Origin of the sequence: Weissella bombi (assembly GCF_900094835.1) — a bacterium.
GTDB classification, from domain to species: Bacteria; Bacillota; Bacilli; order Lactobacillales; family Lactobacillaceae; genus Weissella; species Weissella bombi.
In genome coordinates this window covers 1-57,671 of sequence record NZ_FMAO01000007.1, presented here as the reverse complement: position 1 = coordinate 57,671, position 57,671 = coordinate 1, and the positions used below count along the sequence as shown (strand labels likewise).

Here is a 57,671-nt window from a genome sequence, read left to right as displayed (position 1 = left end):
AACTGATACTGATCCGTCTGGTGAGGGTGATTTATTGGCTTGGGAAGTTATTGATGCAATTCACTGGCATGGGACAGTGTTACGCGCTAATTTCGTAGATGAAGCGCCTAATAGCATTCAAAGAGCAATGCAAAGCTTAACAGATGTGTCAGACAAGTGGCAACACGGTGCATATTTAAAGGGAGAAACGCGTAGTCGATGGGATTTTGCTTCAATGCAGTTAACCCGAATTGCAACAACATCCGCTAAAAAAGCGGGGTATAAAGTTGTAGCACGTGAAGGAAGGTTAAAGTCTGTTATTGTGTGGAAGATATACGAACAGATGCAGGCAATTAAAAATTATGTAAAAAAGCCCTATTATGAAGTTTGTTTTACTGACCCAGCTAAGCATGTTTATAGGCGTCAAGCCCCAAAAGACGGCACAGTTGATTGGCAATATTCAGATATAGCACAGGCTGAAAAAGAACTACAGGGATATGAAACTGCAGAGGTTATAAATGAGCGCCATCAAACGCGACGACAAGCGCCGGATAAATTACTTGATTTGGCTGGCTTGGCAGCAATCTTAGCGCCAAAGGGTTATGACAGTAAGGAAGTTTTACGTACTTATCAAAAAATGTATGAAGCACAGATTGTGTCATATCCTAGAACGGACGATAAAACGGTGACGCCAGAGCAATTTGCTGAACTACTCCCTAAAGTGGATCAGATTGCCGATTTAGTTGGTGTTGATAAACAATTATTAACACATCGTCAGCCTCGGCCTACACATGTAAAGGCTGCTGGATCGCACGGTGCTAATCGACCAGGATTGCAGGTTCCTGCTAATTTAGATGCATTAGCTAAATATGGACCAAGCGCAGCGGCAATTTATGAAATATTAGCCAAGAACTATTTGGCAATGCTGGCAGAAGATTACATTTATGATCATGTAACAGCGCAATTGAAACAATATCCAACTTTTAAAACGGCTTTTAATTTGCCAATTGCGTTGAATTACAAGCTTGTGTATGATGCAAAAAAAGCTTTGCAAGTCGATGAAGATGATGCGAAAGTTCAGAAGAGTCAGGTCGGCCCACAAGCGACACCATTTATTTATGAGGGTGCTAATAAAAAACCAGCTTATCCGACGACAAAGTGGTTAATGGCTTTTTTGGAAAAACATAATGTTGGTACTGGGGCAACGCGTGTTTCCACGCTTTCAGAGATGAGTCAGGGTACTAAAGCAATGATGCATGAGAAAAAAGGTCGTTTGACGTTAACGGAAACGGGAAATGTTTCGGCAGTGATGGTATTTGATACATGGATTGCTTCGCCAAAAATTACGAAACGTTTATTTGAAATTATGGATGAAGTTGGTGAATTTAAAATGCCGATGAGACAAGCATTACATTCTGTGACGCAAGTGGTTGAGCATGATATGCCAATTATGGTTGCAAACGCACTAAAATTAGAAGCAGCGCTGGGTAAACCAAAAGTTAAAAAGACGGCTAATAAAAAGACGAAATCATCTGAAAAAGTAAGTGGTACGTTTAATAATCAAACGATTCAGTTTTCTAAAACATGGAGTGATCATACATTTACTGATGAAGAAATACAGATACTGTTAGCCGGTGGTGAAGTAAGCTTTTCATCAAAAACTAAGCGAGGTAAGCAATACACAGCTACGGGTAAGCTAGCAAAGCAGACATACAAGGGTCATTCATATTACGGATTTAAGTTAAATCCTAAATCATAGTAAAAGAATTAAAGGGGATAGAGATAATGTTAATCAAACAGGTTGTGATTGAGAATGCAGAAACGAAACAAGATGTGCGCATAGTTGATGGTAAATTTTCTGAAATTTCGGCGCATCTAGAGGCGCATGAAAATGAGCAGGTCATTGAAGCAGAGGGTAAGTTGATGATACCGCCATTTGTCGATCCGCATGTACATTTGGATTCTACGATGACGGCTGGTGAGCCTGAATGGAATGAAAGTGGTACGCTATTTGATGGTATCCGGATTTGGGGTGAGCGTAAGCAAACTTTGTCACATGAGGATGTTAAGCAACGGGCAATCAAAGCATTAAAAATTCAAGCTGCGCACGGATTACAATTTGTGCGTTCGCACGTTGATGTAACTGATCCCAATTTAGTAGCCTTGAAAGCATTGCTAGAAGTTCGTGAGGAAGTAAAGCCATGGATGACGCTTCAACTAGTTGCTTTTCCTCAAGACGGTATTTTATCATTTCCACATGGTAAAGAATTGATGACAAAAGCTGCTGAAATGGGAGTTGATGCTATTGGCGCAATTCCACATTTTGAATTTACACGTGAATATTCCGTTGAATCTTTGCATTTTGCATTTGATTTGGCACAGAAATATAATTTGTTGATTGATGCTCACACTGATGAAATTGATGATCCCGCTTCACGTGGATTGGAAACTTTGGCAATGTTGGCATTGGAAACGGGATTAAAAGAACGCGTAACTGCATCACATACGACGGCAATGGGATCATATAATGACGCATATGTTTCTAAGTTAACGAGACTATTAAAGTTGGCCGATATTAATTTTGTTTCTAATCCTTTGATTAACATGTACTTGGGTGGTCGTTTTGATACGTATCCTAAGCGTCGTGGTTTAACGCGTGTTAAAGAATTAGATCAAGAAGGTTTGAATGTTGCTTTTGGCGAAGACGATATTAAAGATCCTTGGTATCCTATGGGTAATGGCAACATGATGGACGTTTTGCACACAGGGCTTCATGCTACGCAAATGATGGGTTATACGGAAATTATGAACTCATACCGTTTTATTACTCGTCACGGAGCGCGTGCTTTACAAGTTGAAAATCAATACGGTATTGAAGTGGGAAAGCCAGCTAATTTCTTAATTTTCAATGCTGACAATTGGTATAATACGTTGAATGAACGTGCCGAATTACTTTATTCTGTTCACGAAGGAAAAGTTTTGGTAAAGACACAACCAGCAGAAGTACAAGTGAATTTGCCAGAAATAGATTAATGCATTTTGAAAATAAAAAGAGGTTGAAACAATTTATTTTGTCGCAACCTCTTTTTGTTTTCAATAAATATTATTTGGTGTTGCATCGCTGGGATAGTCCAATAAAAAAATTTGTGGTACATCGTTGTATAATAATTTGTGAAGAATTTAAAAAAATAAAACAAATAATAATAATCAGATGTCAGGAGATACTATGAATTTATTAATGATAGAGGATAATACAGCCGTATCAGAAATGATGGGGATGTTTTATAAAAAAGAACAATGGAACGTTGTTAATGCTTACGATGGTGAGGAAGCATTAAAGTTGTTTGATGATAATAAGCAATCTTGGGATGTGATTGTTTTAGATTTAAATTTACCTAAAGTAGACGGAATGCAAGTGGCACTTAAAATAAGAGAGACTTCGGAAACAGTGCCGCTAATCATGTTGACTGCACGTGATTCAGATTCTGACCAAGTATTGGGGTTTGAAGTGGGGGCAGATGATTATGTAACTAAGCCATTTAGTCCAATAACATTGATTGCACGTATTAAGGCATTACATCGTCGTGCATCGATGCAAGCGAATAACCAAGATGATAACGTTGCTGATGATTTTGATGTAAAAACACGAACATTTAAATTGAATTCACGTACACGTGAAGCATACTTAAATGATGTGTTAATTCCAGATTTAACACCAAAAGAGTTTGATTTGTTACGTGTCTTGTCTCAAAAACCACGCCAGGTATTTTCACGTGATCAACTATTACAATTAGTTTGGGATTATGAATATTTTGGTGATGAAAGAACTGTTGATGCACACGTTAAGAAGTTACGTCAAAAAATTGAAAAGGTAGGACCACAAGTTATTCAAACAGTATGGGGTGTTGGGTATAAATTTGATGATTCTATTTTGCCAGAAAATCCAATGAAATAAGTGAAGGACAATGAGTAAGCATGAAAAATAGATGGCTTGAGATAATAATGATGATTTTGAGCACACTTCTTTTCTTATTAGTTGTTTGGGCATTGTTGGAACACGTTAATTTGTTCTTTTTAGTGTTGTTAGTTCTTGTAATATGCTTGGAAATTACGATGATAACTTTGGTTGAAAAGCAAAGAAAAGCGGTAGTGCAGCAGAATGATGAAATTGCCTCTCTAAAAAAGCAATTGGCTGATGAACGAGAAGAAGAAGCAACTATGTTGGCCAATGTTTCACATGAGATGAGGACGCCTTTGACGACAATTACAGGTCTCGCAGAAGGCTTACAATATGGTGTTATGGACGGTAATGAGAAACGTTCATATGATCTAATCAAAGAGGAAGCGGATCGTCTAACGCGATTAGTAAAATCAGTCCTTTCTTTTGAACGTATGCGTCAAGGGACGGTTGGTAATCAACCGGAAGAATTTAATATTACATTGTTAATCAGTGAATTAACGGAAAAATTATGGCCACAAGCTAATAGTGTTGGAGATGAAATTCAAAATCGCTGTGAAACAGATGTTTTGGTGTACGCTGAGCTTGATCAAGTAGAAAGAATTTTGATTAACATTTTAGCAAATGCCATTCAATTTACTAAAAATGGTATCATCACAATTTCCGCTAAAGAAGTTGCTGGTGAAGCACATATTTCAATCGCTGACACGGGTATTGGGATGACAACTGAGCAAATAGATAAAATGTGGCACCGCTACTACAAAGCGGATCCCTCGCGAACCGTCAAGGGAGAGTCAGGCCTCGGGATGTCAATCGTACGTGAGTTGGTCAAAGCTAATAATGGCAGTATTAATGTGACATCTAAAGTGGGAGTTGGTACAACGTTTGAAGTGATATTACCGCAAAAGGCTAAATAAGTTACAGGTTTCATTTGTTATGAAAACGGTTTATTTATGTACAATTAGAAACAATTGGATATGCTAAAATACAGTTATATTGAAAAATAAAACCACTTTAGGGGAACGAAAGAGGAAATTTAAAATGACAATATCAATTCATGAAATCGGTAAAATGCCAAATGGTGATTTGGCACAACAAATTGTATTAGAAAATAAAAATGGACATAAAATTGGTGTAACAACTTGGGGAGCAACTTGGCAGTTCTTTAAGACGAATGATGGTAAGGATTTGATGTTTGGTTGGCAGACAACTGATAAGTTATGGGATCATCCATATTCTGTAGGTGGTGCAATTGGACGCGTAGGAAATCGTATTACTGGCGCAACTTTTACTTTGGATGGTAAAGAATACCATCTAAAGGATAACGAGTTAGGAAATGCTCTACATGGTGGTAGAGACAGCTTTATGAATCGCACATGGGATTTTACCACTGATGAAGAAAACAATTCTGTTACATTCACAACAACGATGACAGAAGCAATTGATAATTTCCCTGGTACGATGCCAACATCTGTGACCTATACACTAACTGATGATGATGAAGTTATCTTAGATTTTGCAGCTGAATCAGATGAAACAACTCTATATAATCCAACTAGCCATGGTTACTTTAACCCAGCGGGTATTGATACTGATGCACGTGATTTGACTTTGCAAATTAATTCAAAGCGTCGACTAGAATTACGTGATACAGACACTACACCAACTGGTAATTTCTTTGAAAACGCTAATACACCTTACGATTTCACTGAACCAACTCGTATTGGTGATAATTTGTCACAACTTGAAGGCCCATATGATGTTAAATTTGACGAAGCATTTGAAATCAATCAAGTAGCTGGACAACCAGCTGCGGTTGTTTCTGATCCAAAATCTGGACGAAGTGTTGAAGTTTATTCTGATCGTAATGCAATTATCTTCTTTATTGCTAACCCAGAAGTTGCGGATCATGAGGGTGACCGTGAGTGGTTTGATGCAAATCCTTATAATGCGATTGCGCTTGAAGCACAAACATTAAGTGATGCAATTAATCATGAAGGATTTGGTGATATTGTGTTGCCAGCTAATAAGAAGCAAACATATCGTACAACTTATAAATTCAATAATTTGGCATAATTGAAAAGAGCGCTAATAAGTTCGTGAAAACACTTTCAATTTAAGCGATGAGCGGTTATAATTGGTCTATACCGTGATGCAAAATGTCAATGGGATCTATAGGAAGAAGGAATTAATTATGAGCACATTATCATTTGATACTTCAAAGCTAGCAGACTTTGTTGGTGAAGAAGAATTGTCAATGATGCAGCCAATGGTTACTGCTGCAGATGAATTATTACGTAAGGGTACTGGCGTTGGGGCTGAGTTTACTGACTGGCTACATTTGCCAACAGAATACGATAAAGATGAGTTTGCTCGTATCAAAGCAGCAGCTAAGAAGATTCAAAGCAACTCGAAAGTATTAGTTGTTATTGGTATTGGTGGTTCTTATTTGGGAGCCCGTGCAGCGATTGATTTCTTAAATGATTACTTTAACAATTACTATGGTGATGACGAACGTGACTTCCCACAAGTATTGTTCGCAGGAAATTCAATTGCACCAGCATACTTAAACAGCTTGATTAAGGTGATTGGTGATCGCGACTTTTCAGTTAACATTATTTCAAAGTCAGGAACAACAACTGAACCAGCAATTGCTTTCCGTGTCTTCAAGCAATTGCTAGAAGAAAAATATGGTACTGAAGGAGCTCGTGAGCGTATCTTTGCAACAACCGATGCACACCGTGGTTCTTTGAAGACATTAGCTGATACTGAAGGTTACGAAGAATTCGTTGTTCCTGATGGTGTTGGTGGTCGTTTCTCAGTATTAACAGCTGTCGGTCTATTGCCAATTGCAACGGCCGGTGGTGATATTGATCAATTGATGGCTGGTGCGGCAGCTGGTGAGCAAACTTATGCAGATGCAGATTTGACTAAGAACCCTGCTTACCAATATGCAGCATATCGTAACATCTTGTACCGTAAGGGTTATACAACTGAATTGTTGATTAACTACGATCCAACATTAGTTCAATTTGGTGAATGGTGGAAGCAATTGCAAGGAGAATCAGAAGGTAAGGATGGCAAGGGTATTTTCCCAGCTTCTGGAAACTTCTCAACTGATTTGCACAGTTTCGGTCAATATATTCAAGAAGGTCGTCGTAACATTTTCGAGACTATGGTCCGTGTCACAGAACCTGTTTCAGATGTTGTTATTCCAACGATGGATGCTGATGATGGTCTAGGTTACCTACAAGGTGAAAATATGAGTTATGTAAATCGTACTGCTTCAGAGGGAACGGTTCTTGCTCATGTTGATGGTGGTGTACCAAACATGATCGTTGAAATTGATAAGCAAAATGAATTTGCCTTGGGACAAATGATTTACTTCTTTGAAGTAGCTGTTGGTATTTCAGGATACTTAAATGGTATCAATCCATTTAATCAACCAGGTGTTGAAGCATATAAGCGTAATATGTTCGGCTTATTAGGTAAGCCTGGTTATGAAGAATTGACAGAATCATTAAAGGCACGTCTATAATAGAATAAAAGAATCGAAACAGTAAATGTTTCGATTCTTTTTGGTAAAAACAAAAAAATTAACGAATATAGTGTTAAAATGGATGTAATGCTGGTTTTTATGAAGAAAACCTGCTAATATAATTCAGAAAGACATAAATTTAGGAGAATTCAATCATGGCAACTATTGGTATGAATGACTTGAAAACAGGTTTGACAATTTTGTACAACCAATCAATCTGGCGCGTTTTGGAATTCCAACACGTTAAGCCTGGTAAGGGTGCAGCCTTTGTGCGTTCAAAGTTGAAGAACTTGCGTACTGGTGCGGTAAACGAAGTAACGTTCCGTCCTGGTGATAAGTTTGAAACGGCAAGTATTGAGCAAACTGAAATGCAATACTTGTATGCAGACGGTGATCAACACGTATTTATGGATAACGAGACTTATGATCAAATTTCTATCCCAGCAGATAAGATTTCAGAATCATTGAAGTTCTTGCTTGAAAATATGACTGTTAAGATTACAACCTATCAAGGTGAAATCTTGGACGTTGAATTGCCAAAGACTGTTGAATTGACAGTTAAGGAAACACAACCTGGTATCAAGGGTGCTACTGCAAATGGTGGTGGTAAGCCTGCTACTATGGAAACTGGTTTGGTAATTATTGTTCCTGATTTCATCAATGAAGGTGACAAGCTAGTTGTTAATACTGACAACGGTGGTTCATATACATCACGTGCCTAGTTTTTACTAGGAATGTTAGGTATAATAACGATATCAATTGAGAAAGCGCCGACCGGCAGCCGGCCGGCGCTTTCGATTTATTTAGGAGGTTAGTTCCATATGGCAGAAGAGACAATCGTATTAACTTACTCAAATGAAGCCTCTGGCGAAACACTGGTTAGCATGCGCGTTCTAGAAATTATCGCAGGTTTGGCAGCACAAGAGGTTGAAGGCGTTTCTCGGTTACGCGGTTCATTAACAGAACGTGCACAAGAAGCATTTGGACGACACGTACACGGAAAAGGTGTTGAGTTACAGCAAACTAAATCAGGACTAGATGTTGATGTCTATGTATACCTTAACTATGGTGTAAGTGTGCCCAAAGTATCACATGCTATACAACAACGCATTACATCACAAGTAGCAGCGATGACAGAATTACAAGTTAACCTTGTTAACGTTCATGTGCAAGGTGTTGTTTCACAAAAAACGACTAGCACAATTGATGTGAATAATTTATTTGGTGAAAAGCCAGATACGGAAGGAACTAAGAAATGAGCGAACTAAATCGACACCAAATTCGTCAAGCAGCCTTCCAATCACTTTTTGGTTTAGCCCTAAATCCAACGGCCGATGTTGAGACAACAATCTCACAAGTGTTGGCGGGTGATCCAGAGGTAGAGTGGACGCAAGAAATACCAGCAGATTTAACAGCGGTAGTAGATGGAGTGGTTGCACATCAAGATGAATTAGATTTAACCATCTCAGATTACTTATCAGCAGGTTGGACTTTAGAACGATTAAATACAACAGATCTTGTTTTAATGCGTTTGGCAATTTATGAAGCAAAGTTCACGGAAGTACCTGCTAAAATTGCTGTTAATGAGGCACTACAATTAGCGCATGATTTTACAGATGATAAGTCTCGTAAATTCATTAACGGTATTTTGAATAAAGCCTTGACTTTAGATTAGTCAGGCGTATAATAAATATTTGTTAGGAAATAAAGTAATGGCATACCCGCCGTTCACCTCGTTAAGAGTACTTATCAGGTTAATCACTTTATTATTAAAGATGATAAATGGCGGGTTGTCGTGTGTAGCGACAAGCCGTTTTTACTTTATTACAAGTTTTTTCGGAGGTAAGGATCATAGCAAACGCACGCCAACCACAACAACAAAAAGATTTAATTAATGATCGCATTCGTGCTCGTGAAGTTCGTTTGATTACGGATGACGGTGACCAAGGTGTCATGTCTAAAGTAGACGCACAACGCCTTGCTGACGATGCTGAATTGGATTTGGTATTGGTGCAAGCCAACGCTAAGCCACCAGTAGCTAAGATTATGAACTATGGAAAGTTCAAATTCGAAGCACAAAAGAAGCAACGAGAGCAACGAAAGAACCAAAAAGTTGTCAATGTTAAAGAGATTCGTCTTAGCCCAACAATTGATGTTAATGATTTTAATACTAAAAAGAACAATGCAATTAAGTTCTTGAATAAGGGTAATAAAGTTAAAGTTTCAATTCGTTTCCGCGGACGTGCTATTACGCACAAAGAAATTGGGCGTGAAGTAATGAATCGTATGGCAACAGAGCTTGAAGAAATCGCCAAGGTTGAATCAAGAGCTAAGATGGAAGGGCGCAGCATGTTTATGGTGCTTGCACCCAGAGAAACTAAGTAATTAAACCAGTTTGGAGGACATATCAATGCCTAAGTATAAGACACACCGCGCTTCAGCAAAGCGTTTCAAGAAAACTGCAAATGGTGGGTTGAAGTCAGCTAACGCCTATACGTCACACCGTTTCCACGGTAAGACTAAGAAGCAACGTCGTCAATTGCGTGGTACTTCAATGATGAACCACACTACTTTGAAGACATACACGAACATGTTGAGCCGTTAATTATAACTTTTTAAGTATAGTTATAACTGGTTCCGAATAAAATTAGAAATTACTGGAGGAAATACCCATGCGAGTTAAGGGTGGTAACGTTACGCGTTCACGTCGTAAGAAGATGATTAAGTTGGCCAAGGGTTACCGTGGTCAACGTCACATCAACTATAAGGTTGCTAAGCAACAAGTTTGGAAGTCATGGTTCTATGCATTCCGTGATCGTAAGCAAACTAAGCGCAACTTCCGTAAGTTGTGGATTGCACGTATCAATGCTGGTGCACGTATGAACGGTTTGTCATACTCACGTTTCATGAACGGTTTGTCATTGATGGGTTCAACTTTGAACCGTAAGATGCTTGCTGAACTAGCTGTTTCAGATTTCGAAGCTTTCTCAGCTTTGGTTGAATCAGCAAAGAAGGCATTGGCTGACGATGGTCAAGCTGTTGCTGAAAAGTCAGCTGCTACATTGGAGAAGGGTGTTGTTATCAACGCTGCTTCAGCAAAGAAGTCAGCTGTAAAGCCAACTGAAAAGAATACTGTTGCTGAAATTAAGGAATATTTGTCAGAAAATGGCATTGAATTCACTTCTTCAGCAAAGAAGGCTGAATTATTAGCTTTGGTTTAATTCTTAGAATTATTGAAAAACACCATGAAGTCATTCATGGTGTTTTTTTATTACTAATTTAAATAGTAGTAACATAGAATGACGGCGTAACCAAAAGTTATTGCAGGTACGAAGGGTAAAATGTCTTTGGTGATGATGATGTGACAAACAAGTTGAACACTACAGGCACATATACAAATAATCCAGAATTCATAGAAAGAAACATAAAATAATAAAATGGCTAAAATATCTAAATCACCATTTCCGATGTAATGTTCATTTGTTAATGTGTTAATAATTAAGCATAAAATATAGACTGCACAGATCGTAAAAATTGGTGTACGATAAAAAATACCACCAATGAATAATGGTAGTGATAACCAAACGCTATTAAATTCATGATGACAAATATCTTGATAAGAAAGATAAATTAATATAATTAACAATAAAGATTCAAAAAACATAGTCACTTCTCTCCCGTTGTTTCTATCTAGAAAGACGCATAAGGACATGGTTTTTCTAAAAGTGACACGCCCGGTATTGTTTGCAAACTAAATGTTATTCTATCAACGTTTTTTATATGATAAAAAGGTTGCATATTATATGAGTCAGTGGTATATTATTAATTGTGCTTTTAGTTAGCAGGGTGTTTGCGGTTACGCGACGTGCTGAACTCGTAAACCAAAAGTACCATAAACAAGTTCATCGGGTGTGTTGCTTAATAAATGACACGCCTGGAAATGTGGACTAAACACTATAAAATATAAAATTGAAAGGGGACTGTTCGAAATGCCTACAATTAACCAATTGGTTCGTAAGCCTCGTAAGTCACAAAGCTCTAAGTCAAAGTCACCTGCTTTGAACTACAGCTATAACTCACAACTAAAGAAATCTACCTATGTATCTTCACCACAAAAGCGTGGTGTTGCTACCCGTGTTGGTACGATGACACCAAAGAAGCCTAATTCAGCTTTGCGTAAGTACGCTCGTGTACGTTTGTCAAACTTGATTGAAGTTACTGCATATATTCCAGGTATCGGACACAACCTACAAGAACACTCAGTTGTTTTGATTCGTGGTGGTCGTGTTAAGGACTTGCCCGGAGTTCGTTACCACATTATCCGTGGTGCACTAGATACTGCTGGTGTTGACGGACGTATGCAATCACGTTCTAAGTATGGTGCAAAGCGCCCTAAGAACAAGAAGAAATAATTAAGGGAGGACTTATATAATGCCACGTAAGAGTTACACTAAGCAGGCTGAAGTTCTGCCAGATCCAATTTACAATTCAAAGCTTGTTTCACGTTTGATCAATCGTTTGATGCTTGATGGTAAGCGTGGAACTGCTTCAACAATCCTATACGATGCATTCGATCGTATCAAGGAAGTTACTGGTAATGAACCATTAGCTGTCTTTGAAGAAGCTTTGAACAATATTATGCCCGTATTGGAAGTTAAGGCTCGCCGTATCGGTGGATCTAACTACCAAGTTCCTGTTGAAGTTCGTCCAGAACGTCGTGTCACATTGGGATTGCGCTGGTTGGTACAATACTCACGTGCCCGCGGTGAGCACACTATGGAAGAGCGTTTAGCTAAGGAAATTATGGATGCTGCTAACAACACTGGTGCATCTGTTAAGAAGCGTGAAGACACACACAAGATGGCTGAAGCCAACCGTGCCTTTGCACATTACCGCTGGTAATAAACCAATTTTGTGGCTGCAGTCAAATGACAGTAGCCACTTTTGGTGTATTTACGGTATAATATAATTAGACAACCGACATTTAACAAAATGATGTGTTAAATGTTAAGAAACTCAAGGAGAATTACTCATGGCTAACAAGCGTGAATATCCTTTGCTACGTACTCGTAACATCGGAATCATGGCGCACATCGACGCTGGTAAGACAACGACGACAGAGCGTATTTTGTACTATACTGGTAAGATTCATAAAATTGGTGAGACTCATGATGGAGCTTCACAAATGGACTTTATGGACCAAGAAAAGGAACGTGGAATCACGATCCAATCTGCTGCCACAACTGCTGTTTGGCATGGTTTCTATGACCAATACAAAAAAGACCCATACCGTGTTAACATCATTGATACACCAGGTCACGTGGACTTCACTATCGAAGTTGAGCGTTCACTACGTGTTCTTGATGGTGCCGTAGCCGTATTGGATGGGGCTGCCGGTGTTGAGCCACAAACAGAAACTGTTTGGCGCCAAGCTGAAACTTATCAAGTACCTCGTATCGTGTTCGTTAACAAGATGGACAAGTTAGGTGCTGACTTTGGTATGTCTGTTGATTCATTGAAGGAACGTTTGGACGCCAATGCGAAGGCTATTCAATGGCCAATTGGTGCCGAAGATGACTTCGAAGGTATTATTGACTTGATTGAAAAGAAGGCAATGTACCCAACGACTGAACTTGGTGAAGAGTGGGAAGAACGTGAAATTCCTGCCGATTACGTTGACTTAGTAGAAGAAAAGTACAATGAATTGGTTGAAGCCGTTGCTGATGTTGACGACGAAATCATGGACAAGTACTTGGAAGGTGAAGAAATCACCGAAGCTGAATTAAAGGCTGCTATTCGTCGTGCAACTCTTGCACTAGAATTCTACCCAGTTCTTGCAGGTTCAGCCTACAAGGATAAGGGTGTTCAAATGATGTTGGATGCGGTTGTTGAATACCTACCATCACCATTGGATGTTAAGCCATATGTTGCTAACGATCCTGAAACAGGTGAAGAGATTGACTTGGTTGCAAACGATGAAGATCCATTTGCTGCCTTGGCATTCAAGGTTATGACTGACCCATTCGTTGGACGTTTGACATTCTTGCGTGTATACACTGGTACTTTGGAATCAGGTTCATACATCATGAATACGTCAAAGGGTAAGCGTGAGCGTGTTGGACGTTTGCTACAAATGCATGCAACTGACCGTAAAGAAATTCCTGAGGTATTCTCAGGTGATATCGCCGCTGCTATTGGTTTGAAGGACACAACTACTGGTGATTCTTTGACTTCACCAGATCGTCAATTGATCTTGGAGTCAATGGAATTCCCTGACCCAGTTATCCAATTGGCTGTTGAGCCTAAGACTAAGGCTGACCAAGCTAAGATGACTGTTGCTTTGCAAAAGTTGGCTGAAGAAGATCCATCATTCCGTGCTGAAACTAACCAAGAAACTGGTGATACACTAATTTCTGGAATGGGTGAATTGCACTTGGATATCATTGTTGACCGTATGAAGCGTGAATTTAACGTTGACGTTACGGTTGGTGCACCACAAGTTGCTTACCGTGAAGCATTTACGAAGACTGTTCAAGCTCGTGGATACTTCAAGCGCCAATCAGGTGGTAAGGGACAATATGGTGATGTTTGGATTGAATTCTCACCTAACGAAGAGGGTGCTGGATTCGAATTCGAAGATGCCGTTGTCGGTGGTGTTGTTCCTCGTGAATACATCCCTTCAGTTGAAGCTGGTTTGAGGGACTCATTGAACAATGGTCCTTTGGCTGGATTCCCATTGGTTGATTTGAAGGCTAAGTTGTATGATGGTTCATATCACGATGTCGACTCATCTGAAGCTGCCTTCAAGATTGCTGCTTCATTAGCTTTGCGTGAAGCTGCTAAGACTGCTGGTGCAGTTATCTTGGAGCCAATCATGAAGGTTGATATCATGGTACCTGAGGATAACTTGGGTGATGCTATGGGTCACGTTTCAGCTCGTCGTGGTTTGCTTGAAGGACAAGACCAACGTGGAAAGCAAATGCTTGTACACGCTAAGGTTCCGTTGTCAGAAATGTTTGGATATGCAACTACTTTGCGTTCATCAACGCAAGGTCGTGGTACATTCCAAATGGTATTTGACCACTATGAAGCAGTTCCTAAGAACGTTCAACAAGAGATTATCGCTAAGTATGGCGAGACTTCTGCTGAATAAGCTTTATATAACATAAATTAAGAAGGATACTGATAACTAGTTATCAGTATCCTTTTTTGTTTTATTATCGACTATTTTTTGATTAATTTGTATAATTAAGTTTATGTAAAGAAAGGTGGTACTGATAGTGGCACAACCAATTATCGAATTTAAGCATGTTGCTAAGCAATATGATGACAATGTTGTTTTGAAGTCAGTTGATTTAGAAATAGAGGCTGGTAAATTTTATACATTACTAGGACCTTCAGGTTCTGGTAAGACGACAATTTTACGTTTGATTGCTGGCTTTTTAGAAGCAACTTCAGGGGATATTTTATTTGAGGGGCAAAAAATTAATGATTTACCACCTGAAAAACGACGGGTTAATACTGTATTTCAAAATTATGCATTATTTCCAAATATGAATGTTTTTGAAAATGTGGCGTTTGGTATGTCAATTAAAGGCAAAGGTAAATCTGAAATTAAAGCCAAGGTTACTGAGATGTTAGGGTTGGTAAAATTATCTGGCTTAGAAGATCGTGAAATTTCGGAACTGTCTGGTGGACAACAACAACGTGTTGCGATTGCTCGCGCTTTAGCAAATGATCCGGAAGTATTATTGTTGGACGAACCGTTGTCAGCTTTGGATTACAAATTACGTAAAGAAATGCAGTATGAGTTACGTGAAATTCAAAAACGCTTAGGTATAACGTTTATCTTTGTCACACATGATCAGGAAGAAGCATTGGCAATGTCTGACTGGATATTTGTTACAAACGAAGGCGAAATTGTTCAAAATGGTACACCGGTTGACATTTATGATGCGCCTATTAACCATTTTGTGGCAGATTTTATTGGTGAGTCAAATATTTTGCCGGGGGTTATGCGTAAAGACTATTTAGTTGCCTTTGCGGGTAAGGAATTTGAAAACGTTGATGGTGGTATGCGTCCTAACGAACAGGTTGAAGTTGTGTTACGACCTGAGGATTTGGATTTGGTAAGTGCGGATGAAGGCAAGTTAATTGTTACGATTGATGATCAATCATTTAGAGGTGATTATTATGAAATTACGGCGCACGATGATGACCAAAATGAATGGCAAATTCAAGCAACAAATCCAGCTATCATCGGTGAGCGACGTGGTTTATTCTTTGATCCGGAAGATATTCATATTATGCGCTTAAACGAATCTGAAGAAGACTTTGATGCACGTATGGAAGAGTATGATGATACTGAAGAGGAGGGGACAATGAATGAATCATAAAAATACGCTAAGTTATACGATTCCTTATATATTATGGTTAGGATTGTTTGTCATTGCACCAGTTATTTTATTGATTATTCAGTCTTTTGGTAATATTAATGGCCATTTTACATTAAATAATTATGTGACGTATTTTAGTTCAGGTACATATTTAAGAATGACTTTTAATTCAATCTTTTTCGCCTTTATTGTCACAGCAATGACGTTATTAATTAGTTATCCGATGGCTTATATTATGAGTCGATTAAAGCATGCGCAATTTTGGTTATTGTTAGTTATTTTACCAACTTGGGTGAATTTATTGTTAAAAGCGTATGCCTTTATTGGCTTGTTTTCTAAGACAGGAACTATTAATGAATTTTTATCATTGATTGGTTTTGCGCCACATCAAATGATGTTTACGAACATGTCTTTTTTGATTGTAGCAGCCTATATCGAAATACCTTTTATGATTATGCCTATTTTTAATTCGTTAGTGGAATTGGACCGAAGTTACATCAATGCAGCACGTGATTTAGGGGCAACACAGTGGCAAACGTTAGTTAAAGTTATTTTTCCTCTTTCAACGGGGGGCGTTAAAGCTGGTATTCAAGCGGTATTTATTCCGACCTTGTCATTATTCATGATTACGAGATTAATTGGTGGAAATCGTGTTATTACATTAGGAACAGCAATTGAGGAACATTTTTTAGTTACACAAAACTGGGGAATGGGTTCAACTATTGGTGTGGTTCTAATCGTGGCCATGATTTTAACGATGATGTTAACAAGAGATCGCAAGAAGAAAGGTGGTAAGCATGGTAAATAAGCACAAAAAATGGGCAAACGTGTACCTAGTGTTAGTCTTTATTTTAATGTATGCGCCAATCTTTTATCTTATCTTTTATTCATTTAATAAGGGTGACTATATGGCCGGCTTTTCTGGCTTTTCATGGCGACACTATATTGATATGTTTGCTGATACTAGATTAATGCAGATGTTAGTAAACACATTTATTGTGGCACTGTTGTCAGCATTGATTGCAACATTAATTGGACTATTTGGTGCTATCGGTATATACAATACTAAGCAGACAGGTGTTAAGAACATTTTATTGTCATTAAATAATGTGTTGATGGTATCACCTGATGTCATTATTGGAGCAAGTTTTTTGATTTTCTTCACTATGGTTGGCTTGAAATTAGGTTTTGGCTCTGTTGTATTAGCACATATTGCTTTTTCAATTCCAATTGTTGTGTTGATGGTTTTGCCACGCTTGAATGAAATGAATCCGGCCTTGATTGATGCGGCACGTGACCTGGGTGCAAATAATTATCAAGTGTTATCTAGAGTTGTTTTGCCTTATGCATGGCCTGGTATTTTATCGGGATTTTTCATGGCAATTACGTATTCATTGGATGATTTTGCGGTGACTTTTTTTGTTACAGGAAACGGCTTTTCAACGCTTTCAGTTGAGATTTATTCACGTGCTCGACAAGGAATTGATCTCTCAATTAATGCGATGTCAGCATTAATGTTCTTGTTGTCATTAATTTTGGTAGTCATCTATTACTTTATTTCAAATTATAGTGCGGCTAGCAGCAAGAAGAAGAAAGGTACTAGAATGGTGGTGCATTAATCATGAAAAAAATCATTTGGTTAACAGCGATTATTTTGGGTGCCACGTTAGCTTTATTTGGGGTTAATGTTTTTTTACAGCATGCAGAGAATGTGGGTACTAAGAATAACGGTCGCCAAGAATTAACTATTTATAATTGGGGAGATTATATCGATCCGGATTTGTTAAAAAAATTCCAAAGGGAAACAGGCTACAAAGTTGATTATGAAACATTCGATTCAAATGAAGCAATGTTTACTAAAATTCAACAAGGTGGGACACACTATGATTTAGCAGTTCCCTCGGATTATATGATTCAGAAAATGAAGGCAGCTAACTTGTTGTTACCATTGGATCATAAAAAACTAACCGGTCTTAATAATTATGATAAGAAGTTTATGAATCAGCCTTTTGATAAAGGAAATAAATATTCTGTTCCATATTTTTGGGGTACCTTAGGAATTGTCTATAATGACAAGTATATTAAACCAGGTGAAATTAAAACTTGGAATGATTTATGGCGTCCAAAATATAAAAAGAGCATTATGTTGATTGATTCATCAAGAGATATTATGGGCATGGCACTAGCATCTAGCGGGCAATCAGTAAACACTAAGAGTATTCCTGAGTTGGCTGCGGCGAAGGGAAAACTAGATACATTAATGCCTAACGTCAAAGCAATTGTTGCCGATGAAATTAAGACTTATATGGCACAAGAGGAAGCAACACTTGCAGTTGATTATTCCGGTGATGCGGCAGAAATGATTTCTGAAAATAAGCATTTACACTATGTTGTTCCAAGTGATGGTGGAAATTTGTGGTTTGATAATATCGTTATGCCAAAAACGGTAAAAAATAAAAAAGCAGCTTATGCCTTCTTGAATTTTATGAGTGAACCAGCCAATGCAAAACAAAATGCAATTTATGTTGGCTATGCAACGCCAAATAAACGGGCAGTTAAACAATTACCAAAGTCAATTAAAAATAATCCATCATGGTATCCCGATGATAAGACTTTGTCTAAGCTAGAAGTGTATGAAGATTTAGGGCCAAATTGGGTTGGTAAGTATAATGATTATTTCTTAGAATTTAAAATGACAAATCGTTAATATAAATAAAAAATTTATCTTTATACTAAGCATTGGATTGTAGAATAGGGTTTATAATTGAAAGTTAATTAAGAACGGGAGCAAATATAATGAAGAAAGGCAAATCGGAAAAAATTATAGCATTACTTGCAGTTGTTTTTGTTATAGTTGGATTGGGTGTTGCATATCAGTCAGCACATTCAGATAAAGGCACAACAACTGAAAAACGACAATCACTTTCAAAAAATAAATTGAATAAGGTTGCATTACCACAATTGTCGAAAAAAGTGCATAAAAACGAGACGGTTGTTACGGTTAAGACTACTGCGGGTGACGTTAAAATTAAATTGTTTAATAAATACGCACCACTGGCAGTGAAGAATTTTATTAAGCATTCACAAAAAAACTATTATAATGGCACAATTTTTCATCGTGTGATTAACGATTTTATGATTCAAGGTGGTGATCCCACTGGTACTGGTACTGGGGGAGCATCAATTTGGAAAAATAAAAATGATAAAATTGATGATGGATCGGGATTTAAAAACGAAATTTCATCATGTCTCTATAATATTAGAGGAGCCGTTTCGATGGCTAATTCTGGTGAAAATACTAATGGTTCGCAGTTTTTCATTAATCAAAATCATGATGATGCAACGGCGCAATTAAAAAAATCAGAATATCCAGATAAGATTATCAATGCTTACAAAAAAGGCGGTAATCCATCGCTTGATGGTAATTATACTGTCTTTGGGCAAGTTATTAGTGGGATGGACGTTGTTGATAAAATTGCGACTGCTGAGGTTAAAGATAATGCCGATCATTCTGAAAAATCAACTCCAGTTAACCCTTACAAGATTATAAAGATAACCATTGATAAAAACGCATAAAAGTATAAATAAAAACAGCGCTAGTCTGGTATTAGTTACCGACTAGCGCTGTTTTTATTAGTCTAAGAGTTTGAATGGGCTAATGCCGTATTTGTTACAATCAACTGGAAATAGTTGTCAAACCCGGGTTTATCATAACTACGTAACAAACCAGCAAAGTCGGCTGGCGACCAGTCTGATACTACGATAGCACCATCTTGATATTGTAGTGAATGTGAAATGGCTGAAGTACTTTCGACTAAGTAGAAAGTGTCATTAATATCTAAGTAGAGTAGTTGCAACTTAATATTACGATTATCACCAAGTGAAGCTGTTGAAGTTAAAAAAGGATCATTTAGCCAATGTTTGCTAACGTGACTGTGTCTAAATTTATGAATAGTTTCTAGTGTATTTCCGATAATTTTCATATTGCATCCCCTATGTTAATGATAATTAAAAACTTAAAATTATTATAACCTAATTCTAATAAAAGTTCATTAAGTTAGATAACCAATAAAAAAACCAACTACAAAAATGTAGCCGGCTTTTTTAAAATTTACTGCACAATCAAAACATCCGCCTTAGCGTTTTGTACCACAAATGAGGTTACCGATCCAACAAGAAGACGTTCTAATGTATTTAGACCTGACTTACCAAGCATAATCAATCCAGTTTCATGATCACGAGGGAAATCACGTGCAATAACAGTTTTTGGTGAACCAAAACGAACGTGAATATTGACTTGTTCTGCACCATTATCGCGAGCGATTTGTGCATACTTTGTTAGCTTTTCTTCGGCATCTTGTACTAATTGGTAAACAACATCGCCAGAAATTGACATACCAGCTAGACCAGAAATTGAATTTGTATCAATAACGTACAATAAATCTAAAGCAGTTTTGTTACGCGCAGCAACAGCAGCGGCCTTTTCAATTATGATGCTAGAAACTTTTGACCCATCAATGGGGGCCAATATGTTCTTGTATGCAATCTTGTCTTCTGCCATGGCAGTCACCGTCCTTATAAGTAATAGTATTCATATGAATTAATTTATACTTATATTATATACCTAATAATAGGCAAATGTAAGCGTAATCTTAAATTTAAAGAGTGAGAACAATGCATATTTAATACAAAAGTGTATTGTAAATTGGTGAATATTCTGGATTGCTTTTTCTTTTTTTTATGCTATAATATTACTTATGCGATGAGTCGAGAAAGATCATAATAGATCTTTTATAAACGGCCCTTATTAACAGTCGTATACTGGAGGGTGCAAAACGAGTTGTGGAACTTGGTTTGCTGCACATGACTACCTTTAGCTTTGCTATTGGGTGTACGTTGACTGATAGGAAACTATCACGTGAGCTAGGACGCGTCAATCCTAGCAATGCCAATCTAAACACACTGTCTTTTGGGGCAGTGTGTTTTTTTATATAGGTAAATTTGTATTTCAAATCAATGCTAGAATAAGATATTTTCTGTAAAATGGTATATAATAAGTCATGGGTTAAATATATTTGATGGATACAAGGGGGGATGTGTCAATGGAAAAGCTAATTCAAATACGAGTTGAAGAAGACGTTCGTAATGCAGCTGATGACGTGTTTAAAGAAAATGGGTTAACGACACAACAAGCGGTTAAAATGTTTTTAACACAAGTTGCTCATAGCGGAAAGTCACCGTTTGATGACTTATTTAGAGCTAAAAATCAAAAATAGTTAAAGATTTTATCTATTACTGGAAATGAAATTATTCATTTCTGGTTTTTTATTGTCATAAAAGATTTTGTCAGACATTTAGCCAAATATAAGTATAATTTTGATATACTGTTTATTAAGAATAACTGGAGGAATTTTATGAAAACAGTTACTTTTAAGAATTTTTCTTTTTGGCAACGCATTATTATTAATACAATTACATTATTGGCGATGGCTGGATTGTTTAGAAATGGTCTTTATATTAGTAGTATTTGGACGGCAATTTTAGCAGCATTTATTTTAGGAATTTTAAATGCTTTGGTTAAACCAGTACTACACTTATTAGCATTACCATTTACTATTTTGACATTCGGCCTATTTGGTTTAGTAATTAATGGTGTGGTCCTTTGGTTAACGGCTTGGGTCATTGGGGATGGCTTTAAGTTTGCAAGTTTTGGATGGGCGGTTTTTATCGCAATTATAATGTCGCTTGTTAACTTAATAATTTCTAACTATTTTAGTAAAAGTAATCAACAAACATAATAAGATGGGGATTAAAGATGGCAAAAGAACTAACAGTAAAAGATTTGTTAGATAATACACGCTTAAAGATAGTTACGGGTGAGGCATATTTGGATCGTAAAATAACGACGCCAGATATTTCACGCCCAGGGCTAGAAATGACTGGGTATTTTAATTATTATGCACCAGAACGTATTCAATTAATGGGAATTACGGAAACGTCATTTGCGCATCGTATGAATCATGAAGAATTACTATTGATAGCAAGAAAAATGATGCAACCAAATACACCAACGTTTGTTGTTTCAACTGGTCGTAAATTACCAAAAGAGTTTATGCAAGCTGCGGAAGAAAATCATATTCCTGTTTTAGCAACGGAATTAACTTCTTCAAAGATTTTGGCTAATATGACTTATTTCTTGAGTGGTGGTTTAGCAGAACGAGAATCCGTGCACGGCGTTTTGGTCGACATATTTGGACTAGGTGTATTAATTACGGGTGATTCTGGTGTTGGTAAATCAGAGACTGCGTTGGAATTAGTACAACGTGGTCATCGTTTAATTGCTGATGATCGAGTTGATGTGTATGCCCAAGATGAGGAACGCCTGGTTGGTGAGCCACCTGCAATTCTTAGAAATTTGATGGAATTACGTGGTGTGGGTATCATCGATGTGATGGACTTATTTGGTGCTGGTGCAGTGCGCTCACATGCAACAATTGCTTTTAATTTGCATCTCGCAAAATGGCATGATGATCAAGAAGTTGACCGTTTAGGCAATGGTGAAGAAGTAATGAAGATTCAAGGTGTTGACTTACCACGTTTTGTATTGCCCGTACAGGCTGGTCGTAATTTGGCTGTCTTGGTTGAAACGGCGACAAAGAATTTCCGTGCTAAGTTGATGGGCTTTGACGCAACTCAGACATTCAATAATAATTTAACTAATCTAATCTCTGAAAATTCAAAATAGTAAAATTAGATTGCCAAGATACTAGATTGTGGTATTATTATGGTATTCTCAGGGATGTAGAGTAACAAGGAGGAATCTCGTGAGTCGCGAAATTATTGCAGTTTTAGGCGCTGGTTCGTGGGGAACCGCATTAGCAAATGTAGCCGCTGAAAATGGGCATGATGTCCGTTTATGGAGCCATCGTGCTGAACAAGTTGATGAAATTAACGAAACCCATCGTAATTCAAGGTATTTGGGTGAGCATTCAATCAACGAAGGTGTTGTTGCGGTATCTGATATGAAACAGGCTGTTGACGGGGCTGATCTTGTTTTGAGTGTTGTACCAACCAAGGCAACACGTGAAGTAGCGCAACAATTGGTTGCAATTTTGGAAGAAACGAATCATAAGGTTGTTGTGATGGCGGCAACTAAAGGAATCGAACCAGGTACTTACAAGCGAGTATCAGAAATGCTTGCAGAAGAAATTCCTAGCAAGTATTTAGGTGGTTTAGGGATTATTGCGGGACCTTCACATGCTGAAGGTGTTATAAAGCATGATCCAACCTTGGTAACAGCTGTAAGCGCTGATTTAACGGTTGCTAAATATGTACAAGGTGTTTTAAGTAATCAAGTTTTTCGTGTTTATACAAATACGGATGTGGTTGGCTCTGAAATTGGAGCGGCTCTTAAAAATGTGATTGCCATTGGAGCGGGTGCCTTAGAGAGCTTGGGTTACGACGTAAATGCGAAGGCTGCTTTGTTTACAAGAGGATTGGCTGAAATTAGTCGTCTTGGTCAAGCTTTTGGTGCTAATCCAATTACGTTTATGGGCTTAGCGGGTGTCGGTGACTTATTTGCAACAGCAACTTCAGTATACTCGCGTAATTATCGCGCTGGTGTACAACTAGGAGAGGGTAAGCACCTGGACGATGTTGTTGCTGATATGGGGATGGTTATTGAAGGTATTTCAACAACCAAAGTTGCTCATGAATTAGCTCAAAAGAAACATGTTGAAATGCCCATCACTTCAGCTATGTATCGTGTTATTTATGACAACGAAGATGTTAAAAATGTTATGCAGTTATTGATGGGACGTCCAGTCTCACAAGAAGGGAAGTAATTAGATCATGAAACCAGTACGTAAAGCGATTATTCCAGCCGCAGGATTAGGAACCCGTTTTTTGCCAGCCACAAAGGCATTAGCAAAGGAAATGTTGCCAATTGTCGATAAGCCAACAATTCAATTTATCATTGAAGAAGCCTTGGCTTCAGGAATTGAAGACATTGTCATCGTTGACGGTAAGTCAAAGCGCTCTATTGAAGATCACTTTGACTCAAATCCTGAATTAGAGAACAACTTGCGTGAGAAGGGTAAGGATGAGTTGTTGAAGGTTGTTGAAGAAACAACGGACATTAATCTATACTTTATCCGCCAATCACATCCACGTGGTTTGGGAGATGCTGTTTTGACTGCTAAGTCATTTATCGGTGACGAGCCATTCGTTGTTATGTTAGGTGATGATTTGATGGACGATGATGAACCTCTAACAAAGCAGTTGATTGATCGTTACAACACAACTGGTGAGTCAACATTGGCTGTAATGAAGGTTCCTCATGACCAAGTTTCTGAATATGGTGTGATTGCACCTGAAAAGGAAGTTGCTGATGGACTTCATCAAGTAAATAGCTTTGTGGAGAAGCCAAAGCCTGAAGATGCACCATCTGATTTGGCAATTATTGGTCGTTACTTATTAACACCTGAAATCTTTGAAGAGTTGGAAAACACTAAGCCTGGTAAGGGTAACGAAATCCAATTAACTGATGCTATTGATACTTTGAACAAGCGTCAACATGTTTATGCTCATGAATTTAAGGGTAGCCGTTATGATATTGGTTCAAAGATTGGTTTCTTGACAACTAATATCGAGTTTGGATTGAAGCATCCACAAACATCTGAAGATTTGAAGAAGTATATCAAGGACTTGGCTAAGAAATTAGACTAATTATATTGAACTTAAAGTAAAACTGTAGGTATTAAAAAAGAATACTTACAGTTTTTTATTTATTTACAAAAAGTAAGTGAAAATGCTTGATTTCTCTTTTAAAGAATGTAAAATGTAGTAGAAGTAATGAAGAAGTAAGAAAATAAAAGTATTTGAAGATGGAGGTGTTGTTATGGCTCAACACTATGACACAATAATTTTAGGTGCAGGACCTGGTGGGATGACAGCAGCTACATATGCATCACGTGCTAATCTCTCAGTGTTAATGATTGATCGTGGTATCTATGGTGGTCAGATGAATAATACGGCTGAAGTAGAAAACTATCCTGGTTTTAGCAGTATTTTAGGACCTGATTTGGCTGAAAATATGTACAAGTCTTCAACACAATTTGGGGCAGAGTATGCTTTTGGAACGGTTTTGCATGTTGAGGCACAAGAAGACGGTTCATGGCATGTTGTAACTGATATGGATGAATACACGAGTAATACAGTTATTGTCGCGACTGGTTCTGATTATAAGAAATTAGCAGTTCCAGGTGAGGATACGTATGCTGGTCGTGGTGTTTCTTACTGTGCGGTATGTGATGGGGCTTTCTTCCGTAACCAACACGTTATTGTTGTTGGTGGTGGTGATTCAGCCGTTGAAGAAGCAACTTATTTAGCTGGATTGGCTGAGAAGGTAACCGTATTCCATCGTCGTGATAAATTACGTGCACAACAAATTTTACAAGATCGTGCTTTTGCTAATGATAAAATTGAATTTGTTTGGAATACCGAAGTTGAAGAGATTTTGGGCGATGATAAAAAGGTGACTGGCGTTCGAGTTCGTAATAATGTGACCGGTGAAGTCTATAACGTTGATGCAGCTGGTGTATTTATCTATGTTGGTGTTTTGCCAGTATCTCAAGTTGTTGATGGCCTAGGCATTACAAATGAACAAGGCTGGATTGAGACAAACGAACGTATGGAAACTGCACGTCCAGGTATGTTTGCACTTGGTGATGTTCGAGATAAAGAACTACGTCAAATTACAACAGCCGTTGGGGATGCAGCTATTGCCGGACAAAATGTCTTTTCATACAATGAAGAGTTCAAATTAAAACAGCAAAAGGTAACAGAATCATAATTAAACGAAATAGGGTTTAATAATTTTTAGTATAATTTGGCTGGAACAAAACTTTTGTTCCAGCTTTTTTAGACAATGGGGGTAATGGCAATGACGACTTTTTATTTTGTTCGCCATGGGCAAACGTTGGCAAATGCGAGTGGTCTAAAGCAGGGACAGATTAATACTGAAAATACAGTGTTAAATAATGTTGGTATAGAACAAGTCACAACGTTGGCAAAGCATTTTGATATACAATTTGCGCAGCATTTGATAGCTAGTCCATTGAATAGGACACAACAAACAGCAACTTTATTAAATGAAACGGCCCAATTGCCGTTGCAGACTGATCGTCGGTTGCTAGAAATTTCATATGGTCAGTGGGATGGAAAGAGTAATCAAAAATTAATGGCTGCATATCCAGAAGTTTTTGATGACATATTACAAGATGTATTACCTGAATATATTAAATATGCAACGGCAGGTGAAACATTTGAACAGGTAGTAGCACGTGTACAATCATTTTTAGATGATATGACACAAAAATACCCTGATGATAATGTAGTAGTAGTTACCCATGGCTTTACGATTAAAGCAGTGATAATGGCTGTTTTTGGCATTAATGATATGACAATACGATTACCAGAACCTGCTAATGCAAGTCTCACAAAATTGACGCAGACTATTTCAGGACATAAGTATTTGTATTTTTTTAATCAACAATATTGATAAAATATAAATTTTATTAAAATATTAATGTTTTTTTTGGTTTGCACACGTATAATAACGTGTAGTAGTAATTAGGAGGAGAGCAGAGCATGGCGCAAGGCGTAAAAATTGTTGCTTCATCTCATTATGTCCCAAAAGATGTTGTCACTAATGATGATTTGGCAACAATTATGGATACAAATGATGAGTGGATTCAAGCACATACGGGAATTAAAACTCGACATGTATCACTTCAAGGAGAGAACACATCAGACTTAGCGACGAAAGCTGCGCAACAAGCGTTTGAACAAACGTCACTTACGCCAGATGACATTGATCTGATTATTGTAACAACGTTTACGCCAGACGGTTTAGCACCATCTACGGCGGCGTTAGTGCAAAGAAATTTACAAGCAAATAATGCTTGGGCTTATGACATATCAACTGCTTGCGCTGGTTTTGTTTTTGGGTTAAGTACTGCAGATAAATTTTTAAAGGCTGGCACAGCTAAGCATGCTTTGGTTATTTCAGCTGAGGTTAATTCTAAAATGATGGATTTTCATGATCGGACTTCAGCTGTATTCTTTGGAGACGGTGCGGCCGCATTTATTTTGGAGGCTTCATCTGAAAACCTTGTGATTGCTGAAGATATGCACACAATCGGTAATGCGGAAGTTGTTCATTCTGGTTTAATTGCACCACTCCATGAATTATCTGAAAATAATAGTCCACAGACAACGGCCTTTCATCAAGAGGGCCGTCAGGTATTTAGTGAAGTTGAACGTTTGATTCCTAAACATATTAGTGAATTGTTGCAAAAAAATGGTCTGGCGCCAGATGATATAGATTATTTTATTCCACATCAAGCTAATTTAAGAATCATTGAAATGTTAGCTAAAAGATTGCAGCAACCGATGAGTAAATTTGTTACAAATGTCGCTAAATATGGCAATACATCATCAGCAGGAATTGCAATGGGATTAGATGAACTTAGACATCATGTATCATTGCAAGGTAAGAAAGTTTTGCTAACTGGGTTTGGTGCTGGTTTTACTTATGGAAGTATCTTGTGCCAATTCTAAAATTAACTGTATAATATAAATGAGGAGGCCAAATGGATTACAACCAAATGTTAGATCAGTTGCGATCAGGTGAATTAAATCAATTCATAGTCACTTCAGAAGAGTTTCCGGATTTTTATACTGTTTGGCGTGACTATCCATATCAGAATGCAGTTAAAGGTACTGCTGAACGTGGTGGCATTATTACGTATACAGCAAAATCTGATGAAGCATCATAGAATTAAATTTATTGCAGAACACAACTCAATAAATATTTATGAAAAAAATATGTAAGCGCTTGCGATTGTATTTAATACCTGATAAAATGTTTTATAGAGGTTAGTTGAAAATAGATTGTTGAAAGTATTGATTAACTAAACCCATTTTATAAAAATAATATTTAAATTTAGAGGAGATTATCACCATGGAATCACGCGAATTTCACATTGTAGCCGAAACTGGTATCCACGCACGTCCAGCAACTTTGTTGGTACAAGCAGCTTCAAAGTTCTCATCAAATGTTACTTTGTCATACCAAGGTAAGGATGTAAACTTGAAGTCAATTATGGGTGTTATGTCATTAGGTGTTGGACAAAATGCTGATGTTAAGATTTCTGCAGAAGGTGATGACGAGGCTGATGCCTTGGCAGCTATCGCAGAGACTATGTCAACTGAAGGTTTGACTGACTAATTATTTTAACTAAATAAACAGATTCAAAGGGAACAGAGTAATGACTAAAAAAATTACAGGAATTGCTGCATCAAACGGTGTTTCAATTGCAAAAGCATATAAGCTTGTTGACCCGGATCTGTCCTTTGAGACTCGCACAATCGACGATGCTCAAGGTGAAAAAGACCGCGTGAACGCGGCCTTTTTGGCATCTAAGGCAGATTTGGAAACAATTCGTACTAAGGCTGAGGCGTCAATGGGGGCTGATGAAGCTGAAGTATTTACCGCACATATTATGGTGTTAGAAGATCCAGAACTTCTATCTAGCATTAATGATAAAATCGATAATGATAAGACCAACGCTGAAGCAGCTTTAAAGGCAGTTACTGATACGTTTATTGGCATGTTTGAAGCAATGGCGGATGATAATCCATATATGGCTGAACGTGCTGCTGATATTCGTGACGTGACGAAACGTGTCTTAAGTCACTTATTGGGCAAAGAATTACCAAATCCAGCGTTGATTAATGAAGAAGTTGTTATTATTTCACATGATATGACCCCTTCAGATACTGCGCAACTTGATCGTCGTTATGTTAAAGGCTTTATTACTGATGTTGGTGGTCGTACAGCGCATGCTGCTATTATGGCACGTACGCTTGAAATCCCAGCAATTGTTGGGTCTGATAACGCAACGAAAGAGATTTCAGAAGGTGAGACCGTAATTTTGGATGGTTTAGATGGGGTAGCTTTGGTTGAACCATCAGAATCTGAAATTTCATCATACCAACAAAAAGGTAACGAATATGCTGCTAAGAAAGCAGAATGGGCTAAGTTGAAGAACGAGAAGTCTGTTTCTGCCGATGGTAAAGAGTTCGTTATTGGTGCTAACATTGGAACACCAAAAGACCTTGATGGTGTTATTGAAAATGGTGCCGAGGGTGTTGGTTTATATCGTACAGAATTTTTGTACATGGATTCTTCGGAATTACCAACTGAGGAAGCCCAATTTGAATCATACAAAAAAGTCCTTGAAAACATGGATGGTAAGCCTGTAACGGTTCGTACTATGGATATTGGTGGTGATAAGCATTTGCCTTATTTGCCATTGCCTGAAGAAGATAATCCATTTATGGGTTACCGTGCTATCCGTATTTCATTGGATCGTGATGATATTTTCCGTACACAGCTACGCGCTTTGTTGCGTGCATCCGTCTACGGTCAATTATGGATTATGTTCCCAATGGTTGCGACGGTACCTGAATTCCGTGCAGCTCGCGATATTTTCAATGAAGAAAAGGCGAAGTTGGTCGACGAGGGTGTTGCTGTTTCAGATGATATCAAGTTAGGTATTATGATTGAAATTCCAGCAGCTGCAGTGTTGGCTGATAAGTTTGCTCAAGAAGTAGACTTTTTCTCAATCGGAACAAATGATTTAATTGGTTATTCAATGGCTGCTGATCGAGGTAATGATCGTGTATCATACCTATATCAACCATATAATCCATCAATTTTGCGTTTGGTTAAGAACGTAATCGATTCTGCACATAAGTATGGTAAGTTTGCTGCTATGTGTGGTGAAATGGCTGGTGATCCGATTGCAGTACCATTGTTAGTTGGTATGGGATTGGATGAATTCTCAATGTCAGCAACGTCAATTTTGCAAGCTCGTTCATTGATGAAGAAATTAGATACACAAGAAATGGCTAAGTTAGCTGACCAAGCGGTTGATTGTGAAACCAATGATGAAGTCATTGCTTTGGTAAAAGCAAATGTCTCAGCGGACTAGTTAATATAATATTTAATGGAGATAATCTGTGTTAGCAGATTATCTCCATTTTTTGTTGGATTAATGAAACGTTGCTATCGGTAACATGTAACAACCTTATTGATAAACTTATCACTAAATAAGGTACGATTTGGCTTAATTCAATCGGGTGAAGAATTGGCAAGCGTCAGATAACAATGGCAGGTTATAATGCGATTGTGCTCGGTATCAAATAAAAAGGATAGAATGTATTTTTATATTAGACAATGTTATCTATTAAAAGATGTAATCTAAATATTGCAGTGACAATTAATAATTTATTTATTATTTGTATACTTAGGCATAAAAGTTAATAGCTTTCATACAACGTTTAACCGTTCTTTAGCATTATGCGTGGTATAATTAGCCTTAGTATAATGAGGGATGGTAATAAAAATGTCACGACGACCAATTGTAATTGCAAACTGGAAAATGAATAAGTTGCCAAGTGAGGTGTCACAATATATCCAATATGTTGCACCAAAGTTGGCTGATTATCCAAATGTTGACGCTGTATTAGCAGGGCAAGATGTGTTATTAAATACAATGGTTATGGCAGCTAAGGATACACCAATTGAAATTGGGGCTGAGAATATGTATTGGCAAGATAAAGGGGCTTATACGGGAGAGACTAGTCCACAAGCTTTAGCTGATTTGGGAATTAGTAAAGTTATCATTGGTCATTCTGAACGACGTAATTATTTCCGTGAAACTGATGAAATGGTAAATTTGAAAACATTGGCAGCATTAAGAAATAATGTTTCACCAATCATTGCAATTGATGAGGCTGTCCAATTAACTTCTTTGAATGATCATGCACACTGGATTGTTAATCAAGTAGTAGAATCACTTAAGGGTGTGACTGAACAGGAAATGAATCGAATATTGTTGGCATATGAACCAACGGCAGCAATTGGTTCTGGTCAGGCAATGACACCGCTTGATGCACAAAAGAGTTTACGAATTATTCGGCAAACGGTTGCTGATATGTTTAATCAAAAAATTGCAGATCATGTGCGTATTCTATATGGTGGTTCGGTTAAACCAGCTAATGCTTATGATTTATTAAAACAACCAGATATTGATGGTGTGTTAGTGGGGGATGCTGCGTTAGATGCAACCACTTTTTTGGAGTTAGTTAGCTTAGCTGATCAAGCTAAGAGAAATTAAAAATAGACATATAAAAATGCGCTTTGGATATTTGATTCAAAGCGCATTTTGTTTCGTGAATTTGATTTAATCAATTGTTGAAATTGCTGTGTCAGGCTTCGACAAAGAAATTTCGTTTGGTACATCAGGATTTGTAACTTCTGATGACTCAGTATCATTAACAGGAACACTAGATGAATTATTTGAATTGCTGCTTGATTCATTAATGTTAGAACTGGTTTCACTTGAACTTGGTTTATTAGAAGAACTGTTATTAGCGCTACCATTATCAGATGAACTAGTTGATGATGAAGAGCTGTTTTGTGAAGAACTACTGCTGCTATCAGATGAAGTTACTGCGGAAGAACTGCTATTTGATGCAGATGAAGTTGTCTCTGAAGAACTCATATCACTACTAGTGTTAGTTGTTTCACTGTTTGAAGAGGCATTACTTTGTGAACTAGTATTAATGCTAGTTTCACTTGATGGACGACTACTTTGACTTCTGCTTGCATTACTATTTGAAGAAGAATAATTAGAATGTGAGTATTCTTTTGATTGTGTTTGTGAAGCTCGCTTTGAACTTGTTGGAATGGCAGCCACGCTATTTGAACTAACTGGTTGTTCTTCTTGTGTATTTGAAATAACGATACCACTGTCAGCAAGTTTAGAACTGAATTTCGATGAATCAGACTTTGAAGCAGCTTGAGATTGTTTTTGAGATTGCAAATTGGTTACTTCTTCTCTAGGATTAGTTAACCAACCTGAAAAAGCTTGGGAGGTACTTAAAAACACCACAGGGATCACAAAAAGAAGACCCACTAATAATGAAATTGTATAAATTGCGCGTTTCATAAACCTTCCCCCAAGATAATTGATTAATTAAGTGTAACGTGCTTAACAATTACATGACGGTCAAAAGTGTAACAAAATGACAACAAATCACTTGCAAAATAATGTCTAGGCATAAAAACAACGGCTATAGTTGATGATTTTACGTAAAACTTAACCAATTTTTTGACTATTTTGTGAACTTTTTGATGAGTGAAAAGGTCAGTGTTAGCATATACTTTGAATTATGTTACAATAGTTTCCAAGGGATAATCCCATATAACTATACTTTCAAGAATAAGTAAGGAGAAGACAACATGTCTGCAATTACTGATATTTATGCACGCGAAGTCTTAGACTCACGTGGAAACCCTACTGTTGAAGTTGAAGTTTACACTGAATTAGGTGGCTTCGGTCGTGGAATCGTGCCATCAGGTGCTTCAACTGGTGTTAACGAAGCCGTTGAGTTACGTGATGGTGACAAGAGCCGTTTCCTAGGTAAGGGAACTTTGAAGGCTGTTGAAAATGTCAACAAGGTAATCAAGGACAAGTTGATTGGTATGGATGTTACTGATCAAGTTTTGTTGGATCGTACAATGATTGCTTTGGATGGTACTCCAAACAAGGGTAAGTTAGGTGCTAACGCTATCTTAGGTGTATCAATTGCCGCTGCTCGTGCAGCTGCCGATGAACTTGGTACACCTTTGTACAACTACCTTGGAGGATTTAACTCAAAGGTTTTGCCAACACCAATGATGAACGTTGTTAATGGTGGTGCTCACGCTGACAACTCTGTAGACTTCCAAGAGTTTATGATTATGCCAGTTGGTGCTAAGTCTGTTGCTGAAGCTATTCGTATGGGTTCAGAAACTTTCCACGCATTGCAAGCTTTGTTGAAGGAATCAGGTCACTCAACTGCTGTTGGTGATGAAGGTGGATTTGCACCTAACTTTGCTTCAAACGAAGAGCCATTCCAATACTTGCTAAAGGCTATCGAACGCGCTGGTTACAAGCCAGGTAAAGATGTTGCTATCGCCTTTGACGTTGCTTCATCAGAGTTCTATGATCACGAACGTAAGATTTATACATTGGATGGTGAGCCTGATAAGAAGGAATACACAACTGATGAATTTATCGATTACTTAGAAAACTTGGTAGAAAAGTACCCAGTTGTATCAATCGAGGATCCTTTGGCAGAAGCTGAAGATCTAAATGATGAAGAGCAATGGGATAACTGGGCTAAGTTGACTGACCGTCTTGGTAACAAGGTACAACTTGTTGGTGACGACTTCTTCGTTACAAATACTGACTTCTTGGCAAAGGGTATTGCTAAGGGAGCAGCTAACGCTATCTTGATCAAGGTTAACCAAATTGGTACTTTGACTGAAACTGTTGAAGCTATTGAAATGGCTAAGGAAGCCGGTTACACAGCTATTGTTTCGCACCGTTCTGGTGAAACTGAAGATACGACAATTTCTGATTTGGTTGTTGCAACTAACGCTGGTCAAATCAAGACTGGTTCAATGTCACGTACTGACCGTATTGCAAAGTACAACCAATTGATGCGTATTGAAGATTTGTTGACTGATAAGGTTGCTGAATACAAGGGTATTAACAGCTTCTACAACATTGACAAGTCTGCACGTGATGCAATTGTTAACTACGAAGCAAAGTAATTAAATAATTAATTAAAGTGAGATTTAGCTATTGATTAGCTTTGTCTCACTTTTTTTATTGAGACAAACTTGCTCCTATGTTATGCTATATAAGTATATATAGACTATAAATAGAAGAAAGAGGAGGCACCAAGATGTACGACATATTATTAACGGCAATGATTATAGTTGGTGCGCTAATTATAATTGCAGTTATGATGCAACCATCAAAACAACAAGATGCTTTGTCAGCATTGTCAGGTGGTGGCGGTGGTGACTTGTTTGCAACCCAAAAGGCGCGAGGATTCGTTGCAGTTATGCAACGTATTACGGCTGTTCTTGCAGCAATCTGGTTTATTTTGGGATTGGCGCTAGTTTACCTTTCTTCACATTAAAAAATTACCAGTACTCAAGACCCTTCGTGACATGTATTACGAGGGGTTTTTAATTTTAAGAAGAGCGAGAAATCAATGGAATTACAAAATTTACAAGACCAATTATTTGGTTTTTTGAAAGGAAACCCAACCCAAGCTTATCCAGCACAAACGCTGACTGACGGGTTGCGGTTAGATGACGCAAATGCGTTTAAATTAGTTGTACAATCTTTAGCTGCTTTAGAACGAAGTGGCAAAGTGAAAGTTAATGAAGCTGGTGCATTTCAATATAATGCGGAACATGAAGGTGTTATTGGTACGTTTAAGGCCAACGATAAGGGATTTGGTTTCGTTCATTATGATGAAACGGCACCAGATGTTTTTGTAAATCCCGACAATACAGATTTTGCTACGCAAGGTGATGAAGTTCGGGTTAAATTATTAAATAAAGGTGACGAAAAACGTGGCCCCGAGGGAAAGGTAATTGAAATTATTACCCGTGGTCGTGAACAAGTTGTTGGTGAGTTTACATTAGGTAGCCCATATACAGGTTATATTGGAAGTATTCGCCTAACTGATAAAAAATTTGCATCATTTGAATTTTTAGTTAAAGAAGGTGGCTTGGCAGCAACTGATGGTGAAGTTGTTGTTGCATCAATTGCAACGTATCCATCGGCAGAGATGCCTAAGCACTTTACGGGTTCAATCGTTGATAAAATTGGTTATAAGGATGAACCAGGTGTTGATATCATGGAAATTGTCTATAACCATGATGTACCACATGTTTTCCCTAAGGCAGCGTTGGATCAAGCCGAAAAAATCCCTGATGAAGTTCAGGATAGTGAGCGTGAGGGTCGTGAAGATATCACTGATCAACCATTAGTAACAATCGATGCAATTGAGTCCAAGGATTTGGATGATGCCGTTGTGGTTTGGAAGTTGCCAAATGGTAATTTCCATTTAGGTGTTCATATTGCGGATGTTTCTCATTATGCTGTTGAGGGTACGCCATTAGATGAAGAAGCTTATAATCGTGGTACGTCAGTTTATTTGACGGACCGTGTTATTCCAATGCTTCCTCGTAAGATTTCTAATGGTATTGCTTCTTTGAATCCAGGTGTCGATCGTCTGGCAATGTCAGCGGAAATGGAGTTTACACCAAAAGGTAATTTGGTTAACCATCGTTTGCATACATCAGTAATGCGTTCACATGCTCGTATGACCTATAAGGCCGTGAATGCTATTCTAGCAGGCGATGAAGAAACACGTGCGGAATACGCTGAATTAGTACCGATGTTTGAAGATATGGCTGAACTACATGAAGCTTTGGCAGCCAAGCGTACAGCGCGTGGGGCTATAGAATTTGATGCGCCTGAAGCAAAAATTATTGTCGATGAACAAGGTAAGCCAACTGACATTGAATTACGTGAGCGTGGTTTATCTGAACGTATAATCGAATCATTTATGTTAGCGGCTAATGAAACGGTTGCTATGCACTTTGATTTGGCAAAGGTGCCATTCTTGTATCGTATTCACGAGGCACCAGATGCTGATCGCGTAGAAAAATTTGTTGAATTTGTTAAAGCATTGGGTGCACCCGTAAAAATTGATCCAGAAAAAGTTAAGTCAACGGACTTGCAAAGTATCCACAATTTCTTTATTGGTCGTCCGGAAGAACAGATGGTTTCAACCATGATGTTGCGTACGATGAAGCAAGCTAAGTATTCTAATGATCCATTAGGTCACTTTGGAATTGGTGCTGATTATTATACGCACTTTACTTCGCCAATTCGACGTTATCCGGATTTGACAGTGCATCGTTTAATTAAATGGTACGCTAAGAATGGTCTTGGTGAAGACGCACAAGCTAAGTACGCTGATAAGCTGGCACAAATTGGTGAAGAAACTTCAGTTAAGGAACGTCGTGCTGTTGATACTGAGCGTGATACTGATGCCATGAAGAAGGCTGAGTATATGCTTGATAAAGTTGGTCAAGAATTTGATGGTGTTGTTAATGGTGTCTTGAAGTTTGGTATGTTCATTTCATTGGAGAACACGGTTGAAGGATTGATTCATATTTCTAACTTTACTGATGATCAATATGTTTATGATGAAGCTCATATGGCACTGATTGGCCGTCGTTTGCACCACATTTATCAAATTGGTCAGCCAGTTCGAGTACGAGTTGTACGTGTCGATAAGGAGCAATCATCAATTGACTTTGTATTAGTTGATCCAGATGAGGCGCCAATTACAGATATTAAGGTGCCTGAAGAGCATCGCGGAGCCTTTGGTAATAAGAATCGTGGGGACCGTCGTCGTAATGATAAGCGTAACCGCTCTTCTAAGGGTGGTAAAACGCACAATGATGGTAAACCATTTGGTGCTTACCATAATAAGCGTAAGCCGGATGACAAGCGTCAAGATTCTAACCGTAAGGGCCGCCATTAATAAATATTTTTTTAGGGGGTTATCATGGCTAAAAAAAAGCGACGTTCGAATGATGCGTTGGCTACGAATAATAAGGCTCGTTATAACTATGCTATTGCTGAAACGTATGAAGCTGGTATTGAACTAACTGGAACAGAAATAAAATCTGTACGTGCTAGTAAAGTGACGATTGGGGATGGTTTCGTACAGGTACGTAATGGTGAAGCATGGTTGGATAATGTCCATATTAGCCCGTTTGAGCAAGGTAATCGATTTAACCATGATCCGTTGCGTAGTCGGCGTTTGTTGTTGCATAAAAAAGAAATTAAGGCATTACAAGCTGCCGTTGCACAGCAAGGGAAAACGATTGTACCGCTACGAGTTTATCTAAAACGCGGTTTTGCGAAAGTTCTAATCGGTGTTGCTACCGGTAAACATAATTATGATAAGCGTGAAACAATTAAAAAACGTGACCAAGATCGTGACTTGCATCGTACAATGAAGAAACGTTATTAGAATTAATAATTGATTAAAGATTGAACTAAATTTATTAGTTCAATCTTTTTTGTGTTAGGAAACCTAACATTGTTTATCTATTTATTAACGCAATAACGTACAATGAATTGGAATGAGAAGAGTCTTGGAGGAGAAAAAGAATGCGCAAGTGGTTAATAAGTCTAATAGCGTGTGCTAGTTTAGCGATTGGGGTAACAATTGGTTTACCAGCCGTGCATGCAGCGACGCCAAACTATACCATAACAACTGATACGACTTTCCCACCGTTTGAATTCCAAACGGATAAGGGAAACTATCGTGGTATTGATATGGATATGTTGAAGGAAATATCAAAGCGTGAAAATTTTACGTACAAATTAAAACCAATGAGTTTTAACGCTGGCGTACAAGCCGTCCAAGCAGGGCAGGTTGACGGAATTGTGGCTGGTATGTCGATTACTGATGAGCGTAAAAATACGTTTGATTTTGGAACGCCTTATTACAAAAGTGGTATTGTTATGGCCACAACAGAAAAGTCAAACATTAAAGGCCTTTCTGATTTAAAAGGTAAAACTGTTGCAGCAAAGACGGGTAGTGCTGGTGCAGATTATGCTCGTGAAATGTCAAAAAAATACGACTTTAAAATAACATATTTTAATGACTCAAATACAATGTACAATGACGTTACTATCGGTAATACGGTAGCAGCTTTTGAGGATCAACCTGTGATGGCTTATGCTATCCAACAAGGTACAAATCTAAAAATTGTTACAAAACCTGCTAAGGGTAATTGGTATGGCTTTGGTGTTAAAAAAGGTGCTAATGCCGAATTATTGAAGAAATTCAACAAAGGGTATGCTGAGATTGTTAAAGATGGTACCTATGACAAGATTGTTAAGCATTATCTAGGAAATGGTGGCTACAACTATAAAAAGAATGCTGCTGATAAGGCTGATCAAAAAACCACAATTTGGAGTTTGTTCAATGAAAATAAGAGCGCTCTATTTACGGGATTAGTTAAAACACTAGAATTAACATTAGTTGGTATTATTTTAGCTGGTATTTGGGGAATCTTCCTAGGAATTTTGGGTGTTATGCCAAGTAAAATTGCTCGTGGTATATCAACAACCATTATCTATATTTTCCGTGGTTTGCCAATGCTAGTGCTAGCATTCTTTATTTACATTGGTATTCCTAATTTAACAGGTCAAAAAATTCCAGCATTCACGGCTGGTGTTATTACGTTGATTCTAAATGAGGGTGCTTACATTGGTGCGTTTGTTCGTGGTGGCTTTAATTCAGTTGATTCAGGTCAGCTTGAGGCAGCGCGTTCATTAGGATTGCCATATGGGAAAGCAATGCGTAAGGTTGTTATGCCACAAGGAATTCGTTTAATGATTCCAAGTTTTATTAATCAATTTATTATTACGTTGAAGGATACGTCAATTCTATCTGCAATTGGAATAATAGAATTAACACAAACGGGTACTTTAATTATTGCTCGTAATCTACAGGGATTCCGTGTCTGGTTGATGATTGCGGCACTATATCTTATCGTGATTACATTGTTAACTTGGTTATCAAATTGGGTAGAAAAGAGGATCAAATAATGGCAGCAATTATTGAAGCACGTGATGTTCATAAAAGTTTCGGTAAAAATGAAGTGCTAAAAGGGTTGAGTTTAGCTGTCAATGAAGGTGAAGTTGTTGTAATGATTGGTCCTTCAGGTTCTGGTAAATCAACATTTTTACGTTCGCTGAACAAGTTGGAAGCAATCAATGATGGTCAAATTATTATTGATGGTGAAGACATTAGTGACTCTAAAGTTAATATTGACAAAGTACGCGAAAAAGTAGGCATGGTGTTCCAACACTTTAATTTGTTTCCACATCTTACGGTTATGGAAAACATGATTTTGGCACCGGTTCAATTAGGTAAGATGACTAAGAACGAAGCAATTGACAATGCTAAAACGCTGTTAAAACGTGTTGGCCTTTTGGAAAAAGCTGATGTGAAGCCGGATACACTTTCTGGTGGTCAAAAGCAACGTGTTGCGATTGCGCGTGCACTAGCAATGAATCCAGAAATCATGTTATTTGATGAGCCAACGTCAGCACTTGATCCTGAAATGGTTGGGGATGTGTTAGATGTTATGAAAGAACTTGCCAAGGAAGGTATGACCATGATTGTGGTGACCCATGAAATGGGCTTTGCTAAGCAAGTAGCTGATCGTGTTGTGTTTTTTGCGGATGGTTATATCAGAGAAGAAGGTAAACCAGCTGAAATCTTTGAAAACCCACAAGATGAACGAACACGTGATTTCTTAAATAAGGTATTAAATGCCTAAATAAAAAAAGAAGCATGCCATAATGATTAGATATAAAGCTAATTGTTATGGTGTGCTTCTTTTTAGTTATGTGGTTTTGAAGAACTACTGAAGGGTGATATCACTGGTATTGGTGTGTTAAAAGGACTTGGCCAGGCAAGTGGGTAACGATGTGCAATAAATGCCCAACGATCCAGAAAAGCCATGATTAATACTAGTAAAGATTCTTGTTCATTATTTAATAATGTTACTTTTAACCGTTTATCCGCTAATGGTTGCGCATACGCTAGTTGACGGTTAACTGTTGTAATCTGAAAACGTCGTTTTTCTAGACTTCCTAAAACAAACCAGTTCAGTGAATTGACGTATAAGAGTTCATGCCGTTTAAGTGAAATGCCAATTGAACCAACTTGCTTGTTTTGGCTGCTTAAAGTAAAACGTGGCAAGAGACCACTAGAAACTTGTGTAATAGTTGCCAACTCTTCAAAGGCATCATTGAAAATTGTTAATTGGTTATTGCGTTTACCGATTTGTCCCGAAACAAAATACTTAACTGTGCGATTATATTCAGTAACGGTATTGGTACCGGCACGTTTACTATGCGATTGTGAAATATATAAATCGTGCAAAATAAAACCTCCTTATAATGTTAAACAAGGATTTAGCTTATTTTTATTTTACCATATCCCTTTCAGGAGATTGATTTGTCAGTATAATGAAGATATACAATTTGTTAAGGGGTGATGTGAAAAATGAGGCCATTATTACCAATGGACTGGGCAAATGCCTTACAGCCGAAATTAGATAATCAATATTTAGAAAAAATTAGCGTATTTTTAGATACAGTTTATGCAAATGAAACAATTTATCCAAAGCGCGAGAATGTTTTTGCTGCGTTACAAGCGACGCCGTTAGCAACGGTCAAAGTGGTTATTCTTGGTCAGGATCCATATCCAAATCCAGAGCAAGCACAAGGCATGAGCTTTTCAGTGCCTAAGGGGATGGGGCTACCTAAATCGTTAATTAATATTTATAAAGAATTAGCTGATGATTTACAAAAACCAGCACCACAGGATGGTGATTTACATCGTTGGGCTAAGCAAGGCGTTTTATTGTTAAATACGGTTTTAACAGTGCCGGCACACAAGGCTGGAGGGCATGCTGGCAAAATCTGGGAACCATTGACTGATGAAATTATTCGTATTGTCGCACAACAAGATCAGCCAACGGTATTTATATTATGGGGAAAGCAAGCTCAAAAAAAGCAGGCTTTGATTAAGGGTAACCAAAATTTGATTCTTCAAGCACCCCATCCAAGTCCGTTATCAGCATATCGTGGTTTTTTTGGTTCTAAACCATTTAGTCAGACAAATCGATTTCTGGAGTCTGTAGGTTCTGAACCAATTACGTGGGCATAGGTATTTAGTAATTAAACATTTTATATTATGTTGTGCACGAAGTAGATATTAGTGTCCCAATAGTGGAACTCTATTGAAACGTTGGTGTATCAACATTTGTGTTATAATTACAAGTGTAGTAAGTAATCATTTATTAATAAAAGAGACGAGGTTTGTCCATCATGGAGTTGTTTGAACAATTAGCAAATAAAATTAAAGGGCAAGATAAAACCCTAGTATTTCCAGAAGGTGAAGATCCACGTATTCAAGGTGCTGCCGTACGTTTAGCAGCAGATGGATTGGTTAAACCAATTTTATTAGGTCAAAAAGCAAGTATTGATGCAACGGCAAAGGAAAATCATTTTGATTTATCACAAGTTACAGTAATTGATATTGATTCTTATCCAAAAGAAGATTTTAAAGAAATGGTTCGTACTTTGGTAGAACGTCGTCATGGTAAGACGGATACGGCAACTGCTAAAAAGTGGTTAAAGGATCCTAACTATTTTGGAACTATGTTGGTTTATATGAAATTAGCTGATGGAATGGTTTCAGGGGCAACGCATCCAACTGGCGATACAGTTCGACCTGCTTTGCAAATTATTAAAACTGCTGCTGACGCATCACGTATCTCCGGTGCTTTTGTAATGCAACGTAATGATGAACGTTATATTTTTGCAGACGCTGCGATTAATATCGACATTGATGCACAAACAATGGCAGAAATTGCTGTTCAATCCGCTAAGACAGCTAAAGTATTTGGTATTGATCCTAAAGTTGCTATGTTGAGTTTTTCAACTAAGGGTTCAGCGCGAGCACCACAAGTTGACAAGGTTCAAGAAGCAACGAAAATTGCTAAGCAACTAGCACCAAGTTTGCCATTAGATGGTGAATTGCAATTTGATGCTGCCTTTGTACCCGAAGTTGGAGAAGCAAAAGCACCTGAATCATCAGTTGCTGGTCATGCAAATGTCTTTGTCTTCCCAGACTTACAATCTGGTAACATTGGTTATAAAATTGCCCAACGTTTAGGTGGTTTTGAAGCTATTGGACCAATCTTACAAGGATTGGCACAACCTGTTTCTGATTTGTCACGTGGTGCTAATGAGGAAGACGTTTATAAAGTTGCAGTTATTACTGCAGCACAAGCGATAGCTAATTAAATAAAAAACTAAGTGTCGTTTAACCTGATGTTAAAAGCTTTAATAACTTTTACGAAGATTAGACAGCACTTTTTTAATATACTTGATGATTAAGGTAGGTGAGGAACATGTGTACAAGTATTTTACAAATTGCAAAAGATGGCACACATGTGTTGTCACGAACAATGGATTGGCCACAACTTGAGAATGCACCAATGTTTGTTCCAAGAAATTATCGGTGGCATTCAGCATTTAATAGGCATTTAATTCAAAATAAATATGCTTTTATTGGTGGTGGTGAGTTAAGTAATAAACGCACAGATGTTGCAGACGGCGTGAATGAGTTTGGCTTAAGTGCACAAAAATTAACGTTTGGTAATGGGGCTAAATTTATAGATGACATTGATAATGACAAGGTTCAAATTGCACCATTTGAATTTGTGTTTTGGTTGTTAGGTAATTTTAAATCAGTTGCTGATATGACGGCACATATCGATCAAATCCAGTTGATGTCAGAGAAAAATAGCGTTGTTAAATATGGTAACCCAGAATTACATTATGCCGTCACTGATACTACTGGTGCTATTGTTGTTGTAGAACCAACAACTTGGCCAATGAAAATAGTGGCTAATCCATTAGGTGTCGTAACAAATAGCCCATATTTTGATCAACAAATTAAACAATTAGAAAAATATGTTGAGTTTAAACCAGAATTTAAATCAGGGACGATTGGTATTAACGTGCCGAAGGTAACAACGGGCAAGCTCTCAGGAAAGGCAACACCACCTGGCGCTTATTCACCCGGCGCTCGCTTTTTAAGAGCAGCTTATTTGAAAGAACGAGCTGATCAACCAGGCGATGAAGATGAAGCTATTATAACAAGTTGGCATTTGCTTGATAGTGTAACTGTACCGAAGAATTTAACGCATCAAAAAACTTTTTCAGTCTATCGTGCAGCCACGGTATCAGAAAGTCGCAGTTATTATTTTCAAGCGTATCATCAAGGAAGTATTACAAAATTACAGTTAACTGATGATATGTTAGCTTTAACGGAACCGATTGTTTATGATTTGCCTGATAAGTTAGCAGTTAATCAGTTAAATTAGTAATAATTATTTTTTGGAAAGCTCAGTAGAAGCTATTTTTACATGAGCTTTTTAATTTTAAGCTAGCATTTGGTTACGCTGTAATCACTTGCGGAAAAATGGTATACTTTTAATTATGAGAATATTAGTTAAAACTGTTGATGAAACACAAGAATTAGCTGCAAAATTAGCAAAAAATGTTAAAGCTGGCGATACAATTTTATTGTCAGGAGATTTAGGCGCAGGAAAGACGACGTTTACGCAAGGCTTCGCAAAAGCTTTGGGAATTAAGCGGCCAGTAAAGAGTCCAACTTTTACATTGGTCCGAGAATATCAAACTGCACAATTTCCTTTGTATCATTTGGATGTCTATCGTTTAGGTGAAGAAGGGAATGCTGAGGATCTTGGGTTATCAGAGTATTTTGGTGGTGATGCGGTTGCGTTAGTCGAATGGTCACAATACATTAAGCCAGATTTGCCAGATGATGTTTTAGAGATTGTTTTCGAACGTGTTGAAAGTTCAGAGACAGAACGTGTTATAACAATGACGGCAGCGGGTGAACGTTCATCTGCTTTGTTGTCTGAAATGGAGAAATAATGGAAGTCTTTGTTCGCCCGGCTGAAAGGCAGGATGCCATTAACTTAATGCAATTAATCTTTCAACTTCAAGATGAATCAAGTACATTTCTTGTTGAACAAGATCCCAATCAAATTGAGCCTGATGAAGAGGCTGATAATATTGATATTTTACAAACGACAACCAATAACATTATGCTCGTTGCTAAAACGGATCAGGGTCAATTAGTTGGATTAGCATCTGCATCTGCATTATCTGGACAACCAAGAATTGCTGAGATTGGTGTAGCGGTGCTCAATGATTTTCAAGGGCATGGACTAGCACAGGCGATGTTAGCAGAATTGCTAGATTGGGCTACCACGTTTAGTACGGTTGAAAAATTGGTGTTAACGGTACAAGAAAAGAATACGATAGCAATTCATATCTATGAAAAGTTGGGCTTTGAGTTTGTGGCAGGTTCGGAAACTAAGATTTTAAATAGTGATCATGAAAGAGTACCAGCTTTTGATATGGCTTTGTTAGTCGTGAAATAACGAGGTGTAAAGATGAATTTTGTAGCGATGGATTTTGAAACGGCTAGTGCCAAGCGTGATAGTGCAGTTTCATTGGGATTGGCGATTGTACGCGACAATCAGCTTGTTGATGAATTTTATACTTTAATTAAACCGGATACTATGTTTGATAGACGAAATACAAGAATTCACGGTATTACAGAAGCAGATGTTGTGAATGCACCTGTATTTCCAGAAGTCTGGGAACAAATTAAACAATTTTATACACCTAATCAATTAGTTATTGCGCATAATGCATCCTTTGATAATAGTGTATTACGCGCAACGCTTGCGCATTATGGCATGGCACAACCCCATTATTTGTCATTGGATACGTTACGAACATCGCGAAAATTGTATCCACAGCTGCCTAATCATAAATTAAACACAGTAGCTGAAGCGTTAGCTATTGATTTACACCACCATCATAATGCGTTGGACGATACGGTTGCTGCGGCAAAAATATTAGTTAAACAAACAGAAACCTTTGGGGTAGCACCATTAAAACAGTTAGTTAAAGTGATTTGATTGAGGAAGAAAAGATGAAGACGTTGATTGAAATGTTTCCAAATTATAATATCCAAGCGAATGTTAAATTGGGAAACTATACCAACACACGTGTTGGTGGCCCAGCTGATTGGTGTTTCTGGCCTAAAACACAGACTGAGTTAAAAGCAGTTGTGCAGTATGCAAATGAGCAAGATTTGCCAATAACTGTACTAGGGAATGCTTCTAACTTAGTTATTACTGAAGATGGTTTAGCCGGTCTAGTGATTTTTTTGACAGAGATGAAACAGATTAAAGCTACAGGAAACAAAATTGTGGCCGAAGCGGGTGCTTGGATTATTGAAACGGCACAGATGGCTTATGAATATGCCCTAACCGGATTAGAATGGGCTGCAGGTATTCCTGGTTCAGTTGGTGGGGCTGTATTTATGAATGCCGGTGCATATGGTGGCCAAATTGATCAGGTATTAGAAAGTACAGATGTTATTACAATTGATGGGCAATTCAAGACTTATTCGGCAGCTGAGTTGTCATTTGGGTATCGGCATAGTTTGATTCAAGACACAGGTGACATTATTGTAAGCGCCACTTTTGCTTTGAAACCGGGCAAAAGAATAATTATTGGGGCTGAAATGGCCGATTATAATGAACGACGTGCTCAGAAGCAGCCGCTAGAATTTCCATCATGTGGGTCGGTATTCAAGCGACCAACCGGTTATTTTGCAGGGAAGTTAATTATGGATGCCGGTTTACAAGGCTGCCGTATTGGGGATGCACAAGTATCAACCAAACATGCTGGTTTTATTGTTAATCGGGGACATGCAACGGGAAGTGATTATGTTAATTTAATTCAGCATGTTCAGGAAGTTGTTTATCAAACATTTATGGTTCATTTGGAAACTGAAGTTCGGATATTAGGTAGAAAATAGAATTAGAAAAGGAGAGTGTGTATGGCGTTACTACAAACCGTTGTTGGCCTGACATTTTTAGTCGTGTTAGGTAATGTATTAGGTTATTTTTTTAAAAAAGTACCCGTTAGTTTGTTTCAGATAGCCCTGGGCTTATTAGTGGCGGTTTTTTTAAATATTAAAATCGAACTTGATACAGAATGGTTTTTGCTTTTATTTATTGCGCCTTTGCTTTACTCGGATGCATGGCGTTTTCCTAAAAAGGAATTATGGGAGTTACGAGGACCAATTTTTGGAAATGCCATCTTGCTGGTGTTTATTACAACAATAGTTGGTGGATTTTTAATTTATTGGATGGTACCAGAATTACCATTACCAGTTGCGTTGGCGATTGCCGCTATTTTATCACCGACTGATCCGGTAGCTGTTTCAGCAATTGCTTCGCAAGCAAAATTACCACCATCAATTATGCATTTAGTTGCGGGTGAGAGTTTAATTAATGACGCAAGTGGGTTGGTTGGTTTTAAATTTGCTGTTGCAGCTGCAACAGCAGGAACTTTTTCGTTATGGCAAGCAACCGGAGAGTTTTTCTATGTGTCAATCATGGGAACTTTGGTCGGTGCATTGATGGGCTTTTTTCTAAATATGATTGGTGATTGGTTGTCTGCACATGGCAATAATGATGTATCATTACGCGTTGTTTTACAGTTGTTCACACCCTTTTTAGTTTATATTCTGGCTGAGGAGATTCATGCTTCAGGTGTTATTGCGGTAGTTGTTGCGGCTATTATTTTGAATATTCATACAAAGCATGATGTGGACTACACTGGTGAGTTGCATGTTATTGGAATTAATACTTGGAACGTGTTTGGTTATCTTTTAAATGGGTACATATTTGTTATATTAGGAATTGAATTACCATTAGCCACTCATTTAAGTGAAGTTATTTCATTGCCAATGGCATTGTTGTATTCTGTAGTGACTTGGTTAATTATCTTCGGTATTCGTGTGATTTGGACATATGTGTCACAGTGGGTGCGTCTTAAGAATCACAAGAATGAAACGGCCTCATGGCGGGTCGCTTTTACATCTGGTTTGACTGGTGTACGTGGGGCTGTTACTATGGCCGGTGTACTATCTGTTCCACTTGTCACAGATAGTGGTGCACCATTTCCACAAAGAGCATTAATGTTGTTTATTGCGGCTATTACGATTATCCTATCTTTGATTATGGCAATTGTTTTGCTACCAATTATTGGTGGGGAGAAGAAGACTCAGGTACCACCTGGATCGACGAAGGCAAAAGCTCGGGTGGCGCAGCATATGTCTGAGCCAAGAGCTCGGGTATATGTGCTACAATCAGCAGTACGTGAAATTGAAGCACGGCGTCGTGAGTCAAATCAAGCGGTTGTTTATGATATTATTCGTCGTTATCAAAGTCAGATTCGACAATTACAATTACAGTTTATGAAGGCTGATAAAATGAGTCCAATTTTGGATGCTGAAATGTCGCTTCGAGAATTTGCGTTAGAAACGGAACGCGGTGCTATCCAAAGATTATTGGTAGATGAGCGTATCTCTCCATTGGTATTTGCTAGTGAAGGTCGACGTATTGATCGTGCTGAATCAGAATTAGATGATTTAGTAACGCATGATCGTGGTAAACGAACATGGCGTCAACTTCGTCGTTTCTTTACTGGTTTTGGTCGTATGGTACGTGTTTGGTTAAGCGATGATTCTTCAGATAAATTATTATCAGAATATCAATTAGCACGTCATGAAGCATCAAAAGAAGCAATTGCAGCTATTTCAAAATATATCAGCACGGATGAAGCACAAAAGTCACATCTTGACCAAACAGCGGCGTATAATTTAATTATTATGTACCGTTCTCAAATTGAGCGTGAGCGTCACGGTCAGGCTGGTGTACAAAATAGTGAAGCGTTGAAGATGGAACTAGAATTAGTCGGCTTAAATGCGCAACGTGAAGCGGTGCAACATTTGACGGAAGCTCACTTTATATCTGGGACAACTAGTTTGGATATTCGTCAAAATATTAACTTTACTGAAGCAGGTATGTTAACTAATTTGGAAGAGTAGGAGTTAGGATGAATTTCGATATTGAGACACTTTTAAAAAGTATAAGTATTGTCCGTATTATTGATGTGCTCATTGTTTGGTGGGTGCTCTATCGATTAATGATGCTAATTCGTGGTACTAAAGCGGTTACTTTGTTACGTGGTGTTGCCATTGTCATTATTGTGAAAATCATTAGTTGGTATTTTGGACTCGCCACGATTTCATGGTTGACAGATCAAGTTATCAATTGGGGAGTTATTGCATTAGTTATTGTCTTTCAGCCCGAAATTCGTCGTGGTTTGGAACATTTAGGACGTTCGGGATTGTTTAGGCAAAAGCAAGCTTATCAATCAGAAATGCGTTTAGTAAATGAATTGGATGATGCTATTCAATATATGTCAAAGCGTCGTATTGGGGCTTTGATTTCAATTGAGATGGAAACAGGTTTGGAAGAATATATTGAAACAGGTATTCCGATTGATGCGGAAATATCCAGTCAATTATTAATTAATACATTTATTCCGAATACGCCTTTGCATGATGGGGCAGTGATATTAAAAGATGGGCGCTTAGCTACGGCGGCGGCTTATCTACCATTGTCAGATAGTGCAACAATTCCTAAAGAATTAGGAACGCGTCATCGTGCATCTGTTGGAATTTCTGAGGTGACAGATGCATTGACGATTGTTATTTCAGAAGAGACCGGAGCAGTCTCAATCACGAGAAATTCTGAATTGATGCAGTCGTTATCACGTGAAGACTACCGTAAGTACCTAACGCGTCAATTAGTGACTTCAGATGAAGATACTAATAAATCATGGTGGTCGCAAGTGCAATCTTTTTTAAAGCGAGGAGATAAGTAATATGAAATGGCATACTGATAAAATGGTATACGGCCTGTTAACATTAGCTGTTGCTATCTTCATGTCTGCTTATACGGATTCACAAACGTCATCTACTCGGCGGACGGATAATCAAACAGAGGGCCTTTCAAAAATTGGTAAAATAGCATCATCTAGATCAGAAAAAATTACGGTGCCAATTCAATTTACTGGTATTAATACGGATGATTATTATATTAGTGGTGCACCAGATAATGTTGAAGTAACGGTGAATGGACCAGCTGCATTAGTTACGGCGGCTAAAAACACTAAGAATTTTCAAGTCTCTGCTAATTTAAAGAACTTGTCCGATGGTGCACATACGGTAACTTTAAAGGTAACGGGATTGAATAAGGATTTAACTTATAAGGTCAAACATCCTAAAGTTAATTTAACGATATACAAGCGAACATCATCTTATTATTCGGTCAAAACGAATTATAATAAGGACGCAATTGCAGATGGTTATACCGTTGGTACAGTTACAAGTTCAGTTAATAACGTGCAAATTATGGGACGTCAAAATGCAATTGATGCTGTTGATAGTGTCGTTGCTAATGTACAATTAGAACGAAATACTAAAAAAACAGTTAAGCAAAAAGTAACTTTACAAGCAGTTGACGTTAATAACAATCCGGTTGATGTTGCCGTGTCACCACAGGATACAACGGTAAAAATTCCAATCGAAAAAGGTAATGGTACGAAACAAGTACCGTTAGATTTAAAAACAAAGAATGGCAATGCTTCTGAATTTACATTATCTGGATCTGTAAATGAAGTTGAGGTAAAAGGTAATGTGGATGTGTTAAATAAATTAAAGAGCGTGGAAGCGGTTGTAGATTTATCAAACATTACTGCCAAGAGTGAGCAAGAAGTAACGGTCAATGTACCAGATGGTGCTGAAAGCGTAGACCCAAAGACAGTGTCAGTAGTTGTCACACCTAAGGAGTAAGAAAGTATGGTTGAATTACATTATTTTGGAACTGATGGCGTACGTGGTATTGCCAATAAAGAATTAACGCCTGAATTAGCATTTCGGTTAGGTCGTATGGGTGGTGCTGTATTGACGCGCCATGCTGTTGATCATCGTCCACGTGTATTGGTAGGTCGTGATACACGTATGTCAGGTCAAATGTTGGAATATGCACTAATTTCAGGATTATTATCCGTCGGAATTGAAATTCAACGTTTAGATGTTATTTCAACGCCTGGTGTGGCATATCTAGTACGTGCTCAAAAGGCGGATGCTGGTGCTCAAATTACGGCATCACATAATCCAGCGGAAGATAATGGTATTAAGTTCTTTGGTTCGGATGGTATGAAACTATCTGATGAGCTAGAGGGTGAAATTGAAGCTTTGTTAGATGCACCAGAAGACACGTTGCCACGTCCGGCGGCAGAAGGGTTAGGCTCTGTTGCTGATTTTAAGGAAGGAACAGCCAAATATCTTGAATATTTGCAAACAACTATTCCAAGTAGCCTTGATGGTATGAAGTTAGCAATTGATGCTGCAAATGGTGCGACGTCGGGATTAGTTGCTAATTTATTTGCTGATATGGGTGCTGATTTTGAAACAATGGGAACTACACCAGATGGACTTAACATTAATCAAAATGTTGGGTCAACGCATCCTGAAGCATTAGCTAAATTTGTGTTAGAACAAGAAGCACAAGTTGGTTTAGCTTTTGATGGTGATGGTGATCGTTTGATTGCAGTAGATGAAAAAGGCCAAATTGTTGATGGTGACCAGATTATGTTTATCGTTGGTAAATATATGTCAGCGCATGGTCGTTTAAAGCAAGATACGATTGTCACAACAGTAATGTCTAATATTGGTATGTATAAGGCGATGGAAGCTAATAATATGCATTCAGTTAAGACGGCTGTTGGTGATCGTTATGTTGTTGAAGAGATGCTTAAATCTGGTTACAACCTTGGTGGTGAGCAATCAGGGCATGTTGTATTCTTGGACTGGGCAACAACCGGTGATGGTATGCTAACAGCATTGCAATTACTACATGTTATGCAAGAAACTAATAAATCATTGTCAGAACTAGCTGCTGAAATGACGATTTATCCACAAAAATTAGTGAATGTTAAAGTACAAGATAAAAAAGAGGCTTTGGATAACGAAGCAATCAAGCAAGTGATTGCTGAAGTTGAAGCTGAAATGGGTGGTGACGGTCGTGTATTAGTTCGTCCTTCAGGTACTCAAGATTTATTGCGTGTAATGGCAGAAGCCACAACTCAAGAATTGGTTTCAGAATATGTTGACCGAATTGTTGCTGTTGTGCAACAAGAGGTTGGTGTTGAATAATGGCAGAAGCCTTTCAAACTCTGGATATTATTGAAGAAATCACACGAAATGATGGTTCGACATATAAGGAAATTGGCAATTTATTGCATAATGGCCAATCTGAGTATGCGGTTGAAAAAGGCATGATTAAAAAAGTGCGTATTTTGAAAATTAATATTCCACATTCTACTAATGTGATGAAATATGAAAAATTTGTTAATGAAAATTTTGATATTCCAACCAACATTGCCATTCCTGAATTTATCGAATGGCAACGGACACCAGAAATGGATGCAGTGGTTGAAAAAATTTTAGCAGAAAATAAAGTTAGTTAATTATATTTTGAGAGTTAGATGGATTTACTGTTTATCCTAAATTGGGATAATAAAAATTTTTTCTAACTCTTTTTATATGGCTTTTTAACCTTTACAAATATAAATTTGTTATTATATAAGGAATAAGCTATTTAGTGAAAGGCTGGTTAGTCATGAATATTGGGCTATTTACTGATACGTATGCGCCGCAAGTTTCAGGAGTTGTCACGTCAATTCAAACATTACGTGATCAGCTGATTGCACGTGGCCATCGTGTATATATATTTACTTCTACAGATCCAAACGTACCAAAGGATGTTTTAGAACCGGATGTCTATCGGTTCCCAAGTTTTCCTTTTATTGGTTTTAAAGATCGCCGCCTATCTTATCGTGGGGGGCTTCAAGCCATACAGTTGGCTAAAAAATTACAATTAGATATTGTGCATACACAAACTGAATTTTCACTGGGATTAATCGGGAAATTGGTTGCACGTCAACTAAAAATACCAGCTATTCATACATTTCATACAAATTATGAAGACTATTTACATTATGTTGCCAACGGTAAAATTATTCGACCAGCAAGTGTCGCTGTTATTGCACGTGGCTATATGATGGGAATGACGGGGGTCATTGCCCCCTCTAAACAAACGTATGATACATTAACGAAGTATAAAGTGTCTGCGCCAATTGAAATTATCCCAACTGGTGTAAATGTGCACCATGATGAAAAAGAAGATACTAGTAGACAACTACGTGAAAAATTAGGCTTATCTCCAGAAACACCTGTTGTTTTATCATTAGGACGTGTTGCATTTGAAAAAAATATTGATACAGCGTTATCAATTTTTGCAGAGGTACTAGTGAAAATCCCTGATGCAATGTTTTTGGTAGTTGGTGGTGGTCCAGCAATGGCAGAATTAAAGGATCATGTTCGTTCTTTAGAAATTTCTGATAACGTCATTTTTACTGGAGAGGTAGATCATGATGAAGTGTATGGTTACTACAAGCTGGCTGATGTCTTTTTATCAGCTTCAGTATCTGAAACACAAGGATTAACGTTCATCGAAGCGATGACTGCTAACACACCCGTTGTTGCAATGCGTAGCCCTTATTTGGAAACGGTTGTAATTGATGACAATATTGGTGCATTAGCCGATGACAGTTATGAATTGTTAGAACCTGTTGTAAAATATTTAATGGCTAAAATTAACCATCAAGTAATTGGACAACCAGCAGTTCGTGACAGAGTATTACACGACATTGATGCCGTAACATTTGGACAACGCGTGTTAGATTGTTATTCTGAAGCGTTGGTTGTCTATCATGAAGAGGAGGATATGGAAGAAGCAGATAGTAATGATTTGGAATATGCAAAATCATTTTTATCTAAGACGCCATTCCATAAAGAAGGAAAATGATTCGAATTACAATGTTTTCTGCTGCAGAAACTGTTCCTGGTCAAGGAGTCGGCTCAGCTTATCGAGAACTAGTCAACTTATTGACTGAGAAATTTCCTGATAAATTTGCGTTGAAATTTAATAGCTTGGCTAAAACAGATATCAGTCACTATCACACTATTAATTTTGGTTTTTTCTTAAATACTTTCTTACCTGGTCGGGGCGTTAAAGTGGGATATGTTCATTTTATTCCAGAAACACTTGAGGACTCTATTAAGTTATGGTGGCCGTTTAAGAAAATATTTTATTGGTATATGATGACGTTTTATAAGCGTATGGATAAAATTGTGGTTGTAAACCCAGTGTTTATCGATAAGCTAGTTGCTCTGGGCGTTAAACGAGAAAAAATTACTTACATTCCAAATTTTGTTTCTAAAAAGGTGTTTTTTCCTAAGCCGGTGACACAAAAACATGCGCTACGGCAAAAATTGTCCTTACCTGAGGATAAATTTATTGTACTGGGAGTTGGGCAGGTGCAGGTTCGTAAAGGTGTGCTTGACTTTATTCAGCTAGCAAAAGACAATCCTGATTGGACTTTTGTTTGGGTTGGAGGTTTTTCATTTGGTGCTATTACAGCAGGTTATGATGAACTAAAGAAAGTTGTTGATAATCCACCTAAAAATTTAATTTTTCCAGGTATTGTTGATCGCAATTTAATGAATGACTATTATAATGCGGCAGATGTGTTTCTATTGCCAAGTTATACCGAACTATTTCCAATGTCTGCACTAGAAGCGTTTAGTACAGGAACGCCAACTATTTTGCGTGATTTAGATTTGTATCAGGCAATCATTGCGGGCTATTATTTGCCGGCCCATGATCGCCAAGCAATGCAAACGCAATTGGATAGACTTGCAACGGATGATGAATTAAAACAAAAAGTCAGTCAACAAGCGCTTGCAGCTTCAGCATATTATTCTGCAGAACGGGTTGCTAAGTTATGGGAAGACTATTATATGAGTCAGGTTAGAAACGAAGATAATAATGAGGTAGATTAATGACAAGGCGTAATAGCATTGTGTTCGTTTTGATGATGATTGCCGGAGCTGGTATTTTCTATTGGTCATTTAAAAATGTCAGCATGAGTCAGCTTGCTCATGATTTAAGCAACGCTAATTGGTGGTGGTTACTAGTCGCAGTATTAGCGATGGCTGCTTATTTATTAATTGAATCTGTTGTTGTTAAAATTTTTGTGGATGATTCACATGAAAAGTTATCATGGTCAAACGCAGTTCGGATACCGTTAGTTGAACAATTTGGTAATGGTATTACGCCATTTGCTGCAGGTGGACAACCAATGCAGTTGATTACACTAATTCAAGCCGGTGTTGATCCAGGACGAGCGGGTTCGATTTTATTGATGAAATTTGTTGTGTATCAAGCAATGATAGTTGTTAATTTTTTCATTGCCATGGTTGTGGGTTATGAATTTATTGCTGATAAATTGAAAGCATGGGCGTGGTTTTTGGTATTGGGCTTCCTAATTCATTTTGTTGTGATTGTTGGCTTATTATTGGTTATGTATTGGCCGGGGTTAACGCGAACATTGGTTAAAATCGGTTTTAAGCCTGTGCAGTGGATTAAACCTGATAAAGTCGCCGGCTGGCAAATGTTAGTTAATGAAAAAATTGATAATTTCCATGCGGAGAGTATCCGTATGAGCCATGATTGGTTAGTGTTGACTAAAGCAGTTATATTGACCTTGGTTCAATTACTGGTTTATTATTTAATACCGTATTTCATTTTATTAGCGTTGGGAGCAGAACATGTTAATATTATTTTGGTAATGTCCTTGCACGTACTAATCGTGATGGTTATTTCTTTGTTCCCAATTCCTGGTGGAACAGGTGGCGCTGAAATTGGATTTTCAATGATTTTTTCAACGTTCTTACCTAATGCAGGACTATTAGTTTGTGCAATGTTTTTATGGCGTATCATTACATACTATTTGGGGATGTTTGCGGGAATAATTGCGTTTAACGTAAAATCAAAATAGTGAGGTTAAACAAATGCCGATAGAAAATAATTTGGATAAAATAGTGCATCGCATTAATGCAATGGTGCAAGATCATCGCACAACATTACAACAACGTGATTTTAGCGTTTTTGGTGTATCGGTGGTAACTGTTTTGTACGATTCGGTATCAGGCATGTTTGCGTTGGAAACTAATCAAGCAAAACACCAACGCTTTGCCTTTGATGATGTGGATTTATTAGCTATTGATGTTTATGAAGCATTATCGGAGTTTAAGGAATCTTTTTAAAATACAGTGGTGTTTTATGATATTTTTAATATGACTTCTGTTTAATTATTAGATTAGATACTGATTTAAAAAAATAGATAGCTGCTTGGCAGTTAAAAAATGTTTGGAGAGAATATAATGCAACGAATTATGTTAGCCATTAAGAAGAAGTGGCCAGATTTTAATGCCACTGTTGGCTTTTTCTTGCTATCTGTATTTTTAGTATGGATTAAAACTTATTGGGCTTATAAAACAAGCTTTTCTTTAGGTGTTAAAGGAACGCTTCAAGAATTTATTTTAGTTATAAATCCATTGCCGACAGCAATCATCTTGCTAAGTATTGCTTTATACTTCCGCGGTAAGGTTGCCTATTGGTTAATGATTTTGATTAATTTAATACAGTCAATTTGGCTATTCGCTAATATGCTGTATTATCGTGAATTTTCAGATTTTTTGTCTTTAAATATTATTAATTCTGGTGGTTCAGTAGACAATAATTTAGGGAAGTCAATTGCTCAGATTATTAGTCCTTTTGATTTTTTGGTATTTTTAGACATTGTTGTTTTAGTGTTGTTATTAGTATTTAAACGTATTAAGTACGATAAAGTAGTTGTCCAAAAGCGTTTTGCAGCGTTAACGACTATCTTTGGTATTGTTTTGATGCTAGTGGGTTATGGTATTTCAAGTAAAGATCGTTCGGGACTATTAACACGAACGTTTGATAATAACTACATTGTTAAGTATCTTGGTCTTAATGAGTACGCTGCTTACAATATGTTTAAAACTAAGCAGACAGCGGATGTTAAGAAAGATGCTAACGCTAAAGACTTAAATAAAATCAAAAATTACGTTAAGGATAATCAAGCCTTACAGAATGCGACTTATTTTGGTAAGGAAAAAGGTAAGAACGTTATTATGTTCCACTTGGAGTCATTCCAACAATTTTTGATTGATTATAAGGTGGATGGAGTTGAAGTAACACCAAACTTAAATAAGTTCTATCATGATCAAAATACATTATCATTTGATAATTTTTATAATCAAGTTGGACAAGGTAAGACTGCTGATGCTGAAATGATGTTGGAGACTGGTCTATTTGGAACAGCGTCAGGTTCAGCAATGGTTAACTATGGAACATCAAATACGTATCAAGCTGTACCAGCTATTCTAGATCAGCAAGGATACACAACAGCGGCTTTCCATGGGGATGTTGCTTCATTCTGGAATCGTGATAATACTTATAAATCATGGGGATATGATTATTTCTTCAGTAAGCCATATTTTAAGAATGCTGATAATGCTAATTACAACATTGGTTATGGTATGAAAGATAAGATTTTTTTGAAGGATTCTGCGAAGTATCTAGAGCAGCTACCACAGCCATTCTATTCAAAGGTTATTACGGTTACAAATCATTATCCATATGATTTAGATAAACAAAATACGTCAATTGCTAAAACTAAGACTAACGATAAAACAGTCGATGGTTATGTACAAACGGCACGTTATTTAGATCAATCATTTGCTGAATTCTTGAACTGGATGAAGAAATCAGGACTATATGATAATACAGTGATTGCTTTATATGGTGACCATTATGGTATTTCTGAAAACCATAAGGCTGCAATTGCTAAATTAACGGGTAAGAAGACTACTACCAATTATGACTTAGCTAACTGGCAAAAGGTACCGTTTATGGTTCATGCGCCAGGTTTGAAGGGTGGTGTTAATCACACGTACGGTGGTGAGATTGATGTGATGCCAACAATTTTGCACTTGCTAGGAAAATCAACTCAAGATGATATTCAATTTGGACAAGACTTGTTAAGTCAAAATCGTCGTCAAATTGTGCCGTTTAGAAATGGTGATTGGGTATCTGCTGAATACATGAAGTATGGTGGTAATTACTATGTAACTGCAACGGGTACAAAGATTTCACCGAAGGAAGATCCAAGAGCAAAAGAGATTATTGAACAAACACAAGAATATGTTGATAAGATGTTAACTTATTCTGACGATGTTCAAACAGGTGATTTACTTCGTTTCTACAAATCTAACGATTTTAAAAAGGTTAATCGTAAAGATTATTCATATCAAAAAGCTAAGGGTATGAGTTTACTAAAGAAAATGAATAAAGAGCATAAAACATCACTTAAAGCACAACATGGTGATAAATCAACGCTAAAGGATTATATAACAGATGCACCTGAACTAGGCGGTGAGCCGCAAACTATTCAGGAGGCTTCGTCATCATCTGAATCTTCTGAAAACAGTGATGATACGCAGAATAATGAAAACGGGGATGGAACAGCGAATACCGATGCTTCAACCAACGGTCAGTAGTATCTATTCTGTAAATAAGTAATTAAAAATCTCACTGAGATATATGTAAGGGTAACTTTACGATATTTCAGTGGGATTTTTTTATTTTGAAATATAAAATACCAGAATTTATTTAAATAAAATTGTTCGTGAAAATTAAATTAAAACAAGTTGTTGACGAACATTCATTTCTACGGTATATTATATAAGCGGTCGAAATACTGCAGGCAATTATACAAAACATTGATTAAATAAGTTGTTGACTTTTAAAATCAGTTCTGTATAATAGATTAAGTTGTCAACGAGACAACGACGTTGATCATTGAAAACTGAATATCGTTTCGATAGAACAAATGTGTAGGGTCTTCAAGCATTAAGCTTGAAACAAAAAACATTTGCGAAGTCAATTCGCTAATAAATTCGTTTAACTTCTGTTAAACAATTAAAGTAACAAAAATTGAGTTATACTCAAACTTTTAAAATGAGAGTTTGATCCTGGCTCAGGATGAACGCTGGCGGCGTGCCTAATACATGCAAGTCGAACGCTTTGTGCTTAATTGAGATGACGAGCTTGCTCTGATTTGATTTTTTGATTTCAAAGAGTGGCGAACGGGTGAGTAACACGTGGGTAACCTACCTCTTAGCAGGGGATAACATTTGGAAACAAGTGCTAATACCGTATAATATCAACAACCGCATG

Annotated in this window: 59 protein-coding genes, 1 rRNA gene and 1 pseudogene (1 of these 61 running past the window's edge); 57 read left to right on the top strand and 4 right to left on the bottom strand. The window is 37.6% G+C overall.

Annotation, left to right across the window (positions count from 1 at the left end):
- From GA0061074_RS05835 to GA0061074_RS05735, 21 genes and pseudogenes are all read left to right on the top strand, one after another.
- Window positions 1–1,738: the 3' portion of a DNA topoisomerase gene (locus GA0061074_RS05835; protein ID WP_092462787.1), read on the top strand. The gene continues 344 nt to the left of window position 1, outside the view; 1,738 of the gene's 2,082 nt are visible here — the last part of the coding sequence; its start codon lies off the left edge, out of view; it ends in the stop codon at window positions 1,736–1,738.
- 26 nt (window positions 1,739–1,764) lie between these two features.
- Window positions 1,765–3,012, top strand: a complete 1,248-nt coding sequence (gene codA, locus GA0061074_RS05830; RefSeq protein WP_092462785.1) for a cytosine deaminase — start codon at window positions 1,765–1,767, stop codon at window positions 3,010–3,012.
- A 193-nt stretch (window positions 3,013–3,205) separates the two neighbouring features.
- Window positions 3,206–3,934, top strand: coding sequence for a response regulator transcription factor (locus tag GA0061074_RS05820; RefSeq protein ID WP_092462782.1), 729 nt, complete (start codon window positions 3,206–3,208; stop codon window positions 3,932–3,934).
- A 47-nt stretch (window positions 3,935–3,981) separates the two neighbouring features.
- The gene (locus tag GA0061074_RS05815; protein WP_159426657.1) at window positions 3,982–4,854 is read left to right on the top strand and encodes a sensor histidine kinase; all 873 of its coding nucleotides are present in this window, start codon (window positions 3,982–3,984) and stop codon (window positions 4,852–4,854) included.
- 124 nt (window positions 4,855–4,978) lie between these two features.
- Window positions 4,979–6,013 (top strand): aldose epimerase family protein, encoded by a 1,035-nt coding sequence (locus tag GA0061074_RS05810; protein WP_092462778.1) that lies wholly within the window; start codon window positions 4,979–4,981, stop codon window positions 6,011–6,013.
- 118 nt (window positions 6,014–6,131) lie between these two features.
- Window positions 6,132–7,475: a glucose-6-phosphate isomerase gene (locus tag GA0061074_RS05805; RefSeq protein WP_092462776.1), complete on the top strand. Its 1,344-nt coding sequence runs from the start codon at window positions 6,132–6,134 to the stop codon at window positions 7,473–7,475.
- A gap of 155 nt (window positions 7,476–7,630) precedes the next feature.
- Window positions 7,631–8,197: an elongation factor P gene (gene efp, locus GA0061074_RS05800; RefSeq protein ID WP_092462774.1), complete on the top strand. Its 567-nt coding sequence runs from the start codon at window positions 7,631–7,633 to the stop codon at window positions 8,195–8,197.
- Window positions 8,198–8,296: 99 nt separating this feature from the next.
- A complete protein-coding gene (locus GA0061074_RS05795) occupies window positions 8,297–8,734 on the top strand; it encodes an Asp23/Gls24 family envelope stress response protein (RefSeq protein ID WP_092462771.1) in 438 nt (145 codons plus the stop codon).
- Window positions 8,731–9,150: a transcription antitermination factor NusB gene (gene nusB, locus GA0061074_RS05790; protein WP_092462769.1), complete on the top strand. Its 420-nt coding sequence runs from the start codon at window positions 8,731–8,733 to the stop codon at window positions 9,148–9,150. The genes GA0061074_RS05795 and nusB overlap by 4 nt, the downstream gene beginning before the upstream one ends.
- A gap of 176 nt (window positions 9,151–9,326) precedes the next feature.
- On the top strand, window positions 9,327–9,860 hold the full coding sequence (gene infC, locus GA0061074_RS05785) for a translation initiation factor IF-3 (protein ID WP_092462767.1): 534 nt from the start codon (window positions 9,327–9,329) through the stop codon (window positions 9,858–9,860).
- Between the two features lie 25 nt (window positions 9,861–9,885).
- Entirely contained in the window at window positions 9,886–10,080 is a 195-nt protein-coding gene (gene rpmI / locus GA0061074_RS05780; protein WP_092462765.1) for a 50S ribosomal protein L35, read from the top strand.
- A 67-nt stretch (window positions 10,081–10,147) separates the two neighbouring features.
- Window positions 10,148–10,561, top strand: a pseudogene (gene rplT / locus GA0061074_RS05775) (50S ribosomal protein L20); the annotation flags it as partial.
- Window positions 10,538–10,696, top strand: a complete 159-nt coding sequence (locus GA0061074_RS09300; protein ID WP_275668789.1) for a HeH/LEM domain-containing protein — start codon at window positions 10,538–10,540, stop codon at window positions 10,694–10,696. The pseudogene rplT and the gene GA0061074_RS09300, both read left to right, overlap by 24 nt.
- Before the next feature lie 768 nt (window positions 10,697–11,464).
- The gene (rpsL, locus tag GA0061074_RS05770; RefSeq protein ID WP_092462761.1) at window positions 11,465–11,887 is read left to right on the top strand and encodes a 30S ribosomal protein S12; all 423 of its coding nucleotides are present in this window, start codon (window positions 11,465–11,467) and stop codon (window positions 11,885–11,887) included.
- A 19-nt stretch (window positions 11,888–11,906) separates the two neighbouring features.
- A complete protein-coding gene (rpsG, locus tag GA0061074_RS05765) occupies window positions 11,907–12,377 on the top strand; it encodes a 30S ribosomal protein S7 (protein WP_002828928.1) in 471 nt (156 codons plus the stop codon).
- Between the two features lie 130 nt (window positions 12,378–12,507).
- Window positions 12,508–14,628: an elongation factor G gene (gene fusA, locus GA0061074_RS05760; protein ID WP_092462759.1), complete on the top strand. Its 2,121-nt coding sequence runs from the start codon at window positions 12,508–12,510 to the stop codon at window positions 14,626–14,628.
- Window positions 14,629–14,755: 127 nt separating this feature from the next.
- On the top strand, window positions 14,756–15,871 hold the full coding sequence (locus GA0061074_RS09360) for an ABC transporter ATP-binding protein (RefSeq protein WP_092462757.1): 1,116 nt from the start codon (window positions 14,756–14,758) through the stop codon (window positions 15,869–15,871).
- A complete protein-coding gene (locus GA0061074_RS05750) occupies window positions 15,861–16,679 on the top strand; it encodes an ABC transporter permease (RefSeq protein ID WP_092462756.1) in 819 nt (272 codons plus the stop codon). Before GA0061074_RS09360 ends, GA0061074_RS05750 begins: the two co-directional genes overlap by 11 nt.
- The gene (locus tag GA0061074_RS05745) at window positions 16,669–17,490 is read left to right on the top strand and encodes an ABC transporter permease (RefSeq protein WP_092462754.1); all 822 of its coding nucleotides are present in this window, start codon (window positions 16,669–16,671) and stop codon (window positions 17,488–17,490) included. The genes GA0061074_RS05750 and GA0061074_RS05745 overlap by 11 nt, the downstream gene beginning before the upstream one ends.
- Window positions 17,491–17,492: 2 nt before the next feature.
- The gene (locus tag GA0061074_RS05740; protein WP_092462753.1) at window positions 17,493–18,578 is read left to right on the top strand and encodes an ABC transporter substrate-binding protein; all 1,086 of its coding nucleotides are present in this window, start codon (window positions 17,493–17,495) and stop codon (window positions 18,576–18,578) included.
- An 89-nt stretch (window positions 18,579–18,667) separates the two neighbouring features.
- Window positions 18,668–19,447 carry a peptidylprolyl isomerase gene (locus tag GA0061074_RS05735; RefSeq protein WP_092462751.1) on the top strand — a complete coding sequence of 260 codons (780 nt, stop codon included), beginning with the start codon at window positions 18,668–18,670 and terminating at the stop codon, window positions 19,445–19,447.
- Window positions 19,448–19,509: 62 nt separating this feature from the next.
- Here GA0061074_RS05735 and GA0061074_RS05730 read toward each other — a convergent pair whose 3' ends face one another.
- On the bottom strand, window positions 19,510–19,854 hold the full coding sequence (locus GA0061074_RS05730; RefSeq protein ID WP_092462749.1) for a hypothetical protein: 345 nt from the start codon (window positions 19,852–19,854) through the stop codon (window positions 19,510–19,512).
- Between the two features lie 128 nt (window positions 19,855–19,982).
- Window positions 19,983–20,432 (bottom strand): universal stress protein, encoded by a 450-nt coding sequence (locus tag GA0061074_RS05725; RefSeq protein WP_092462748.1) that lies wholly within the window; start codon window positions 20,430–20,432, stop codon window positions 19,983–19,985.
- Window positions 20,433–20,973: 541 nt separating this feature from the next.
- Between GA0061074_RS05725 and GA0061074_RS05720 the strand changes: the two genes are divergently transcribed.
- The 12 genes from GA0061074_RS05720 to tpiA all read left to right on the top strand — a co-directional run bounded on the left by GA0061074_RS05720 (window position 20,974) and on the right by tpiA (window position 31,119).
- Window positions 20,974–21,147: a type II toxin-antitoxin system RelB/DinJ family antitoxin gene (locus GA0061074_RS05720; protein ID WP_092462746.1), complete on the top strand. Its 174-nt coding sequence runs from the start codon at window positions 20,974–20,976 to the stop codon at window positions 21,145–21,147.
- Between the two features lie 138 nt (window positions 21,148–21,285).
- Complete coding sequence (locus GA0061074_RS05715; RefSeq protein ID WP_092462744.1) at window positions 21,286–21,669, top strand: phage holin family protein; 384 nt, start codon at window positions 21,286–21,288, stop codon at window positions 21,667–21,669.
- A gap of 17 nt (window positions 21,670–21,686) precedes the next feature.
- Complete coding sequence (hprK, locus tag GA0061074_RS05710) at window positions 21,687–22,616, top strand: HPr(Ser) kinase/phosphatase (RefSeq protein WP_092462742.1); 930 nt, start codon at window positions 21,687–21,689, stop codon at window positions 22,614–22,616.
- A gap of 79 nt (window positions 22,617–22,695) precedes the next feature.
- The gene (locus GA0061074_RS05705; protein ID WP_092462740.1) at window positions 22,696–23,715 is read left to right on the top strand and encodes an NAD(P)H-dependent glycerol-3-phosphate dehydrogenase; all 1,020 of its coding nucleotides are present in this window, start codon (window positions 22,696–22,698) and stop codon (window positions 23,713–23,715) included.
- Window positions 23,716–23,722: 7 nt separating this feature from the next.
- Entirely contained in the window at window positions 23,723–24,598 is an 876-nt protein-coding gene (gene galU / locus GA0061074_RS05700) for a UTP--glucose-1-phosphate uridylyltransferase GalU (RefSeq protein ID WP_092462738.1), read from the top strand.
- Window positions 24,599–24,770: 172 nt separating this feature from the next.
- The gene (gene trxB, locus GA0061074_RS05695; protein ID WP_092462736.1) at window positions 24,771–25,724 is read left to right on the top strand and encodes a thioredoxin-disulfide reductase; all 954 of its coding nucleotides are present in this window, start codon (window positions 24,771–24,773) and stop codon (window positions 25,722–25,724) included.
- Between the two features lie 90 nt (window positions 25,725–25,814).
- Window positions 25,815–26,432, top strand: coding sequence for a histidine phosphatase family protein (locus GA0061074_RS05690; RefSeq protein WP_092462734.1), 618 nt, complete (start codon window positions 25,815–25,817; stop codon window positions 26,430–26,432).
- A gap of 89 nt (window positions 26,433–26,521) precedes the next feature.
- Window positions 26,522–27,493: a beta-ketoacyl-ACP synthase III gene (locus tag GA0061074_RS05685; protein WP_092462732.1), complete on the top strand. Its 972-nt coding sequence runs from the start codon at window positions 26,522–26,524 to the stop codon at window positions 27,491–27,493.
- Between the two features lie 32 nt (window positions 27,494–27,525).
- Window positions 27,526–27,711 carry a hypothetical protein gene (locus GA0061074_RS05680; protein WP_092462730.1) on the top strand — a complete coding sequence of 62 codons (186 nt, stop codon included), beginning with the start codon at window positions 27,526–27,528 and terminating at the stop codon, window positions 27,709–27,711.
- A 185-nt stretch (window positions 27,712–27,896) separates the two neighbouring features.
- Window positions 27,897–28,163, top strand: a complete 267-nt coding sequence (locus tag GA0061074_RS05675; RefSeq protein ID WP_042493719.1) for a phosphocarrier protein HPr — start codon at window positions 27,897–27,899, stop codon at window positions 28,161–28,163.
- A 40-nt stretch (window positions 28,164–28,203) separates the two neighbouring features.
- A complete protein-coding gene (gene ptsP, locus GA0061074_RS05670) occupies window positions 28,204–29,931 on the top strand; it encodes a phosphoenolpyruvate--protein phosphotransferase (RefSeq protein ID WP_092462728.1) in 1,728 nt (575 codons plus the stop codon).
- Window positions 29,932–30,345: 414 nt separating this feature from the next.
- Window positions 30,346–31,119 (top strand): triose-phosphate isomerase, encoded by a 774-nt coding sequence (gene tpiA, locus GA0061074_RS05665; RefSeq protein ID WP_092462726.1) that lies wholly within the window; start codon window positions 30,346–30,348, stop codon window positions 31,117–31,119.
- Window positions 31,120–31,185: 66 nt separating this feature from the next.
- Here the strand turns inward: tpiA and GA0061074_RS05660 are convergent, their stop codons facing one another.
- Window positions 31,186–31,953, bottom strand: a complete 768-nt coding sequence (locus tag GA0061074_RS05660; protein ID WP_092462724.1) for a hypothetical protein — start codon at window positions 31,951–31,953, stop codon at window positions 31,186–31,188.
- 293 nt (window positions 31,954–32,246) lie between these two features.
- On the opposite strand from GA0061074_RS05660, the gene eno reads away from it, so the two are divergent.
- The 6 genes from eno to GA0061074_RS05630 all read left to right on the top strand — a co-directional run bounded on the left by eno (window position 32,247) and on the right by GA0061074_RS05630 (window position 39,230).
- The gene (eno, locus tag GA0061074_RS05655) at window positions 32,247–33,605 is read left to right on the top strand and encodes a phosphopyruvate hydratase (RefSeq protein ID WP_092462722.1); all 1,359 of its coding nucleotides are present in this window, start codon (window positions 32,247–32,249) and stop codon (window positions 33,603–33,605) included.
- A 134-nt stretch (window positions 33,606–33,739) separates the two neighbouring features.
- Window positions 33,740–33,979, top strand: coding sequence for a preprotein translocase subunit SecG (secG, locus tag GA0061074_RS05650; protein ID WP_092462720.1), 240 nt, complete (start codon window positions 33,740–33,742; stop codon window positions 33,977–33,979).
- 75 nt (window positions 33,980–34,054) lie between these two features.
- Complete coding sequence (gene rnr, locus GA0061074_RS05645; protein WP_092462718.1) at window positions 34,055–36,409, top strand: ribonuclease R; 2,355 nt, start codon at window positions 34,055–34,057, stop codon at window positions 36,407–36,409.
- Window positions 36,410–36,433: 24 nt separating this feature from the next.
- On the top strand, window positions 36,434–36,904 hold the full coding sequence (smpB, locus tag GA0061074_RS05640) for an SsrA-binding protein SmpB (protein ID WP_092462716.1): 471 nt from the start codon (window positions 36,434–36,436) through the stop codon (window positions 36,902–36,904).
- A 140-nt stretch (window positions 36,905–37,044) separates the two neighbouring features.
- Window positions 37,045–38,493 (top strand): amino acid ABC transporter substrate-binding protein/permease, encoded by a 1,449-nt coding sequence (locus GA0061074_RS05635; protein ID WP_092462714.1) that lies wholly within the window; start codon window positions 37,045–37,047, stop codon window positions 38,491–38,493.
- Window positions 38,493–39,230 (top strand): amino acid ABC transporter ATP-binding protein, encoded by a 738-nt coding sequence (locus GA0061074_RS05630; RefSeq protein WP_092462712.1) that lies wholly within the window; start codon window positions 38,493–38,495, stop codon window positions 39,228–39,230. Before GA0061074_RS05635 ends, GA0061074_RS05630 begins: the two co-directional genes overlap by 1 nt.
- A 62-nt stretch (window positions 39,231–39,292) precedes the next feature.
- On the opposite strand, the gene GA0061074_RS05625 is transcribed toward GA0061074_RS05630, so the two are convergent.
- A complete protein-coding gene (locus GA0061074_RS05625) occupies window positions 39,293–39,838 on the bottom strand; it encodes an LURP-one-related/scramblase family protein (RefSeq protein WP_092462710.1) in 546 nt (181 codons plus the stop codon).
- 123 nt (window positions 39,839–39,961) lie between these two features.
- On the opposite strand from GA0061074_RS05625, the gene GA0061074_RS05620 reads away from it, so the two are divergent.
- From GA0061074_RS05620 to GA0061074_RS05535, 18 genes are all read left to right on the top strand, one after another.
- A complete protein-coding gene (locus GA0061074_RS05620) occupies window positions 39,962–40,627 on the top strand; it encodes a uracil-DNA glycosylase (protein WP_371851052.1) in 666 nt (221 codons plus the stop codon).
- Window positions 40,628–40,788: 161 nt separating this feature from the next.
- Window positions 40,789–41,769 (top strand): phosphate acetyltransferase, encoded by a 981-nt coding sequence (pta, locus tag GA0061074_RS05615; protein WP_092462708.1) that lies wholly within the window; start codon window positions 40,789–40,791, stop codon window positions 41,767–41,769.
- Window positions 41,770–41,876: 107 nt separating this feature from the next.
- The gene (locus GA0061074_RS05610; protein ID WP_092462706.1) at window positions 41,877–42,854 is read left to right on the top strand and encodes a choloylglycine hydrolase family protein; all 978 of its coding nucleotides are present in this window, start codon (window positions 41,877–41,879) and stop codon (window positions 42,852–42,854) included.
- 115 nt (window positions 42,855–42,969) lie between these two features.
- Window positions 42,970–43,431: a tRNA (adenosine(37)-N6)-threonylcarbamoyltransferase complex ATPase subunit type 1 TsaE gene (tsaE, locus tag GA0061074_RS05605; RefSeq protein WP_092462705.1), complete on the top strand. Its 462-nt coding sequence runs from the start codon at window positions 42,970–42,972 to the stop codon at window positions 43,429–43,431.
- Window positions 43,431–43,943 carry a GNAT family N-acetyltransferase gene (locus GA0061074_RS05600; RefSeq protein ID WP_092462703.1) on the top strand — a complete coding sequence of 171 codons (513 nt, stop codon included), beginning with the start codon at window positions 43,431–43,433 and terminating at the stop codon, window positions 43,941–43,943. Before tsaE ends, GA0061074_RS05600 begins: the two co-directional genes overlap by 1 nt.
- A gap of 12 nt (window positions 43,944–43,955) precedes the next feature.
- Window positions 43,956–44,489 (top strand): 3'-5' exonuclease, encoded by a 534-nt coding sequence (locus GA0061074_RS05595; RefSeq protein ID WP_092462700.1) that lies wholly within the window; start codon window positions 43,956–43,958, stop codon window positions 44,487–44,489.
- Window positions 44,490–44,503: 14 nt separating this feature from the next.
- On the top strand, window positions 44,504–45,397 hold the full coding sequence (gene murB, locus GA0061074_RS05590) for a UDP-N-acetylmuramate dehydrogenase (RefSeq protein ID WP_092462698.1): 894 nt from the start codon (window positions 44,504–44,506) through the stop codon (window positions 45,395–45,397).
- 21 nt (window positions 45,398–45,418) lie between these two features.
- On the top strand, window positions 45,419–47,476 hold the full coding sequence (locus GA0061074_RS05585) for a Na+/H+ antiporter (protein ID WP_092462696.1): 2,058 nt from the start codon (window positions 45,419–45,421) through the stop codon (window positions 47,474–47,476).
- Between the two features lie 8 nt (window positions 47,477–47,484).
- Window positions 47,485–48,318: a diadenylate cyclase CdaA gene (cdaA, locus tag GA0061074_RS05580; protein ID WP_092462694.1), complete on the top strand. Its 834-nt coding sequence runs from the start codon at window positions 47,485–47,487 to the stop codon at window positions 48,316–48,318.
- A 1-nt stretch (window position 48,319) separates the two neighbouring features.
- Complete coding sequence (locus GA0061074_RS05575) at window positions 48,320–49,288, top strand: CdaR family protein (RefSeq protein WP_092462692.1); 969 nt, start codon at window positions 48,320–48,322, stop codon at window positions 49,286–49,288.
- 6 nt (window positions 49,289–49,294) lie between these two features.
- Complete coding sequence (gene glmM, locus GA0061074_RS05570) at window positions 49,295–50,653, top strand: phosphoglucosamine mutase (protein WP_092462690.1); 1,359 nt, start codon at window positions 49,295–49,297, stop codon at window positions 50,651–50,653.
- Window positions 50,653–50,967, top strand: a complete 315-nt coding sequence (locus tag GA0061074_RS05565) for a hypothetical protein (protein WP_092462688.1) — start codon at window positions 50,653–50,655, stop codon at window positions 50,965–50,967. The genes glmM and GA0061074_RS05565 overlap by 1 nt, the downstream gene beginning before the upstream one ends.
- A gap of 152 nt (window positions 50,968–51,119) precedes the next feature.
- Window positions 51,120–52,367, top strand: a complete 1,248-nt coding sequence (locus GA0061074_RS05560; protein WP_092462847.1) for a glycosyltransferase family 4 protein — start codon at window positions 51,120–51,122, stop codon at window positions 52,365–52,367.
- Window positions 52,364–53,404, top strand: a complete 1,041-nt coding sequence (locus tag GA0061074_RS05555) for a glycosyltransferase family 4 protein (protein ID WP_092462686.1) — start codon at window positions 52,364–52,366, stop codon at window positions 53,402–53,404. The genes GA0061074_RS05560 and GA0061074_RS05555 overlap by 4 nt, the downstream gene beginning before the upstream one ends.
- Window positions 53,404–54,402, top strand: coding sequence for a lysylphosphatidylglycerol synthase transmembrane domain-containing protein (locus GA0061074_RS05550; protein ID WP_092462684.1), 999 nt, complete (start codon window positions 53,404–53,406; stop codon window positions 54,400–54,402). The genes GA0061074_RS05555 and GA0061074_RS05550 overlap by 1 nt, the downstream gene beginning before the upstream one ends.
- Before the next feature lie 13 nt (window positions 54,403–54,415).
- Window positions 54,416–54,670, top strand: a complete 255-nt coding sequence (locus tag GA0061074_RS05545) for a DUF1797 family protein (protein ID WP_092462682.1) — start codon at window positions 54,416–54,418, stop codon at window positions 54,668–54,670.
- A 117-nt stretch (window positions 54,671–54,787) separates the two neighbouring features.
- Window positions 54,788–56,992 carry an LTA synthase family protein gene (locus GA0061074_RS05540; protein ID WP_092462680.1) on the top strand — a complete coding sequence of 735 codons (2,205 nt, stop codon included), beginning with the start codon at window positions 54,788–54,790 and terminating at the stop codon, window positions 56,990–56,992.
- Between the two features lie 456 nt (window positions 56,993–57,448).
- Window positions 57,449–57,671, top strand: a 16S ribosomal RNA gene (locus tag GA0061074_RS05535); the annotation flags it as partial.

What these genes read in the sequence shown, in the direction of transcription:
- codA (WP_092462785.1), top strand. Translation starts at nt 1,765, where the DNA reads ATGTTAATCAAACAGGTTGTGATTGAGAATGCAGAAACGAAACAAGAT.
- GA0061074_RS05820 (WP_092462782.1), top strand. Translation starts at nt 3,206, where the DNA reads ATGAATTTATTAATGATAGAGGATAATACAGCCGTATCAGAAATGATG.
- GA0061074_RS05815 (WP_159426657.1), top strand. Translation starts at nt 3,982, where the DNA reads ATGATGATTTTGAGCACACTTCTTTTCTTATTAGTTGTTTGGGCATTG.
- GA0061074_RS05810 (WP_092462778.1), top strand. Translation starts at nt 4,979, where the DNA reads ATGACAATATCAATTCATGAAATCGGTAAAATGCCAAATGGTGATTTG.
- GA0061074_RS05805 (WP_092462776.1), top strand. Translation starts at nt 6,132, where the DNA reads ATGAGCACATTATCATTTGATACTTCAAAGCTAGCAGACTTTGTTGGT.
- efp (WP_092462774.1), top strand. Translation starts at nt 7,631, where the DNA reads ATGGCAACTATTGGTATGAATGACTTGAAAACAGGTTTGACAATTTTG.
- GA0061074_RS05795 (WP_092462771.1), top strand. Translation starts at nt 8,297, where the DNA reads ATGGCAGAAGAGACAATCGTATTAACTTACTCAAATGAAGCCTCTGGC.
- nusB (WP_092462769.1), top strand. Translation starts at nt 8,731, where the DNA reads ATGAGCGAACTAAATCGACACCAAATTCGTCAAGCAGCCTTCCAATCA.
- rpmI (WP_092462765.1), top strand. Translation starts at nt 9,886, where the DNA reads ATGCCTAAGTATAAGACACACCGCGCTTCAGCAAAGCGTTTCAAGAAA.
- rpsL (WP_092462761.1), top strand. Translation starts at nt 11,465, where the DNA reads ATGCCTACAATTAACCAATTGGTTCGTAAGCCTCGTAAGTCACAAAGC.
- rpsG (WP_002828928.1), top strand. Translation starts at nt 11,907, where the DNA reads ATGCCACGTAAGAGTTACACTAAGCAGGCTGAAGTTCTGCCAGATCCA.
- fusA (WP_092462759.1), top strand. Translation starts at nt 12,508, where the DNA reads ATGGCTAACAAGCGTGAATATCCTTTGCTACGTACTCGTAACATCGGA.
- GA0061074_RS05750 (WP_092462756.1), top strand. Translation starts at nt 15,861, where the DNA reads ATGAATCATAAAAATACGCTAAGTTATACGATTCCTTATATATTATGG.
- GA0061074_RS05745 (WP_092462754.1), top strand. Translation starts at nt 16,669, where the DNA reads ATGGTAAATAAGCACAAAAAATGGGCAAACGTGTACCTAGTGTTAGTC.
- GA0061074_RS05740 (WP_092462753.1), top strand. Translation starts at nt 17,493, where the DNA reads ATGAAAAAAATCATTTGGTTAACAGCGATTATTTTGGGTGCCACGTTA.
- GA0061074_RS05735 (WP_092462751.1), top strand. Translation starts at nt 18,668, where the DNA reads ATGAAGAAAGGCAAATCGGAAAAAATTATAGCATTACTTGCAGTTGTT.
- GA0061074_RS05730 (WP_092462749.1), bottom strand. Translation starts at nt 19,854, where the DNA reads ATGAAAATTATCGGAAATACACTAGAAACTATTCATAAATTTAGACAC.
- GA0061074_RS05725 (WP_092462748.1), bottom strand. Translation starts at nt 20,432, where the DNA reads ATGGCAGAAGACAAGATTGCATACAAGAACATATTGGCCCCCATTGAT.
- GA0061074_RS05720 (WP_092462746.1), top strand. Translation starts at nt 20,974, where the DNA reads ATGGAAAAGCTAATTCAAATACGAGTTGAAGAAGACGTTCGTAATGCA.
- GA0061074_RS05715 (WP_092462744.1), top strand. Translation starts at nt 21,286, where the DNA reads ATGAAAACAGTTACTTTTAAGAATTTTTCTTTTTGGCAACGCATTATT.
- hprK (WP_092462742.1), top strand. Translation starts at nt 21,687, where the DNA reads ATGGCAAAAGAACTAACAGTAAAAGATTTGTTAGATAATACACGCTTA.
- galU (WP_092462738.1), top strand. Translation starts at nt 23,723, where the DNA reads ATGAAACCAGTACGTAAAGCGATTATTCCAGCCGCAGGATTAGGAACC.
- trxB (WP_092462736.1), top strand. Translation starts at nt 24,771, where the DNA reads ATGGCTCAACACTATGACACAATAATTTTAGGTGCAGGACCTGGTGGG.
- GA0061074_RS05690 (WP_092462734.1), top strand. Translation starts at nt 25,815, where the DNA reads ATGACGACTTTTTATTTTGTTCGCCATGGGCAAACGTTGGCAAATGCG.
- GA0061074_RS05685 (WP_092462732.1), top strand. Translation starts at nt 26,522, where the DNA reads ATGGCGCAAGGCGTAAAAATTGTTGCTTCATCTCATTATGTCCCAAAA.
- GA0061074_RS05680 (WP_092462730.1), top strand. Translation starts at nt 27,526, where the DNA reads ATGGATTACAACCAAATGTTAGATCAGTTGCGATCAGGTGAATTAAAT.
- GA0061074_RS05675 (WP_042493719.1), top strand. Translation starts at nt 27,897, where the DNA reads ATGGAATCACGCGAATTTCACATTGTAGCCGAAACTGGTATCCACGCA.
- ptsP (WP_092462728.1), top strand. Translation starts at nt 28,204, where the DNA reads ATGACTAAAAAAATTACAGGAATTGCTGCATCAAACGGTGTTTCAATT.
- tpiA (WP_092462726.1), top strand. Translation starts at nt 30,346, where the DNA reads ATGTCACGACGACCAATTGTAATTGCAAACTGGAAAATGAATAAGTTG.
- GA0061074_RS05660 (WP_092462724.1), bottom strand. Translation starts at nt 31,953, where the DNA reads ATGAAACGCGCAATTTATACAATTTCATTATTAGTGGGTCTTCTTTTT.
- eno (WP_092462722.1), top strand. Translation starts at nt 32,247, where the DNA reads ATGTCTGCAATTACTGATATTTATGCACGCGAAGTCTTAGACTCACGT.
- secG (WP_092462720.1), top strand. Translation starts at nt 33,740, where the DNA reads ATGTACGACATATTATTAACGGCAATGATTATAGTTGGTGCGCTAATT.
- rnr (WP_092462718.1), top strand. Translation starts at nt 34,055, where the DNA reads ATGGAATTACAAAATTTACAAGACCAATTATTTGGTTTTTTGAAAGGA.
- smpB (WP_092462716.1), top strand. Translation starts at nt 36,434, where the DNA reads ATGGCTAAAAAAAAGCGACGTTCGAATGATGCGTTGGCTACGAATAAT.
- GA0061074_RS05635 (WP_092462714.1), top strand. Translation starts at nt 37,045, where the DNA reads ATGCGCAAGTGGTTAATAAGTCTAATAGCGTGTGCTAGTTTAGCGATT.
- GA0061074_RS05630 (WP_092462712.1), top strand. Translation starts at nt 38,493, where the DNA reads ATGGCAGCAATTATTGAAGCACGTGATGTTCATAAAAGTTTCGGTAAA.
- GA0061074_RS05620 (WP_371851052.1), top strand. Translation starts at nt 39,962, where the DNA reads ATGAGGCCATTATTACCAATGGACTGGGCAAATGCCTTACAGCCGAAA.
- pta (WP_092462708.1), top strand. Translation starts at nt 40,789, where the DNA reads ATGGAGTTGTTTGAACAATTAGCAAATAAAATTAAAGGGCAAGATAAA.
- GA0061074_RS05610 (WP_092462706.1), top strand. Translation starts at nt 41,877, where the DNA reads ATGTGTACAAGTATTTTACAAATTGCAAAAGATGGCACACATGTGTTG.
- tsaE (WP_092462705.1), top strand. Translation starts at nt 42,970, where the DNA reads ATGAGAATATTAGTTAAAACTGTTGATGAAACACAAGAATTAGCTGCA.
- GA0061074_RS05600 (WP_092462703.1), top strand. Translation starts at nt 43,431, where the DNA reads ATGGAAGTCTTTGTTCGCCCGGCTGAAAGGCAGGATGCCATTAACTTA.
- GA0061074_RS05595 (WP_092462700.1), top strand. Translation starts at nt 43,956, where the DNA reads ATGAATTTTGTAGCGATGGATTTTGAAACGGCTAGTGCCAAGCGTGAT.
- murB (WP_092462698.1), top strand. Translation starts at nt 44,504, where the DNA reads ATGAAGACGTTGATTGAAATGTTTCCAAATTATAATATCCAAGCGAAT.
- GA0061074_RS05585 (WP_092462696.1), top strand. Translation starts at nt 45,419, where the DNA reads ATGGCGTTACTACAAACCGTTGTTGGCCTGACATTTTTAGTCGTGTTA.
- cdaA (WP_092462694.1), top strand. Translation starts at nt 47,485, where the DNA reads ATGAATTTCGATATTGAGACACTTTTAAAAAGTATAAGTATTGTCCGT.
- GA0061074_RS05575 (WP_092462692.1), top strand. Translation starts at nt 48,320, where the DNA reads ATGAAATGGCATACTGATAAAATGGTATACGGCCTGTTAACATTAGCT.
- glmM (WP_092462690.1), top strand. Translation starts at nt 49,295, where the DNA reads ATGGTTGAATTACATTATTTTGGAACTGATGGCGTACGTGGTATTGCC.
- GA0061074_RS05565 (WP_092462688.1), top strand. Translation starts at nt 50,653, where the DNA reads ATGGCAGAAGCCTTTCAAACTCTGGATATTATTGAAGAAATCACACGA.
- GA0061074_RS05560 (WP_092462847.1), top strand. Translation starts at nt 51,120, where the DNA reads ATGAATATTGGGCTATTTACTGATACGTATGCGCCGCAAGTTTCAGGA.
- GA0061074_RS05555 (WP_092462686.1), top strand. Translation starts at nt 52,364, where the DNA reads ATGATTCGAATTACAATGTTTTCTGCTGCAGAAACTGTTCCTGGTCAA.
- GA0061074_RS05550 (WP_092462684.1), top strand. Translation starts at nt 53,404, where the DNA reads ATGACAAGGCGTAATAGCATTGTGTTCGTTTTGATGATGATTGCCGGA.
- GA0061074_RS05545 (WP_092462682.1), top strand. Translation starts at nt 54,416, where the DNA reads ATGCCGATAGAAAATAATTTGGATAAAATAGTGCATCGCATTAATGCA.
- GA0061074_RS05540 (WP_092462680.1), top strand. Translation starts at nt 54,788, where the DNA reads ATGCAACGAATTATGTTAGCCATTAAGAAGAAGTGGCCAGATTTTAAT.